Below are 57,671 nucleotides of genomic sequence, written 5' to 3'. Positions count from 1 at the left end.
AGAACTCGGCACCCTCGGCGCCGAACACCGCGCGCAGGATGACGTTCAACGTGACGCGCATCATCGACGGCAGCGTGGCGAAGGCACGGTCCTGCGGCCACGTCGCCAGCTCACGCGTCGTTTCCTCTTCGACGATCCTCTCGTAGGCCGCCAGCCGACGGCCGTGCAATGGTGGTGCGAGCAGCTTGCGCCTCCTGCGATGCTCCTCCCCCACGAGCGCGAACATGGAACCGGGCCCCAGGACCCGTCCGAGATTGCGGTCCGGTTTGTCCACGTCGTCAGGGCTGGCCAGGAACAGCTGCTTGACCTCGGCCGGATCGCTGATGATCAGCGCGTTGCCGAACGTCGGCACGTTGACGGTGAAAGCGTCCCCGTAACGGTCGCGCATCTGGTACAGCCCCCGCCGCGGAACGGTCAGCGCATAGGCGGCCTGCACGAATCGAGGCGTCGACGGACCTGGAGGAAGCGTGGTGGTCGTCATCTGGACAACACCTTCTCAGCGCGGTACGCGAGCGTACCGCCGACACGGTACGCCCTGGTACCAGTCGGGGCAAGAGCGTCGTCGGACCAGAGGTAATAACGTGACCACCGTGACGACTGTGCGGCACGGGGACCACGCCAAAGCGGGCGCGAGCGGCGACCAAGGGGACTTTCGCCTGCGGTTGCTCGACGGCCTCGCCGCGTCGATCGTGGAAGAGGGCTACCGGAGGACCACGGTCGCCGACATCGTGCGTCGCGCGCGCACCTCACGCCGGACGTTCTACGAACACTTCTCCGACAAGGAAGCCTGTTTCGTCGCACTTCTCACGGACGCGAACGCGCAGATGATCCGTCAGATCTCCGCCGCCGTCGACCGAGACGCACCGTGGACCAGCCAGGTGCGACAGGCCGTTGAGGCCTGGATCGCCTGCGCGCAAGCCCAGCCCGCGATCACACTCAGCTGGATCCGCGAGGTGCCATCGCTCGGCGCTGCGGCGCGCCGGCTGCAACGAGACACGATGGAGGCCTTCGTCACCATGATCCAGACGCTGTGCGACACAGAGGCTTGGCGCGTTGTCCGCGCCGAGCCGGTGTCCCGGCAACTCGCGATCATCCTGCTCGGCGGACTGCGCGAGCTGACCGCCACCACCGTGGAGGACGGCGGACGCATCAGCGACAACACCGAATTCGCCGTTGCCGCGTGCATCGCCCTGCTCGGCCCTGCCTCCAGCGACCAGTCGCTGATCGCTGACCCATGGGTTCTGTCCAGGATTGAGTGATCAGGGATCGCTCTGGCCCCTACTCGACGTGCACGCGGTCGGCGGCAGCGCCTGACGCTGGATCCGTTGTCCACCAAAGATTCTCTTGGCCTGGCACGCGATCTTGTCGGTGCCGCCTGGGTGATGTCGAGCTGGGTGCCGCCCAGACCTTGGTCAACCAGTGCGGACGTCTGCCTCTGGCCCTACGAGTCTCCAGCGAACGAGCTGCAGCCGGACGTCACCTGGTGCTGAGCGAACTGGTTGCCGAACCAACCGACGATGTCCAGGACACCAACACGGCGGTCAGAGCGGTCTTCGCCTGGCCATACCGCAATCTGCCGTCGCCCAGCGCCAGGATGTTCGACTGCTCGGCTTACATCCGTCTGTCCGTGCGAAGGCGATCTCACGCGTCGTTGCTGCACCTGCGCCGAGACTCCGGTGGTGGTCAGCCACTCGCTTGGCAGTGTCGTGACCTATGAGCCGCGTTCCACAGAGCGGCCGGTTCAATGCGACTCACCGCAGGGGGCCGTCGCCTGATCCGTCTGGGTCGACGACCAGATGCATAGCGGCTTCTTCAGCGCTGGCGCCGCCGCCGTCGATCCCAGCGTCCCACGCCACCGCATCGGCCTCATCGTCGTCACCGAAGCCCTTGTCGTAGGCGACGAGCCTCCCTGCGCGCGGCTCCAGGTCGTAACCGCGCCGGATGAGCTCATCTTCGTCGTCGGACACCTCTGCGTACGGGTCGACGTCTGGTTCCTCCGCGGCGAGCAGCTGCGCCAGGGATTCCCCGGTCCGTGCCTCGGCGGGCGTTGTGCCGAAGCTGTTGGCGCCGGCCCAGCGGTCCGCTGCCGCCACTCCCGTGTCGAGCGGATCAGCTACCCGATCATCGTCCAGGGTGTCGGAGGTGTCGAGCACCCCGTCGTCCTCGGCCACGTCCCACTGCGCACCGTCGATCGCGCTGTCGTTGTTCACATCGCTCTCCTCCACATTTGTACCTCCCTCGGTCACCGGTGGATCTGCTCAAGGCCAACCCTCGGCTGGCGACCCAACGTGGCGGATACCCGATCGGCGTGGCGTCGGCGGCGTGCTTCGTGGGTGGGTCCGTTCGTCAGGGACGTGCGCTGGCCGGTTGACCATGAACTCCTTGCGCAGCACCGGGATCACGTGCTCGCCGAGAAGGTCGAGTTGTTCCAGCACCGTTTTCAGTGGCAGCCCCGCGTGGTCGATGAGGAAGAGCTGGCGTTGGTAGTCGCCAACGTACTCGCGGAATGCCAACGTCCGCTCGATGATCTGCTGAGGGCTGCCAACGGTGAGGGGCGTGCTGGCCATGAAGTCCTCGAGCAAGGGCCCGTGCCCGTACCCCGGTGCGTGGCCGAAGTAGGGACGGAGCTCGTTCACCGCGTCCTGGCTGCGTTCGCGGACGAAGACCTGACCGCCGAGCCCGACGATCGCCTGCTCGGCCGTTCCGTGACCGGCCTGTTCGAACGCGCCCCGGTACAGCGAAACCATCTGCCGGGTGTGACTAGCCGGCCAGAAGATGTGGTTGGCGAAGAACCCGTCGCCGTGTCGACCCGCCAGCCGGGCCACGTCGGGGTTGCGGATGGCGCCGTGCCACACGAACGGCGGCACGCCGTCCAGGGGCGTGGAGTGGCGGTGAACTCGTTCAGGGGCAGGCCGGAAGGCGCTTTTCCACGTGACGACGTCGTGCTCGAGCTTGGGGAACATCCGGTAGAGGGTTGCGCCGACTGCTGGGCGCCCTCGCCCGTGACCTCGCGTCCTAGCGAACAACGGGCATGGTGTGCCGCTCGAAAAGTCGTCACCGCAGCGTGGCAGCGCATCTCTCCCAGGCTGAGAGCATGCTCGAGTGATCGTGTCCCCGCTGTACAAGGCGACTTGGAAGTTGGACGTCAACGCCGGTTCCTCTCGTACGCCTCACCGTCACGCTCACCGGACCCGCAACCATCGGGCAGTGCTGACGCGTCCCGCAGTCCCACTTCCGGAGGCAAGGCGCGTTGGGTATGAAGGGCGGCCCAGGACTGCGCGCTTGTGGCGCCGTCCTGGGCCGGGTTTCGGATCATCTGGTTGAGATGGGTGTTCTCGTTACGCGAAGCCTCGGTCGCCGAAGGGGTTGACCGCTTCGAGGGTTATCCCGTCGAAGGTTTGGGTCGGGGCTGCGAACGGCTCCTTGACGTTCGGGTTGAACGCGTCCGGGGCGTGCAGGTCGGCGATGAACGCGTCGATCTTGTCCTGCGTCGCCGACGACATCAGGAAGACGTGGGCTATCTCCGCCCTGGTCTCCGGGTTGCCCGGTGTCATCAGCATCGTGACCGTCGACAGCGACCACTTCGCTACGATCCGCGCGTTGGGTTTGCGGAACCGCACAGTGATCGCCAGCGGGCTGCGGGCTACCTGGAGGAAGCCCTTCTCCTTGTTGTGCTTCTTGATCCAGTACTCCTCCAGCCGAGTGAGCTGCTGCTCCAGGTACGCGGCCATCCGGTGGGAATGGGTGATCAGAGAGACCTGCCGGTCGTGCGGGTGCTTGGCCAGGTGGTCCCACAGCACGATCGGCGAGAAGCCGTTGCGAGAACCCGCGAACGTTGTGTCCAGCGAACCGATGTACTCAGGCTTGTCCGGCGGCTGCATCTGGTACTTGACCTTCGTCATGAACACGCCCGTGGGGAACGGCGCGCCCATCCACTTGTGGCCGCTGAGCGCGATCGACGACACCATGTCCTTGGTGATGTTGCCCGACTTCGACTTGATGCCGAAGTCGAACTTCGGGATCTCGCTGTCCGGCTTGAACTCGTACTTGTCCTCGTCGGCCGCCATGCGCAGGAACGGGATGTAGCCCGCGCCGAGCGCGCCGTCCACGTGGATCCAGAAGCCGCGGCGTTTGTGCTTCTTGCCGTTGGTGTAGGTGACCTCACGCTCGTGCAGCTTGTGCTTGACGAACACCGGCAGCAGGGTGTCGCAGACTTTCTGCACGTCGTCCAGCGCGCCCTTGAAAGTGCTGCCGAAGTTGAGACTCACGATGATCGGGTGACCCTTGCCCGCGAAGTAGTCCACGAGGACCTTGAGCTTGCCGATGTCGATCCGGCCCGAGCCGTACGTCGACGGCTTGTTGTCCGGACCGGGCTCGGACGGCACCTCGTCCGGCCAAGAGCCGCCCAGCGGGTTCTTGTACTCCCTCTCGTGCTCACGGCCATACTCGCCGAACGTCCTCAGGTCGAGCACACGGACGGCCTTGGCGAAGGAGTAATGCGTGTCCTCCGAGTAGAACACGACCGGTTTGTAGGCGTTGGGGTTGTGCGGATCAGGCACCGGCTGGTCGTACGTGTGCGTGCCCGACGTCTCCTCATCGATGATCAGCAACCTGCCGGCGAGGTAGTCGCGGGCGTTCCACAGGGCGTACATGTTGCCCTCGGTCGAGCCCATGCTGAGCACGTAGCCCCAACAGGACTCCTTGTTCGTCTGGTTGTACGGCTCGCCGTGCCACAGTTTGGCGAAGTAGTTCAAAACCGCCTGTTCGACGACCTTGGTGTTGACCTTGTAGCCGCCGACCTGGAACGGGTCGCCCAGGTTGTTCAGGTGGTGCTTGAGGAACCTGGACAGGTCCTCCTGATACCCGTTCATGTCCTCGGTGACCTGGTAGCCGAGCATGTGGTCGCGCTTGTGGTCGAGGTAGGCCGCCAGGGTGTTCAACGCGTTGACCCGCGCCGCCGGGCTCAATCCCCGCTCGCCCAAGGCGAATTGCTTCGGGTCGGGTGCGGCGGGCGGTATCGGGTTCCACACGTCCTGCATCGGGATGGAGACTTCCTCCCAGAACATCTCCAACGCCTGGAGCTCCTCGCGGCCTTCGAGCTGCGTCACATTGCACCTCCGTTGTGGTGGTCGGACTTACCGATCCGGTCCAGCAGAAGGACTTCCGCCGTTGCCATCGCCTGTAGTTCGGCGTGGCTGACGCTCTCGTCCGGGCCGTGGATGCCGCACACCGGCTCCTCGCAGCCCCACAACACGATGTCCGCGTTCGGGTTGACGACCTGGAACGCGTGCACGAGCGGGATCGAGCCGCCCTGGCCCGCCCGTTCAACCTTGGTCGAGCCGGGGTAAGCGGCTTTGAGCGCCTGTTCCACCAACGGGAAGTAGGAACCCTTCGGGTTGGCGGAGAAGCCGTACGCCGTGATGCCAGGTGTCGTCTCCACCTGCACGCCCCACGGCGCATGCGCCTTCAGGTGGTCGATCAGCGCCCTTTGCGCGGCGGCAGGGTTCTGGGTCGGCGCGGTGCGCATGCTGATCCGCGCGGACGCCTTGTCCCGCAACACGTTCGCCGACTTGTCCGGCAGCGGCAGGCCCGCGTCGAGGCCCACGACGTTGACCGACGCCCTGCCGTAGAGACGTTGCGCGAGGGTGCCGGTGCCGACGAACGGGACGCCGTCGAGCATCGCGGCCTCCTTGCGCAGCTGGGTCTCGTCCACGGCCGGCCACGGCAGGTCGTCGATGGCGAGGCCCTTGACGGCGACGTCGCCGCTCGCGTCGTGCAGTGTGGACAGCATGCGCACGAGGCACGTGAACGCGTCGGGGACCGGCCCGCCGTACATTCCACTGTGGATTGTCTTGCGCAGGGTGTGCACGGTGACGTCGACCGTGACGACACCGCGCAGGGTCGATGTGACGGTGGGCCTGCCACGGGCGACGTTGCCGGTGTCAGCGACGATGACAAGGTCAGCCTTGAACCTCGGGTCGCCCGGATGGGCGGTCAGGTAGTCCTCCAGCAGGCCGGTGCCGTTCTCCTCCTCGCCCTCCAGCATCAGCTTGAGGTGCACGGGCAGTTTGCCGCCGAACGCCCGTGCGACGGCCAGGTGCAGCATCACGCCGGACTTGTCGTCGGCCGCACCCCGGCCGTAGAGGCGTTTGTCCGTACCGGAGAGGACTTCCTTCGGCGTGAACGGTTCGGTGACGTGCCAGTGCGCCTTGTTCGCGGGCTGCACGTCGTAGTGGGCGTACAGCAGAACAGTGGGCGATTTCTCCGGTCCAGCTCTGTCCGCGTACACCAGCGGCGTGATCGGTTTTCCTTGGTGAGTAAGAGAAAGTTCAACCGCCTCGGTGATGTTCGCATCCCGGAAGAGCTTGACGATCGCCTGGCGCGCCCTGGCGACGTCCGGCGAGGGGAAGACACTGGGGATGCGCACCAGGTCGGCGAGGTCGCGCCACAGGCCGGGCATGAGGCCGGCGACGACCTCGGCCAGGTCGGTGTCGCTGCCGAGGTCGATCACGTTGTGGGTCATCGTGTGCCCTTCGGTCGCGGGGGTTGCTCCGAGCGTGCCCCGAAGTCGTGCGGCCGAAAGGAATCCGCCGCGAGACCACCCGGAGGAACCACCGGACGAGTGAGCCGCAGCCGAACGGGTCGCTATCCGCGTCCACCTGGTACCCGAAAGCCTTTCGTGCCTTGGAATTCCGTTCGGGTCTATAGCGATTCGGCCGGCGGACAACAGACCGCAGGCGTCGTTGTCACTCCCGATACCGGACGGCCGGGGCGAGGTCGCAATGGCTTTGCGGTCGACGAGCACGATTGTGGAGTCGTGTGGGCGGCGATCAGCGCGCAGGTGATGACGGGCTTGCCGCTCCCGGTGGAGCGACCAGCACACCGAGATCATATGCGCGCAGGCCGTCCATGACGTTCCGCTGCGCGCCCGTCAGCGTGGCGGTCAAAGTGAACTCCTGCGCTCGCCGACCTGCCGTTCGCCGGTCACCTCGGGACGGCTGCCCGCCTGCTCGTCGGGATCGTTGACGATCGCGAATCTCTTGTCGTAGGCCGGGTTGTAGAGGGCTTCTCCCTTTGGAGCCAGCTCTGCCAGCTTGCTGAGCTCGGCCTCAGGCGTCGAGGGCGGCTTGCCGGTCGGGCCCCATCGCGAGCGTGACCGGTGCATCGCCGATCTGGACTCCAGTCGGTAGTGTCGGTGCTGGCGGCTGAGTGGCTTGCGGCGGCGCCGGTGCGGCGGCAGCGACATCACTGTGGACTGTCCAAATCGGAGCAAAGCGGATTCTGGCTATCCTTGCCTTAAGGGTAGTAATCGCTTGATTGTCAGGTCGCCGCGTTCTGGCATGCGCTCGTCCATCGCTGCGACGTGGAATCCTGGCGTGCTACGTGGAGTGAACTCGCGTGGGCGACATCAACGAACGCCACCTGCGATCAGTGCTGGACCAGTACGCGTCCCACTACAACCACCGCAGACCTCACCGAACCCGACAACTCACGCCACCACGACCGGAACACCCGATCGCAGAGCCGAGTTCCACGTCGGTACGCCGTCGACCGATCCTCGGCGGCCTGATCAACGAGTACGAACCCACGGCAGCCTGAAGCGCAGGTCAGACCGTATGGCCGACTTCTGGAATCCCGCAGGATTCGGCGGTGGCCACGGGTGGCGTTCTCCCGTGCCATCCGCTCGATCAACGCCACCACTGTGTCGTCGACCGGCGGGCGCCCGGTTTGGTTCGGGTATCTCCGGTTCTTGGCGACCAGGCGCTGGTGCCATCGCAGGGCGGTGCCTGGTGTCACCAACCGGTGTTTCCGCAACCAGTCGGATAGTCGCCGCACCGACGCGGCGAGCACCGCACGGTCGGTCCAGTCCAACTGCAGGCGGGGAGTGATCCGGCGCAGCACAGCGACTTCATACCGTAGTACCAGCAGTTCAACGTCTTTAGCCGAACGGTTCTGCGCAGAGTTCTGACACCCCGCAGGTCACCGGTTTGGTGATCTGTTCAACCTCGTTCATGATCCGGCGTTCCTGGTATGCGCGTGGGAGCGCGTCACGACCAACACGGGCGCTCGGACCTCAGGCATCGACAAGGTCAGCGCTGGCCTGGTCGAGACCTGAGTGGGAACCGAGGCTTTCCTGGGCCAGATCCGGGATGCACTGAAGTCGGACGCGTTCCGTCTGGTCGCGGTGTGGCAGGTGATGATCCCCAAGGGGACCAAGGGACCAAGGGGAAGTTCCGGAAGCTCGAGATTCCCACGATCACCGACCGCGTGGTGCAGGCGAGGCTGAAGTTGGTGCTCGAACCCATCTTCGAGGCGGACTTCAAGGCCTGCTCGTATGGGTTCCGTCCGAACCGGCGCGCGCAGGACGGGGTAGCCGAGATTCACTGCGACCTCAAAACAGCACAAGGAGTTTGGATGCCAGCGTTTGAATTCGGAGTTTCAGTTCACTCTACTGTTTCGGCTCCGTTGATGAGGCTTGCGGCTCGTTCCGCGATCGCAATCACGGTCGAGTAAGTATTGGCCGACGGGATCTGCGGGATCACTGAGGCGTCTGCGATCCGTAGGCCCTCAATGCCATGTACGCGTAGATTTTGGTCCACCACCGACATCTCGTCCACACCCAGCTTGCATGTGCCGACATAGTGGTAGTATGGCCCCGTGGCCGCTCTGACATAAGTCTCGCCGCCTGACTCTACTTCTTGCCCGCGCCACGGTTTGAGGGCGCTTGCTGCGCCAATCTCGCGTATCAGCCGCATTCCATTTACCATCGCGGTCAAGTCTCGCGCATCGGTCAGGTAACGCGGAGCCAGCGCGATTCCTTGGTCGGCCAAGCGGAGTCGCCCACGGCTGTACGGCGTCATCAGAGAGAGCGCGATCACGTAGAGGTCTTCCCCCGTCGGTGCCGATAGGCAAGATTGTAGATCTGGAGCGCCCAGTCCGGGATCGCTGCGCAGCAGTCCGATCACCTCGACGTTGTTGTTCGAGCCCACCGGTATTGGTCGCGCACTGGTGTACATCACGAAGGAGAGGGGATGATCGTGCAGATTTTCGCCCACACCTGGCAGATCTGCGACGACATCGATGTTCATGTCACGCAGGTGGTCGGCCGGACCGATCCCGCTCAGCATCATCAATTGAGCAGTTCCGATGGTGCCCGCGCAAAGCACCACTTCGGCAGCTTCGGCGCGGATTTGCTGTCCGCCAAGGGTGTATTCGACGCCAGTGGCTCTGTGTCCATCGAGCACCACACGCTGGACCAATGCATCCGTCACCACATCGAGGTTGGTGTGTGAGCCCAGGTAGGCGTCGGCAGCGCTCTGCCTGATTCCTGCGACGATGTTCAAGTCGACCCAGCCGACACCCTCCTCCAAGCCTCCGCTGATGTCCGTCGCACGCCGGTATCCTGCCTCTGAGGCCGCATCCACGTACGCTGCTGCTGTCGGATGCTGTTGCTCGGCTGGGGCGACCTTCAGAGGGCCACCGACGCCGCGCAGGGCCGGATCGCGAGTGGGAGCGTGCTCGCTGCGCTGGAAAAATGGCAGCAAGTCGTCAAACTCCCAGCCCTTGCCCCAGTCGTAACTGCTTCGGTGTCCTCGAGCAAAAATCATTCCGTTGATGCTGGAAGAGCCGCCCAGCGCTTTCCCGCGTGGCCAGGCGAGAGTTCTGCCCAGTTCCGGCTCCAGCAGAGTCGTGTCCTGCCAATCTGCTTCGGTGCCCAAAAGTGATAGCCAATTGTTCGGCGTGGTGGTCGACGGAGACGCACTCCCCGCCTCCAGTAACAGTACGCTGACGTTTGCGTTCTCGGCCAGGCGAGCAGCGACCACGCAACCTGCGCTCCCACCGCCCACTACGATGTAGTCGTAATCACTCACGTTCGCAAGATTACAGCGCTCCCGCATTGCGGTCCACAACACAATACCGACCTGCTGCGCGTTGTGCTGTAACGACCTCGTGCACGGTGCATGGTTGTTGCTGGCGATTGAACACCGTCATCAGCATCTACGACAATTGATGGATGCGGCAGTGACTGCGGCGCGTGCGTCTGGTGCGACGGCGGTGGCCGCGGCGTTCGCGCTGCTGTCGGACAGCTCAGCGTGTAGCAGATAAAGCAGGCCGCTGTAGCACGTCGCGGCACTGCGATTTCGCCCTGCGGTATCCCAGGGCTCGGCCGGAAAGACGAAGCGTGAAGGTCAGGCGGTCATCAGGCGCCGCAGATCCGTCGCGTACTTGCGGATGAGGGATCGGGACAGGTGCGGGACATCCCGGGCCGGTCCGATGCCGGTCTCCTGGACGGCCTCCCGGAAACGGGCCGACGGGACGTCCGAACCGGGCACCGCCTTTTCCGGTTCCTGGAAGCCGTGCAGCAGCGGGAGGATCGAGTACTGCCGCTGAGCCTCGGGCAGAGTGCGCAGGGCGGCTTCGACGCGGACGAGCCAGTCACCGTAGCCCGCGATCCGCTCGATGCCGTGGCCGTCTTCGACGAGCCACCCCACGAACGTGTCGAGTGAGATTCCGTCGTCGTGCGGGTTCGTGAGGCTGAAGGTCCGGTACCCGGAGGTGCTCCGTCCCAGCGTGCCGACCGACGCCGCGGTGAAGTCGACGGGCAGGCCGTCGTAGTGGGCCCGCGACCCCTCGCCGCCGTCGGTCCGGTAGAAGGAGTGCGGTGCCACGCCCGTCGCAAGGAGACTGAACATCAGCCGGCTGAACATGTCGTGCACGTTCAGCTGCCCGGCGTACTTGCTGTGCGCGAGGATCATGGTGGAGCGGAACACCGTCACCGGCAGGCCGCACAGGTCGTGCGCCTCCCGCAGCAGCACCTCCCCTGCCCACTTGCTCGTCGTGTACCCGCCGGCGTACCCGTTGTCGACAGGCTGGACCGGCAGCGCGGTGCGCACGTCGGAGTCCTCGTCGAGAGGCTGCCCCTTCCGCGATCTGGACACCGCCACGCTGGAGATGTACGTGATCGGCTTGAGCCGGGTGGTCAGGGACAGGCGGATGAGCTCCGCGGTTCCAAGGACGTTGGCATCGAACAGATGTCGGTATGACAGCACGTGGTTCACCAGGGCGCCCGCGTGGACGATCAGGTCCACCTCACCGGTCAGCCGGTCCCACGTCGTGTCGTCCAGGCCCAGTCCGCGCTCGGAGATGTCTCCTGCCAGCACTTCCAGGTGCTCCGCGGCAAGCTTCTCGAAAGTACGAGTCAGTTCGGGGTCGTCGCTGCCGAAGGCGTCGGCCAGACGCTGCCGGGCGGCGTCCGGGTTCTCGGCGCGGACCACGACGATCAGCTTGCCGCCGGCAGGCGCCAACCGCTGGAGCCACTCCAGGGCGAGGAAGCGCCCCAGGTAGCCGCTCGCGCCGGTCAGCAGAACGCGGCGAGGCTCCCCGGCAGGGCGCGAGAGGCGGCGGGCGCCGTCCAATGTTCTCGCGTCGACAAACCGTTCCAGGGCAAGGTCTTCGGCGTGCACCTCGGTGACGTCCTCGCCGTGCACCGACGCGAAGGTGGGCCGCGTCGCGGTGGCCGTGCGCTTGGCCTCGATATAGGCGGCCAGCTGCCGCAGGTCGTGCGCGGGGCTGATGATGACGTCGACCGGTACCCGGATGCCGAAGGTGTCGTGCAACAGGTTCGACAGCGACACCGCCGACAGTGAGTCGCCGCCGAGGTCGCGGAAGTACGCGGAGGGACTCACCTCGGCCGTCGAGCCCGCCAGCAGCGCCCGCGCGGCCCGCTGGACGGTCTCCAGCACCGGCTGGTCGCTGCCTGTGCGACGCAGGTCGAGCAACTCCTGGGTCTCGCGGGCCGAGATCTCGGCGTACAGCTGTTCCAGTCGCTCGCCGTAACGCTCCACGAGCTTGGGCCACAGCAACTTGCGTTGGTCCGACAGCAGGCCGTTGGCCTGACTGAACGGCTCGGTCTCGAGCAGCAGGCCACGTGGGATCTCGTACGAGTTCAGGCCGGCGTCCTTCGCGATCTGCCGGAACGATTCGGTCAGCAGTTGTCCGAGACGTTCCCGGTCATCCCCGTACCGCTCCAGGGCATCCGCGGTGGGCACGACGACAGCGAGCAGGTAAGAGCGCTCGCTGTTGCCGTAGACGAAGATCTGCCGCATCAACGGGCCGGCGGCGAAGATGGACTCCAGCCGGGCGACAGCCACGAACTCGCCCTGGGACAGCTTCAGGACACTCTTGAGGCGGTCCACGACGGCGATGCGGCGTGGACCGAGTTCCGCGACAATGTCGCCGGTCTTGTAGTAACCGTCCTCGTCGAAGAGATCCGCCGTCAGTTCGGGCTGCTTGTAGTAGCCGGGGATGCCGTCTGCTTTCAACCGCAACTCGCCGCGCGGGTGCGGCGTATCGGTGCGGAAGTAGCCGAACTCGGGCACGTCGGCCAGCTTGTAGTCGATCACGGGTGGGCACATCAAGGCGCCGTTGACGGCGATGCCCGGGACCTCCGTGGAGCCGTACATGTCGTACAGGGGGATGCCGAGGAGTGACTCGATGAACTCGGTCAGCGTGGCCGACAGCGGCGCGGAGCCACAGGTGGCCCATGTGACGCGCCCTCCGAGGACGTCCTCGCGGAGGCGCGTGCGCACCTCGGTCGCGCCTCGCGCCGAGTCGGCGCCTTCGACGGTCCACCGGTCCAGCTCGCTCTGGTAACGCTGGTAGAGCATCTCGCACACACGCGGAACCAGGGACAGCTCGGTGGGCCGCACGAGAGCGACGTCCTCGAAGAACGTCGAGAGGTCGCTGCTGGCGGTGAAACAACTGGTGCCACCGCGCGCCAGTGTGTTCGTCAGCGTGAAGTAGCCCGCGAAATGGCTCAGCGGCGTGTAGTGGACGGTGATCAGGCCCGCGTCGGGAGTCCGGTTCGCCCGGTCCTCCCACGTCACCCTGGCCAGCCGCTCGGTGTAGATCGCCCCCTTGGGCGTTCCGGTGCTCCCCGAGGTGTACACGAGCTTTGTGAGTGGGTCCTCGTCGTCGCCGGGGATGTGCGGCGGCGCGTCGGGCAGGGCCGCGCCGCGGTCGAGGACCTCAGGCAGCGCGACGACGTCCACGTCCCGTCCGGCCTGGACCAGGCTGTTGCGGGCGGCGGCGAACCGCTCCGCCTGGTCCTCGGCGCGCGGGTGGTAGTCGAACACCACCAGCCGCTGGACCGAAGGCGCGCGCAAGGCCAGTTCGGTCGCCGCGCCCAGACGCTCGATGCTCGCGGCGACGAGGAACGGCTCGGTCTCCGCCATGATGGACGTCAGATTCTCGGCCGACGCACCCGTCTGCAACGGAACGCTGACGGCGCCCAGATAGCCGCACGCCAGGTCCAGTGTCGCGTGGTCCCGGCTCGTGAAGCCGAGGAGGGCCACCCGATCGCCCGCGACGAGAGGACGCTGCGGGTGGTGGTGCCATTCGCTCGCCACCGCGCGGATGCGGCTCCACAGCTGCCGGTACGTGGTCATTTCATAGCGGGGCAGCAGACGGGCCGACACGCGCCCCGTCCGGGCGTCCCGCACGAACTCCCTCGCGCGCTCACCGACAGCGGGCCGTTCCCCGTAGCGCTCAAAGACGTTTGCCATTACTTGCGCAAGTCGCAATGTGATCTCCGCGCCGCACAGGTGGCGGACTTGTGCCGTCAGGAAATGGAAACAGCGCCGAAAACGCGACGTGGACCGGTTTTCCTCGCAAGCAATTCGATCGTCAGACCAGGGCGACGGTAGCAGCAGCTGACCGGACAGTCACGCACTTCGGGCCGCAGTTAGGCTTTTTGATAACCACCATTGCGATGGCCGGTCGTCCTTGATAGTGATTCCAGGAGGACGCCTGCAATCCGAGGATGTGCCCATGGACCACGATTCCGCCCCTCTGGAACTCGACGACGCGTTCGTGCAGGACCCGTACTCGGTGTATGCGAAGCTCAGCACCGAAGGCTCGGCGCACCGGGTGATGATGCCTCCTGGAGTCCCCCTGTGCGGCGGACTGCCGGTCTGGCTCATCACCGGATACGAGGCTGTGCGCTCCGCACTGGCGGATCCCCGGCTGAGCACCGACCTGAACAGGATCGACGGGCTGTTCGCGCAGAAGGAGCCGGACCGCACCAAGCGCGGCGGTTTCTCCTCGGTCCTGGCCAGCCACATGATGCACACCGACCCACCGGACCACACCAGGCTGCGCAAGCTAGTGAGCAAGGCCTTCACCAGCCGCGCCATCCAAGCGCTCCGGCCGCAGATCCAGAAGATCACCGACGAACTGGTCGACGCCCTCGCGGACCACGACACGGTGGACCTGCTGGACGCCTTCGCGTTTCCGCTGCCGATTCGGGTGATCTGCCTGCTGCTGGGCGTACCTGTCGAGGAGCAGGGCAACTTCAAGTCCTGGTCCAAGGCGCTCGTCTCCGGCAACTCCCCGGACGAGGCCGCCGCCGCCGCGACCGCGGTGGCCGAGTACCTCGGCGAACTGATCGAGCGCAAACGCCGCATGACCACCGACGACGTGCTCACCGCCCTGATCTCGGCGCACGACGTCGACGACCGGCTGACCGAGACCGAACTGGTCTCGACGGCCTACCTGCTGTTCATCGCCGGTTTCGAGACCACCCTCAACGCCCTCGGCAACGGCACGCTCCACCTGATGCGGAACCTGGACCAATGGGAGGCGCTGCGCGAGGACCGAACCCTCCTCCCCGGCGCGGTCGAGGAGTTCCTGAGGCTGGAGAGCCCGCTGAAGCACGCCACCTTCCGATGTGCGACGGAGTCGGTGAGCATCGGTGACGTCGAGATCCCGGCCGGTGACTTCGTGCTGCTGGCGATCGCCTCCGCCAACCGTGACCCCCAGCGCTTCGGTGATCCGCACGCGCTGGACGTCCTCCGGCCCGCCGCCGGCCATCTGGCCTTCGGACATGGCATCCACCACTGCCTCGGGGCGCCGCTGGCCAGGGTGGAGGTGCAGATGGCGTTCGGCGCCCTGCTCGACGCGTTCCCCGCCATGAGGCTCGCCGTCGACCCCGAGGACCTGCGGTGGCGCAACAGCACGATCATTCGCGGGCTCGACTCACTGCCGGTACGGCTGAACCACCGCTAGACACCTTCTCACATTTCCGGAACACCGCGTCACCAACCCGTTTTTGGCGTTCCAGATTCCAGGCTGCTGTACGACCAGAAAGGTGCGGCTGACCAATGCGCATATGCGGGATCAAGGCATCACACGACGGCGGGGTTGCCGTCATCGAGGACGGTCGTCTTCTCTTCAGTTACGAGATCGAGAAGCTGCAGAACGGCGAACGTTACAGCTCTCTCGGAGACCTGGAACGCGTGACCGAGATCCTCGCCGCGGAGGGTCTGTCACCCGCCGACATCGACCAGTTCGTGGTCGACGGCTGGTACACGAAAGACGCCGCGGGCAAGCTCGCCGTCAACGTGAACGCCGGCGGCCTGCCGGTACAGCTCCGAGTCGCACCGTACCTCGAGAGCCCTGGCGACGACGGTCCGCTGCAACGCCACACTTTCAGCGGCCACGGTTTCGACGACTACGCCAGCTACACCCACGTCGCCAACCATCTCATCGGCACGTACTGCTCGAGCCCGTTCGCCGCGAGGGGCGAAGACGCGTTCGTCCTGGTCTGGGACGGCCTCATCACACCGCGCCTCTACCGGGTGCGGGCCGCGACCCGTGAGGTGACCTTCGTCGAGGCCCTCATGCCCGTCTTCGGAGGCAGCTTCGCGGCCTTCTGCGCCCGGTTCGAACCGTACCTGCCCGACACCGACGACATTTCGTCGGACCGGTTCATCCGCCATCACCTCTCCGTCGCGGGAAAGGCCATGGCCTACGCGGCCAAAGGCCGGGTCGAGACCGGCGCCTTCGCCGTCTTCGACGACCTCATGGCCGAGCTCCGCGACATTCCCGTCGACAGGGTGGGGGTGCTGGGAGACAAGGTCGCCGCGAACCGGGACGAGCTGATGCCGGGCTTGTCCAACGCGGACCTCATCGCCACCTATCAGGCCTACCTCGGCCGCAACCTGCTCGAGCGGCTCACCTCGGCGGTGCGGAGCCGCTTCCCGGACGGCGGCCACAACCTGGTGCTCGGCGGCGGCTGCGCGCTGAACATCAAGTGGAACACCGCGATCCGGGCCAGCGGGGTCTTCCAGGAGGTCTTCATCCCGCCCTTCCCCAACGACGCGGGGGCGGCGATCGGAACAGCGGCCTGTGAGATGTTCCGGCGCGGCCGGACGGCGCTGGAGTGGAACGTCTACAGCGGACCGCGGATCACCACCGGCACCCTCCCCGACGGGTGGCGCGCACAACCCTGCGACGAGCGGCAGCTGGCCGCCCTCCTGCACGCCGAGGACGAACCGGTGGTCGTCCTGTCCGGCCGAGCGGAGCTGGGTCCGCGAGCTCTGGGCAACCGCAGCATCATCGCGCCCGCGACCAGCACCCGGATGAAGGACCGGCTCAACGACATCAAGAACCGAGCCCAGTACCGGCCCGTCGCGCCCATCTGCCTGGAGGACCGCGCGCCGGAGGTCTTCGACCCCGGCACGCCCGATCCCTACATGATCTTCGAGCACCGCATGCGGCCCGGCTGGGCCGAACGCGTCCCGGCGATCGTGCACCTGGACGGCACCGCCCGGCTCCAGACCATCGCGTCCACTCAGGACACCGCCACGGTGCGCATCCTCACCGCCTATGCGGAGATCAGCGGAATACCCGTGCTGTGCAACACCAGCGCGAACCTGGAGGGACGGGGCTTCTTTCCCGACGTCGAGTCGGCGGCCCGGTGGGGTGGGACTCGTTACATCTGGTCGGAGGGGACGCTGTACACGAACCCCGACGCGGGATGATCGCTCCCTTGCTGAAACGGGCAAGGCACCGGGCAGGTGCCTTGCCCGTTTCAGCCAAGCATCTCGGCGACCAAAAAGGCCAGCTCGAGTGCCTGGTCGGCGTTGAGACGCGGGTCGCACGCCGACTCGTAGTTGCGGTGCAGGTCCTCGAAACCCAGTTCGGCACTGCCGCCGATGCACTCGGTCACGTCTTCACCGGTCAGCTCCACGTGCAGGCCGCCGGCGTGGGTGCCGAGCGCCTTGTGCACCTCGAGGAAGCCGGCGACCTCGGCGAGGACGTCGTCGAAACGCCGCGTCTTGTGCCGGCTGGGCGCTTGGAAGGTGTTGGCGTGCATGGGATCGCTCACCCACACCACCGGCGCTCCTGAGGCGTTGACCTTTTCCACGAGCTCCGGCAGCAGGTCCCGTACCCGGCGGGCTCCCATGCGCACGATGAACGTCAGCCTGCCCGGCCGGCGGTCGGGGTCGAGGCGGTCGATCAGGGCCAGCGCGTGCTCGGGCGTGGTGGCCGGGCCCAGCTTCACCGCGATGGGGTTGTCGATGGTCGCGAAGTAGGCGACGTGGGCGCCGTCGAGCTGTCTGGTGCGGTCACCGATCCACAGCATGTGGCCGCTGCCCGCGTATCGCCGGCCGGAGCCCCGGTCGTGGCGGGTCAGCGCTTCCTCGTAGTCGAGCAGGAGTCCCTCGTGGCTCGCGAACAACTCCGCGCCGCTCGCGCCGCCTCTGGCGTCCATTGAGGACATTGACCGGCCGATCCGCCTGACGAGCCGGCCGCAGCCAACGCCGGCCGGCGAGCGGGCGACGAAGTCCTGGTTCCGTTCGCGCAGCTGGTGCAGGTCGTAGGTGTGGGCGCGCAGAACGTCCAATGTGTACCGTGAAGCGTCGTACACGCGACGCAGCCGGGCCGGATCGGGCTGCCGTTCCGCCTGGGTGAAGCCGATGCCGTTCACCGCGTCGCCCCGGTACACCGGCAGCGTGCGCCCGTCGACGGTCTCGGTCGGCCAGGACCGGGGCTTGGCGTACTGGCCGGCGATCCGGCCCACGGTGACCACCGGGAGCGCCGAGGCGGACGTGAGGATCACGGACATCTGCTGCAGCAGGCGCAGTTTGCGTTGGATCGCCTGCGTCGAGAGGTTGTCGAGACGTTCGGCGCAGTCACCGCCCTGCAGCAGGAACGCTTTGCCCTCTGCGACCTGGGCGAGGCGTGCGGTGAGCGTGTCGCATTCCTGGGGTGTGACCAGCGAGGGCGAGGCCGCCAGGTCGGCCACCACCTCGTCGAGCCTGACCTGGTCGGGCCACTCCGGTCGCTGGTGGGCGACGAGCGTCCGCCAGTCCGGGACCGTTTCGACTGTGCCGTCGCTCATCTGGCCTCACGATCACGTGGCTGGGCAGGGCGGTCAGGGCCGGTTCACCTGGACCGTCTCGACGAGGTCGTGGCTGATGCCCAGGTCGTCGAGCAGCAGCTGCAACGGTCCGGTGTCGCGCGCGGGTGCGGGACGGGACGCGGCCCACTCGCCCAGCTGGTCGACGCCGACCTCGAAGCCGCCTTGGGCCGCAACACTCACCCACGGCTCCAGGTCGGCGGAACGGAACGCGGTCAGGCCGTCGACGAGCGCCTCGCGGAACATCTGCTGCTGCGCACTGTCCAGGTTCCGGTAGAGCGACCCGCACAACTCGCGGAACACCACCGCGTGGCCGCTCTCGTCCCGCCGGTGCAGATCGGTGGTGATCCGGTTCATCGGCTGGATCTCCTGGGCGGTGGAGAGCGCGGAGAGGAACCCGCTGATCGTCGTCTCGGCGGCCAGGGAGAACGCGATGTCGACGATGTCGCGGTCGAATCCGGACAGCCCGGCCCTGGCCGCGGCCCTGCCCTGGACCACCGACCACGCGTCCGGCGCGAACCGCACGCCGGCCATGTCGCGCCGGCGGCGGGTGACGCCGACGGCGTTGTGACACATCAGGATGTGGTAGTGCTCGTCGATGATCGTCTGGTGCAGCGCGTCCACGGCGACGTCGTCACGGCGGACGGGGATCCGCTCCTGGAGCATCAACCGGCAGGCCGGCAGGATGATCTCGTCCTCGATGGCCGCAGTCTTGGCGTTGTAGGCGATCCACGCCGCGGACAGGATGCGCTCGCGGGCGTCCCGGTCGAGCCGCTCGGCGCCCGGCAGGTGCAGCACCGGGACGAGGTGTTCCGGGAAGTCCGGCAGGCCTGCGTCGAAGTGACCGTCCAGGTCGAGCTCGTCCTTCTTGACGGCCACCCGCTTGCCCCAGCGACGGGTCAGCTGGACCAGCAGGTCGCGTTCATACTCGGACTCTTCACGTGCCGCGGTGCCGGGCATCGGGAAACCTCCTTCAGGTGTTCAGCGCGGGGACGACGGGAACGGCGAGCTGCTCCAGGCGCGCCTGCCAGCGCTCGGCCAGCGCCGCGTCGTCTTCGAGGAACCGGCCCAGCCCCTCGGTGACCGGCCGGATGCCGTGCAGGGCGTTGACCGTCCACACAGGAACGTCAGCCAGCTCTGCCGGGGTGGCGGACTCTCCGGCGACCGGCTGCCCGGCCAGCTCCCCGAGCAGGGCACGGGTGATCCCGGGGAGCAGGCCGGGTCCGGGCGGCGGACCGCACAGCGTGTCACCGCGCCACCAGACGATGCTCGTCGTGGATCCTTCGAGCACGTGTCCTTCGGGCGAGAGCAGCAACGCCTCGTCGGCTCCTGCCGCGACCGCGGCGGCGCGCAGGGCGGTCAGGTGGTCCAGGTCGACGCCCTTGACGGCGGGCAGGCTTCGGCGGTCGGGGCCCGAGTTCCACAACCGAACGGTCCTGGTGCGCGGGGGCGCGGGACGCAGCCACAGCCGCAGTCGCGTCCGAGAACCGGTCTCCACGAGCTCGACGCGGGGAAACCACCGGCCCCGCGCGGGCAACGACTCGGCGACCGCGCGCAGGAACCCGTCCGTTCCCGGTCCGGAGAACCGGGAGCAGGCTTCGGCAAAGCGCCGGGCGTGCAGGCCGAATCCCCGCACTCGCCCCTCGTCCACGAGCCACGAGTCGATGACCCGCACCGTCCCGGTCGTGTCGGACGGCGACCACCCGTCGTCGTCCCACCACCGAATGCCGTTGTCGCTCATCGCTGCGAGCCGCCCGCGTCCGACACTGCTGGCGCACGCCAGGCGCGCAGCGACGCCGCCGCCTTGAGCAGCATCTCCTCGTACTCCTCCTGGGCGTCGGAGTCGAGCACGATCGCCCGCCCGCACCGATCGTCAACCGGTCACCGACGCGGACCGCGGTGCGGATCACGATGTTCAGGTCGGTGCCGCCGGAGAGGCCGAAGTAGCCGAGGGTGCCGGAGTACACGCCCCTGGCCTCCGTCTCCAGGCCGTCGATGATCTCCATGGTGCGCAGCTTCGGCGCCCCGGTCATCGAGCCGCCGGGGAAGCACTGCCGGAGGCAGTCCATCGCGCTGACCCCGTCCTTGAGCCGGCCGTGGACCGTGGAGACCAGCTGGTGCACGGTCTGGTAGCTCTCGACGGCCAGGTACGGATCGACGTCGATGCTGCCCACCTCGCACACCCGGCCCAGGTCGTTGCGCAGCAGGTCGACGATCATCAGGTTCTCGGCCTGCGTCTTGGCGCTCGAGGCGAGGGTGGCGGCGATCTCGGCGTCGCGCACGGGATCGGCGTCGCGGGGTGCGGTGCCCTTGATCGGCTTGCTGGTGACCGTGCGGTCCCGCTCGATGCGCAGGAACCGCTCCGGCGACGAGCAGAAGACCGTGACGTCGCCGAGGCGCAGCAACGCGGCGTACGGCGCCGGGTTCGCCCGGCGCAACCGCCGGTAGAACGTGGTGTCGTCGTCGTGGAACGGCAGGTGCAGGTTGTTGGTCAGGCAGATCTCGTAGCTCTCGCCCAGGCGCAGCTGCCGTTGGCACTCCGCGATGTCCGCCAGGTACTGGTCCCGGTCGCGGACCAGGTACTCCTCGGCGTCAGGAAGCGCGCACGGTTCGCCCGCGGGCTCGTCGGCAGCCGGGCGCAGTCCACTGAGGACGGTCGCCGTCCGGTCCACCCACTCCTGAGCGTCGCGCCGGGTCTCCTCGTCGTGCACGGCGACCAGGTAGGTCAGCCCTTCCTGGTGGTCGACCGCGACGATCCGGTCGGCGAACATCCAGGCGGCATCCGGAGTTTGGGCGCTGTGGCGGACCGCGGCACCGCATTCCGCCTTGAGCTCGTACCCGAAGTAGCCGACGTACCCACCGGTCAGGTTGAACGGCAGGGTCGTGTCGGGGATCCGCCGCTCGCGCAGCCGCTGCTCCAGGAAGTCGAACACGCTGCCGGGGACGTCGCGGACCCCGTCGGCGTCGCGCACCTCCACCACCCCGCTGCCGGTGCGGTACGTCACGATCTCGCTGAGCGGCCCGGACGTGTCGCCCAGGAACGAGAACCGGGACAGTCCTTTCTCGACCCGGCTGCTGTCGAGCCAGAAGCAGCAGGGGTTGTCGTCGAACAGCTCCAGGAAGATGGACTCGGCATCGGCAGCGGTCGGGACGACGGTGCTGATGAGTCCGAGCGCGCTGGATCCAGACCCGTGGGCCTGGCGGGTCAGCTCGGCGAAGTTCCGCAGGATCTCCCTGCCGTACCCGGAGGCGACCGACTCGGGGTGGAACTGCACCCCCCACTGCGGCAAGTCCCGGTGCCGCAACGCCATCAACACGCCGTCGTCCGCCCACGCGATCGGGACGAGCTCCTCCGGCAGAGGCTCCTGCACGCCGAGCGAGTGGTACCGCACCGCGACGAACTCACGAGGAACCCCGGCGAACAACGGATCTCCCTCGTGGGAGACCTTGGCGAGGTGCCCGTGCCGTGGCTCGGGCGCGGCGGACACGGTCGCGCCCGCCAGGTGCCCGATGATCTGATGGCCGAGACAAACACCCAGCACCGGCAACGTGGTGCGGCGCAACAGTTCCCCGACGAGGCCGATGTCGCGGGAGCTCTGCGGTCGACCGGGGCCGGGCGAGACGACGATGTTGTCGAAGTTCTCCAGCCACAGGTCGAGCAGTGCCGGATCGTCGTTCACCACGACGACCGGCTCCTGGCCGTTGATCTCGGCGATCAGCTGGTACAGGTTGAAGGTGTACGAGTCGTAGTTGTCCACCAGCAATGTACGCGTCATGGGCCCGCCAAGGTCTTCCTGAGGACCTGGATGTCGCCTGGCTCCAAGGTGATCCCGAAGATCTCCTCGGGAGCGGACAGCGTCTCGGCCTCGTCGAGCTCGCGGACCGTCGCCGGCTCCCCCGGCCGGATCTCGGTGAGCACGGTGCCGGCGAGGAGGTGCCTCACCTCAGGCTGCGTGCGCTGGAGGATCATCCGGTGGTTGAACGGCGAGCGCGGATGCGTGAGGCAGAAGTGGTTGAGAAGCTCGAAGTCCGATGGATAGCGCACGTCCGTGGTGAAGCCGTAGAGCTCCGCCGGTCCCTCCGGCCGCAGGAACCGCAGCACGTGTTCACCGCTCGGCTCGCGCACGAGATCGAACGACCAGTCGCCGTCCAGCCGCGCGTTCTCCGCGAGCTGGATCGGCTCGTGCGGCCCGAAGGCGCCGAAACTCACGTCGTGGAGCCAGAGTTCGCCGTCCAGCTCCACGCACAGGGCCACGTGCAGGGCCGGCCCGAACCTGCTCCCGGTGCGGATCCGCGTCCTGCCGGCGAACGCCGTGAACGTGAACCCGATGCGGTCCAGCACGGCCGCCATCAGCACGACCTGTTCCAGGCACCAGCCTCCGCGGCCCCGCCGCACGATCTTCTCCTGGACGCTGTCCAGGTCCAGCGGCACCGCCGTGCGCCCGAGCAGCGCGTCGAGGTTGTCGAAGGCGATCGCATCGACGTGGGCGGTGTGCAGGCCCCGCAGCGTGAAGAGGTCCGCGGCCACGTCGCCCTCGTAGCCCACGCGGGTCAGGTAGGCGTCCAGGTCGACGCCACCGCCTTGCCACATCGAATCGCTCATGTGAACTGCCCGGCGATCACGGCGGCGAGAACGATCCAGCCGTAGTAGGTGTTGGCGACGAAGGCGTCCCAGCACGACTTGGGGTTGTCCAGGTCCACCCGGAAGAGCAGGTAGGACAGGTAGGTTCCCGCGAGCACGACGATCACGTAGAACGCCCACCCGATCGGCGTCAGGGAACCGGCCCACAGCACGCCGGCGACGCTGAGCACGACGAAGACCGACAGCCACGCCTTGGTGGCCCCGCCGAACAGCAACGCCGAAGACCGGACGCCGATTTTCCGGTCGTACTCCTTGTCCTGATGGGAGTAGATCGCGTCGTGGACCATGGCCCAGAAAGTCCCTGCGGCGTACAGGCCGTACACCGCGGGTGGGTAGTCGGCGTTCCCGGTCGCCGCCGTCCATCCGACGAACACGTAGGTGCTCATCACCAGCCCGAGGAACCCCGAGGGCCAGAAGAAGAAGCGCTTCATGAACGGGTACGCGACGATCAACGGGTACGTGGCCAGGGCGACCAGAGCCGTCTCGACGTTCGCCACCGCGAGGACCAGCAGTGCGACCAGAGCCTGCGCGGCGGCCCACAGGTTCGCGTTCCGGACGCTGACCTTCCCCGACGCGACAGGACGCGACACGGTGCGGGCGACGCGGGCGTCGATCTCCTTGTCGATCACGTCGTTGGTCGCGCAGGCGAAACCGCGGATCAGCACCGCGGCGACGGCGACGGCCGCCACCGCGAGCAGGTTCGGCCGTCCCCCGGAGGCGAAGACGACGGCCCAGAGTCCTGGAAGCAGGTAGAGGATGTAGCCCGTCGGCCGGTCCAGTCGCATCAACAGCAGATACGACCGGATCGAGTCCGGGCTCTTCGTGACGACGCCCGCGGATATCTTGTGCAGCATCAGGTTCCCAATCACCAGGTCACCGGGAGTTCGACCAACCCGCCGATCAACGTGTCGTGGCGCAGCCGCAGCTCGTCCACACCGACAGCCAGGCGCATCGTCGGGAACCGCGCGACGAGCTGGGTGAGCACCACCTGCAGCTGCATCCGCGCCAGCGCCGCGCCCACGCAGTGGTGCGCGCCGTACCCGAACGCGAGGCTGTCCGCGGTGTCGCGCGTGACGTCGACCCGGCCGGGGCCGGCGAAGGCCGTCTCGTCGTGGTTGGCCGCGATGATGTTCAGCAGCACGAAGTCGCCGGTCCGGATGGTGACCCCGTCGATCTCGAAGTCCGTCACCGCGTAACGGGGCATGCCGCCGTTGTGCGGGTTCGGCATCGACATCCGCAGGGTTTCCTCGACGGCGCCGGGGACGAGGCTCGGGTCGTCCAGCAACGCCTGCCACTGCTCGGGGTTGGACAACAACAGCAACACACAGGTGCCGATCCGGGCCACCGTGGTCTCATAACCACCGAACAGCAACAACGCCGTCAGCCCGAGAACCTCGTCGTCGGTGATCCCCTCGGTCGCGCAGATCCTGGAGATCGCGTCATCGCCCGGATTCCGCCGCTTGTCCGCGATGAGTTGCTTGCAGTAGCCGAACAACCCGCCCAGCCCCTGCTTGGACCTGACCGGGTCGCCGACGTTCGCGGCGTCCTGCGTCCAGCCGCCGAACTTGTCCTTGTCCTCCTGCGGCACGCCCAGCCACTCGCACATCACCTGGATCGGCAGCGACAGCGCCAACGCCTCGCGCAGGTCGACCGGTGGCTGCTGCCCGGCCAGTTCGTCCAGCAGCTGCCCGGTCTGCTTCTCGACGTACGGTCGCAGCTCCGCCATGCGCTCAGGTGCGAAGTGCGGCTCCAGCAGAGCACGCATCCGGGCGTGGTCGGTGGCGAAACCGCCCAGCAGGCTGGCGAGAAGCGCCGCCCCGCCGTCCTTCGCCGCTTCCGGATCGGGATTCGAGCGGCTGAGCCGGTCGTCGTCGAGCAACTGCCTCACCTGGGCGTGACCGGTGACCAGCCACGCCTCGTCGCCTGCGGGAGTACGAACCCGGTGAACCGTGCCCCGGGATTGGAGCGTGCGCAGCCCTGGCGCGAGTTGCAGCACGTTCGCCTGCTCGAAAGGCAGTTGAACCGGGGTACTCACTGACGACCTCCGGGAGTCACGGGTCATGCCGTGCGGTTGACGATGCGGTCGAACAAGGCGGTCAGTTCGGCGGACGCGGCCGGGGACAGCTCGGCTCGTCCGAGGTGCTCCAGAGCCGAGCCGAGATGGCCGCGGGACAGCTTTTCGGCCGTGTGACGGCCGCCGGCCTCCTCGGTGAGGTCGGCCATCTCCTGCAGGTGCGCCGCCGCGGTGCCGTCGCCGTGCCACAGCTCGCGCAGTCGCTCGCTGACCGGGCTGTCGGCGGACAACGCCGCCAGCACCGGAAAAGACGGGTTGCGCCGCCCGATGTCGCCCCGGACGGGCTTGCCGGTCACCGCGGGGTCGCCCCAGATGTCCTCGACATCGTTGGAGATCTGGAATGCGAGGCCCAGGTGCCTGCCCGCACCGCGCAGGGCGGCCAGGACGTGCTCCGGTTTGCCCGCCCGCAGTGCGGGCGTCACCAGTGCGCACTCCAGCAGCGCGGACGTCTTCTCCTCCACGATCCGGTCGTACTCCGCGATGCCGGCGCCCGGACCCAGCCGGACGGTGAGCTCGCGAGACTGGCCCGCGAGAACCAGGCGGAGGGCTTCGGCGAACGCGCTGGAGATCTCCGCACGGCCGGGGCCGGGGTCGTCGACGACCACCTGCAGGGAAAGAGCCTGCAACGCGTCCCCGGCCAGGATGGCCAGGCTGGCGCCGAACACCTTCCACGCGGCTGGGCGGCCGCGACGCAGCTCGTCCGCGTCGATGATGTCGTCGTGGATCAGGGTCGAGTTGTGCAGCAACTCCAGTGCTGCTGCCTGGGACTGAACGTCCTCCGGCCGCAGACCGACTCCCTCGGCCGCCGCCGTCATGAGGGCAGCGCGGGTCAGTTTGCCGCTCCCCGCACCGGTGGGGTCACCGTGTTCGTCGATGAAGCCGAGGTGGTAGGAGCAGATCCGGGCCAGGGTCGGCTCCAGCGCGGAAACCTGCTGCCGCACAACGGGCAAGACCGTGGACCGCACCGTCCTCGGCGACAGGAGGGCTTGGAGCCCGGTCGACGAGGTGTCGAGTGTGCTCATCGGGATTCTCCTCCGGTGGTCGCACGCCTTCCCGATTCCTGGTCAGACCTGTGCACGTGGCGTTCGCGAATTGAACGCCGAAAACTCATCCGCTCCCGATCTGTGCGCAATCTGAATCTCGAGTGGTGCTCGGGAATTTGAGCGGTAGTTCCGATCAGTATCCTGAACGACCTCTCCTGTTCGTGTCAACGACGCGGCGTGAGCACGTTCGACTTTAGGAAAAACCCCAAAGAAGACGACGTAAAGCCCGGATTGGACTATTCTGTGGATTGGTGGCCGCTGGCGGCGCCAGGGCCGGGCACGCGTCAGAGCAGACGACCATCGTCCAGAAGTGTCGCGCTGATCAGCATTGGGAATGGTTCACTGAAAGCTTGAGAGGCGAAATGGCTATATCGGCCGATTCCAGGCAATTGCGTGACGGCAGGCCGTTCGACCCGTATGGCGCACATCGCGACGACCCGTACTCATTCCTGGCCGACATCGTTGATGCGGAGCCGGTGTTCTACGCCCCTTTGCTCGACGCGTGGTGCGTCACCCGGCGCGAGGACATGGTCGCGGTGCTGAAGGACGACCGGAGCTTCTCGGCGCGCGACCACAACCCTCGTCCCAAGGTCGCGCTGCCCGAGGACGTGAGTCAGATGTTCCGCACCTGGCGCGGCGCCGGTGCTGTCGCCGTCGGCTCACTCGACCCTCCCGAGCACGCCAGGATCAGGGAAGTGCTCAACACCGGGTTCACGCCGGCCAGGGTCAGAGCGTTCGAACCCACGATGCGTGCGATCGCCACCGACCTCGTCGAGCGTGCCGCGGTCGCGGCGGAGTTCGACTTCATCTCGGCGTTCGCCGTTCCGTACGCCCTTGAGGTGATGTGCCGGCGTCTCGGGGTCCCGGACTCCTACCTCGACCGCTGTCGCTTGTGGTCCGAACAACGCATCGAACTCATGATGTTGCAGCACGACACCGATCCCGACCGGTTGCGTGAATGGGCCCGCGGGCTGGTGGAGTTCGGAGCGTTCGCCCGTTCACTCGCGCAGGAGCGGCTGGCCTCACCCCAGGACGACCTGATCAGCGAGCTGCTCCACGACGGCAAGGCGGGCAACACGCTCACCGCCGACGAGGTCGCCGTCCAGATCCCCACACTGATCTTCGCGGGACACATGACGTGTGCCGAGGCGCTGGGCACGATCCTCTTCCAGCAGCTCCGGTCACCCGGCGGCTGGGCCGAGGTCGTCGACGGAACGATCGCCACCAGGGACCTCGTCGAGGAGGGGTTGCGGTTCGACAGTCCGCTGGCGGGCATGTACCGGACCGCGACGCGTGACGTGGTGGTCGGCGACGTCCACCTGGCCGAGGGGAGCCGGCTGCTTCTGCTGTACGGAGCGGCCGGCAGGGACAGTCGCGCCCACGCGTGTCCGGCCGCGTTCAGTCCAGGCAGTCGGTCTGCCACGCATCTCGCGTTCGGGCACGGCATCCACTTCTGCCTCGGAGCCGGATTCGCCCGCGCGGAACTGGAGATCGCGGTGCAGGCCATCGCCGCCAGGATGCCGGGGCTGACTCTGGCGCCAGGGCAGCTGCCACGTCACCGGCCGGTGTTTCCGCTTCGGGCGTTGACCGAGTTGCGGGTACGGCTGTGAGGACGGCCTCGGCCTGCGCCACGGCGTGGCGCAGGCCGAGGAGTGCGCGGCGAAGCCGTCACGCGCGGACCGCGGTCAGGTAGAGGTAGCCCTGCTCCGGGGTGACCGCGGACAGACGCATGAAGGCGAGGAGCGAGGTGGCCTGTTCCTCGCCGACCAGAGCGACCAGTTCGTCGCGTTTGGTCTCCACGGCGTCGGCCATGACCGCGAGCGTGCGGCAGGAATTGTCGCTGATGTCGCGGATCTCCACGTCGACGAAACCGTTGGCGGCCAACGCCGTCCGGTATTCGTCGATGGTGGCCAAGGACTTCACCGCGTAGTTCTCGCAGACGTGGTCCAGGACCTTGCGCCCCTCAGGGCTGACCGGGCCTCGCTCGATGACGTCGGCGATGGCGAGGCGGCCGCCGGGGCGCAGGACGCGGGCGATCTCGGAGAGCACCTGGCCGCGGTCGGGCATGTGCCACATCGACTCGAACGCCCAGGCCGCGTCGAACGAGTCGTCGGGGAAGGACATGTCCATCGCGTCCGTGAACTGGAACGTCGCCTTGTCGGCGAGCCCGGCCGCGGCCGCGAGTTCGTTCGCCTGCGCCACCTGGACGTGGCTGACGGAGATGCCCACCACGTTCACGTCCGAAGTGCGGACGAGCCGCAGCGCGGGGTGGCCGATGCCGCAGCCGACGTCGAGGACCCGCTGGCCGGCCTGCGCGGCGAGACCGGAGATCATCATGTCGGTCAGGCGGTCCGTGGCCACCTCGATCGAGCTGTCGTCGGCGTCGTTCTCCCAGTAGCCGTAGTGGTAGTTGGGCCCCACGCGGAACCGTAGATCTGACCGATCCCGTCGTACACGTCGGCGACGTCGCTGGGAGCGGGAGACTGCTCGAGCGTCATGAGGAACTCCGTATCGTTGTGAAGGTGGCTTGAAGTCGCCGGCCGATCACGCAGGCGCCCGGCTGGGCAACCCCGGCCGAGCGCCTGCGTGATGTGTCAGTGCGGCATTCCTCGTTCACTTCAGCTCGAAGCGCAGGAAACCCAGCTTCAGGCCCCCTGCTTTCCATTCGGTGCCCAGCGCCTGGTTCGCCAGCAGTGAGATCCTCATCTGCCTGCGGGCAACCGCGGAAAGGCTGCTGTCGCTGTCCAGCACCGCCTTCGTCCAGGCGGCACTCTCGTCCCAGAACGGCGAAGTTTCCGACGTGGCGTCGACGTCATCGACGAGTTCAAAACCGGCGGACTTCGCGGCTTCTACGTAGTCGAGCACCGTGACCGGCTTCGTGTAGAAGTATTCGGCCCACACGTCGGCCCCGTGGGGGCGGGTGATGAACACTTCCTCGATGCACACACTCCCGCCTGGACGAAGCACGCGCGCCAGACGCTCGAACCACAGAGGACGGTTGAAATATCCGCTGCTCTCGATCGCCACGGCCGCGTCGTAGGGGCCGTCCAGTGGGAGCTGCGTCGCATCGCGGACCAGCGTCCGGACCTTCCCGTCCACACCGCATTCCCGCGCGAACCCGTCGACGATCGGCGGGTGTTCCGGCGCGTTGGTGATCGCCGTCACGTCGGCGCCGTACTCCTGTGCCCAGAAGAGCGAGCCCCCGCCGAGTCCGCAGCCGACGTCCAGGATTCGCCCCGACAGCCGGTGTTCGGCCCCCCAGATCTTGGCCGCGTACCGCAGCAGACCCTCTTGATGGAGCCGAATGCTGTGGCGAATGGCCTCCGGCGTCGCGTCGTGGGCGTGCGGCGGCGTTTCGGAGGCGGGGTAGTAACCCACGTGATAGTGAATCCTGGGTCCAGGACCGTATTTGCGAACGAGCTTGGCCGTCTTGTCGTCGTAGTACTGGCCGACCATTCTTGACTCATCCTGAAGGTCCGGCGCTGTTTGGGGTGGACTCGAAATCTCATCCAGGTTTGACACGGTCACTTCTCCAGGGCCTCGGATGCCGACGACTTTGGTGAATGGCCTGATGTGGTCGTTGTGCAGTGCTCGTCGCAATTTTGACGAGGGTGCGCCTCGTCAAAAATTCTGAGCTGCGGATTCCATCCTGGAGGACCACCCTGGTCGTGTCAACGACGCGGCATGCGCAGGTTCGACTTTAGGAAAAACCCCAAAGGGCACGGCGTAAAGCCTGGATTGGACTATTCTGCGGATTGGTGACTGCTGCGTGCGACACCAAAGCCGCGTTCGAGTCCGGCTATTAGGCCGGCGCCCGACGGCGGACAAGACTTCCCGAGAAGGACTCGGCTTCTACCGACCGGCGTGGTCATGGCGCGGAACGGAGTGGGAATGAGTGGCGGTAAGCAGGTCCTGCTGGCCGAGCCGCGGAGTTTGTGTGCCGGTGTGCGCCGGGCGATGGCCATCATCGACCTGGCGCTGGAACAGCACGGCGCGCCGATCTACGTCCGCAAGGAGATCGTGCACAACCACTACGTGGTGCGCGAGTTCCAGCGCCGGGGTGTCCGGTTCGTCGACTCCGAGCAGGAGGTACCGGAGGGCGCGGTGTGCGTCTTCTCCGCGCACGGTGTCTCCCCGCAGGTGCGGCAGAACGCGGACGCACGCGGGCTGGACGTGCTCGACGCGACCTGTCCCCTGGTGGCCAAGGTGCACCAGGAGGCCCGCCGGTTCGCCCGCGACGGGCGGACGTTGCTGCTGATCGGGCACGCGGACCACGAGGAGGTCGAGGGCACCTTCGGGCACGCTCCCGACCAGACGATCATCGTCGAGACGGTTGCCGACGCGGAGGCACTGGACCTTCCCCCCGACGCACCGGTCGCCTACCTCACCCAGACCACGCTCTCGGTGGACGAGACCAGGGACATCATCGCCGTGCTCCAGCGCAGGTTCACCGGCCTGCGCGGGCCCGCGACCGACGACATCTGTTACGCCAGCCAGAACCGCCAGGACGGCATCAGGGCCATCGTGGACCGGTGCGACCTGGTGCTGGTGGTCGGTTCGACCAACTCCAGCAACTCGATCCGCATGGTCGAAGTGGCCAGAAGGCTTGGTGTCAAAGCGGAACTCGTCCCGGACGTGACCCACTTCGATCCCGCGTGGCTGGCCGGCGTGACCACGGTCGGTGTGAGTGCCGGGGCGAGCGCACCGGAGATCCTCGTCGACGAACTGGTCGACAGGCTCGCCGAACTGGGCCACGCGGACGTGGCCGTGCACCGAGTCGCGACCGAGGACATCGTCTTCTCCCCGCCCGCGCGGCTGACCGGAACGGCGGACGTGTCGTGACCGACCGAGATGAGGAGCACTGTTCGACATGGCGCTGCTGGAAACCGTGCGCGAACCGGCGCGGCTGCGTGAGCTGACCGCTGGGGAGCTCCGCGACCTCGCCGAGGAGATTCGCGCGTTCCTGATCGAGCGGGTCTCCGCGACCGGCGGACACCTCGGGCCCAACCTGGGTGTGGTGGAGCTGACCATCGCGTTGCACACGGTGTTCGAGTCCCCGCGGGACCGGTTGCTGTGGGACACCGGGCACCAGTCCTACGTGCACAAGATCCTCACGGGCCGCCAGGCCGGGTTCGACCGGCTGCGCCGCTCGGGCGGGGTCTCCGGCTACCCGAACCCGGAGGAGTCCGAGCACGACCTGGTGGAGAACTCGCACGCGTCCACCGCACTGTCCTATGCGGACGGACTGGCCAGGGCGGACGCCCACCTCGGCCACCGCGACCGGGCGACCGTCGCGATCATCGGCGACGGCGCGATGACCGGCGGCATGGCGTGGGAGGCGCTCAACAACATCGCGGGCGGGCCGGAGCGGCCGCTCGTCATCGTGCTCAACGACAACCAACGCTCCTACGCGCCGACCGTCGGCGGGCTGGCCGAGCACCTGGCCGACCTGCGCGCCGGGCGCGGGCCGGGCGTGTTCGAACAACTCGGGCTCGGCTACCTCGGCCCCGTCGACGGTCACGACATCTCCGCCGTCCAGGACGCTCTGCGCCACGCGGTCGCACTGGGCGAGCCGGTGGTGGTGCACGTGATCACCGCCAAGGGCAAGGGATTCCGGCACACCGAGACCAACGACCTCGACCTCGGCCACGTCGTCAAACCGATGGACCCGCACACCGGGCAGGCGCTGAAGGCGGCGCCCCCGTCGTTCACGTCGGTGTTCGGCGAGAAGCTGGTCGAACTGGCCGGGCAGCGCGACGACCTGGTGGCGATCACGGCCGCGATGACCGAGCCGACCGGGCTCCTGCCGCTGCAGCGCAGGTTTCCGCACCGGGTGATCGACGTCGGCATCGCCGAGCAGCACGCGGTCACGATGGCCGCCGGGTTGTCCATGGGCGGCGTACACCCGGTGGTGGCCATCTACTCCACGTTCGTCAACCGCGCGCTCGACCAACTGCTCATGGACGTCGCGCTGCACCGCCGCCCCGTGACGTTCGTCCTCGACCGGTCCGGGGTGACCGGCGACGACGGGCCGAGCCACAACGGCATGTGGGACCTGTCGGTGCTGCAGGTGGTGCCGGGGCTGCGGATCGCGGCGCCGCGGGACGGCACCCGGCTGGCCGAACTGCTGGCTGAGGCGGTGGCGTGGCACGAAGGTCCGACACTGCTGCGGTTCCCCAAGGGCCCCGCCGGTGAGGACCTGCCCGCCGTCGCCACGTTCAACGGGATCGACGTGCTGCGCCGCTCCGGCCGGATGGACGTGCTGATCATCGCGGTGGGCGCGCTGGCCGGGCTCGCGCTCACCGTCGCCGAAGGCGTTGCGGCACAGGGCATCGGGGTGACGGTGGTGGACCCGAGATGGGTCACCCCGGTCAACACCGCGCTGGCGGACATGGCCCGTCGCCACCGGCTCGCGATCACGGTCGAGGACAACAGCCGCGCGGGCGGTGTCGGTTCCGCGATCGCGCAGACGCTGCGAGACGCCGATGTGCACACCCCGTTGCGCGAGTTCGGCATCCCGAGGCGGTTCCTCAGCCACGGGTCCAGGACCGAGGTGCTCGCCGCCTGCGGGCTGACCGCGCAGAACATCACCAGGGCCGTGGTGGAACTGCTGACCGGCATCGACACCGCACCGGCAGGCATCGACGACCCCGACACCTGGCCGGTTCACACAGCGGAGGAACGATGACGACTGTCGCCTTGGGAATGCCCTCGCCACGCAAGGACGAGGTCCCGCTCGCGGTGGCCACGCGGCGAACCTCCCGCCGGATCATGGTGGGCACGGTGCCGGTCGGCGGTGACGCGCCGGTGTCGGTGCAGTCGATGACCACCACGCCCACCGCGGACATCGACGCCACGCTGCAGCAGATCGCCGAACTCACCGCGGCCGGCTGCGAAATCGTGCGAGTCGCTGTGCCGTCGGCGGACGACGCGGCCGCGCTGCCGACGATCGCACGCAAGTCGGGGATCCCGGTGATCGCCGACATCCACTTCCAGCCCAAGTACGTGTTCGCCGCGATCGACGCCGGCTGCGCCGCGGTGCGGGTCAACCCCGGCAACATCCGCCAGTTCGACGACCAGGTCGGCGCGATCGCCCGCGCCGCCAAGGACGCGGGCGTGCCGATCCGGATCGGCGTGAACGCCGGGTCGCTGGACAAGCGGTTGCTGCACAAGCACGGCGGCGTCACGCCGGAAGCGCTGGTGGAGTCGGCGTTGTGGGAATGCTCGTTGTTCGAGGAGCACGGCTACACCGACCTGAAGATCTCGGTCAAACATCACGACCCGGTGGTGATGATCGAGGCGTACCGCACACTCGCCGCCCGGTGTGACTACCCGCTCCACCTGGGCGTGACCGAAGCTGGCCCCCGCTTCCAGGGCACGATCAAGTCCTCGGTCGCGTTCGGCGCGCTGCTGGCGGAAGGCATCGGCGACACCATCCGGGTGTCGCTGTCCGCACCGCCGGTGGAGGAGGTCAAGGTCGGCACGCAGATCCTGGAGTCACTCGGACTGCGGCCACGGGGACTCGACATCGTGTCGTGCCCGTCCTGCGGCCGGGCCCAGGTCGACGTGCACACCCTCGCCGAGCGGGTCACCGCGGCACTCGAGGGGTTCCCGGTGCCGTTGCGGGTGGCGGTGATGGGCTGTGTCGTCAACGGGCCGGGCGAGGCTCGCGAAGCCGACATCGGCGTCGCCGCCGGCAACGGCAAGGGCCAGATCTTCGTCAAGGGCGAGGTGATCCGCACGGTCCCGGAGTCACAGATCGTGGAAACCCTCCTGGCCGAGGCGGCCCGCATCGCCGAGGAGATGGGCGTGGACGTGGAGGGAACCTGACAACATGCAGTTCGCGCGCGAACGCGCGAACTGCACGCCGCTAACCACCGAACGTCAATCCACGGTTTCACACGCAACACGCGGCGGCCACGAATCCGTTCGCAGAATTTCGAGGACGTACGCCCTCGAAACCAGCGCGACACGATTCGGCGCCCGCAGCTTGTCGGACATGACGCGGACGTGATAGTCGATGGTCTTCGAACTGAGGTACAACTCGCGCGACAGTCGCCCGCTGGAGAATCCGGCCGCGACGCCCTCCAGGATCCTGGCCTGGATGGAACTGAGCATCGGACAGCCGACCTGCTGGTGCGCTTCGCACTCCGCGGAGTTCGTCGTTCTCGGACGTGCCTGACTGGGGATCGCCTGACCGAGACCGTGCTTTCGGGCACAGCCCGAGTAATGCTCGCACTTCTGCAGGTCGTTCTGCCCGTTATGCATGGCACCCATCCATTTCCGTACAGCCGGCACGTCCAACCCTGAGAGGAGACTCAATTTTGTGTCCACAATGGAGCAGTTTTGGGGGACGACCGTGACAACGTTGACACGTGATACCAGGACCGCGGCAGCGGACGCGCTGATCAAGACCCTGCACGAGGACCTGAGCAGGCTGCCGGCCAGCGCACAGCTGGACGCGGTGCTGTGTCTGCTGGAGGCGGCCCGGCTGATGCTGCACACCCTCGACCGGGCGCGTGGTGAGCTCGCCGGCGAAGACCTCGACGACATCCGCGCGACCATGCGCGCCGCGTCGCTTTCGGTGCGCAGCTACCTGTGGCGGACCGGTGACAGCGATCCGGTCGCCCAGGAGTGAGCTAGCCGCGTACCGCCGGCTCTCTCACCGGGGTCGCTGTCGCGCCGCGCAGGTCGGGCAGGAAGGTCATGACGATCGCCGCACAAGCCATGAAGCCCGCGCACACCAGCAGACCGGCACCGAACCCCGCGCCGGCCGCCAGCACGCCGAGCGAGAGCGGAGCGAACGCGGACACGCCACGGCCGATGTTGAAGCAGAACCCGGCACCGGTCGTCCGCACCCTGGTCGGGAACAACTCGCCCAGGTACGCGCCGAAGATGCCGGCGTAGGCCGCGAAGAAGGCGAACATCGGGCCCAGCCACAGCAACGCCGTGCGGTCAGCGGCGATCACGTACAGCGGCAAGGTCAGCGCCACCCCGGCCAGCGACAGGACGAGCGCGTACTTGCGGCCGATCCGATCGGCGATCAGCCCGAAGACGTTGTAGCCGACGAACATCCCGAGGTTGAGCACCGTCAGGAACACCGCGACCGTCGCGGCCGGGATGCCCTTGTCGGTCTGCAGGTAGGTCGGCAGCCACGTGGACGCGCCCCAGGCCCCGAACATCGCGAGCCCGGCCACGATCGCACCGAGCGAAGTGCGCTTGCGCAGTGCCGGAGCGAAGATCTCCGTCACCTTCACCGGCGTGGTCTTCTGCTGAACCCATTCGGCCGACTCGCGGAAGAACACTCCGACGACGACCAGCGGGATCACCACGCCCACCCCGCCGATGAAGAACAACGAGCGCCAGTCCGGCAGCAACGCACCCGACAGCACCGCGGCGACCACCCCGCCGATCGGGAACGAACTGAGCACGAACGCGACCGCACGACCCCGTTGCGCGGCCGGCCAGGTCTCGACCACGTAGGTCGACACCACTCCCCAGACCCCTCCGAGTCCCATGCCCGCCAGGAAACGCAGCACCACGAACATCGCGAAACTCGGAACCATCGCGATCGCCGCGGTGAACGCGCCGAACACCGCGAGCGAAACCATCAACGCCCGTTTGCGGCCGTAGTTGTCCGCGAGCCAGCCGACGGTCACGCTGCTCACCCCGATGCCGAGCAAAGTCGCCGTGGCGAGCAGACCGCCCTGTGCGGTCGTCAGTCCAAGATCGGCGCGGATCACGGGCAACGCGAACGACAGCAGCAGAATCTCCAGCGCGTCGAACATGTAGGCGACGAACGAGCCGAAGAGCACAACCCATCGGTTGGATCCACTCAAGCGAACCAGTCCATTCAGTCGTAGCGTTTTTCACAGACCCGTGTGATCGCTGATCCGATCGCCGAAGGCCGCCCAGAACCGTGCGTTGTGCCGCGCCAGGGCGGCGATCGCGCCGACGCAGTGCGCCGGGATCTCCGTCACCGACGGAGCCGCCTGGCCGGTCACGGTGTGCGTGTCCAACCACCGCAGCAGGGCCCGGCCGGCTTCGGTGAGCCGCAGTGACGGGTCCTTGCACAGCGTGCGCATGATCGCGACGGGATCGAGGTCGAGTTCGTCTCTGGCCGTCGTCTGGCGACGCGGCGGGCTCGCACCGACCGCGGTCCGGTTCGGGTCCGCCTCGTCCCTCCTGGCAGGAACAGGGTCTTCTCCGCAGCTCATGCGGTTGCGCACGTCAAGTACAGTCGACGGCGCGATACCCGCCGCCCTGGCGATGTCGCGCAGGGACCGGTCCGGATCGGCACGCATCAGTTCACCGGCCAGCTTGCGGCCAACCGAGCTGTCGAGCGGGCGCCGCCTGCCGTCCCGGCCGATCCGGGTGTTCGACCGAGTGCCCTCGACAGTCGAACACTTGCGGATCTCTCCCACTGTGCTCGCGGTGAGGCCGCTGACCAAAGCGATCCACCGGTCCGATCGGGTCGGGTGAGTCACGATGATCCGCGCGGCGGCAGCTTTGCGGTCGGCGACCGACAGCGGCAGACCGTTGGCCGTGTTCGCCTCGACCGCGAGCACGAACGCGTCGTTCTCGTCGCCGTCGAAGAACTGCGCCTCGATGTGATCACGAGCGCTCAGTTCCGCGGCTCGCACCCGCTGCACGCCGTCGATCACACACATGGTGCGGCGATGCACGATGATCGGCGGCATGCGGATGTTCGTCCTCGCAAGTACACGTATGTGTTCGGCGCTCACACCACTCGTCCTCGGCGAACCGCCGAGCCGCAACCGGCTGATCGGCACCATCTCGGCGGGAATGACCCCTGCCTGGTAGGCACGCCACGGAGACTGCAGTTCTTGGCGGCCGCATTCAGAGCCCTGATGTTGCATCAAAGCCGTCCTTCGGTGCGCGATCGATCGCGAGCAACTCTTACATTCACCGGAGAATCAGTTTGACCGGCGACCTGGCACTGCACAAGCACACGGTCAAGTAGCGCCCTGCCCGACTTTCGCCCGGTTCGCAGTCATCGCGAACGCCGCACTGAATCCCATTGCCCGACAACTTGATCGTCCAGAAAGGACGAGACCGCGCCGTTTTTCACTAGAAGGTTGACAATTCCTGACTGGCCTCGACGTTACGAAAGACCTCAGGCCCAGGTCAACAGCCGATCCCGGAGCGCCCCTAATACTGTGGTCCGGCCACGCGCCGGGTCGGTCGGCCTGACATGTCATGGCCAGAAGGTACGGCCCAATTGAGATGCATCGACAGGACATCTTTGGCGAACCAGTTGACTTCCCAGGCGGTCGGCCGGAATTCAAGCACACTTACCGCAACTCGGGCACGTTCTGGTCAAAATCAGGTTTAAAACGGATGGTTCAGCGCACCGGCCAGCTCCGCCCGGCGCAGGATGCCGAGCTTCCGGTAGGAGTTCGTAAGGTGCTTCTCAACAGCTCTGATGCTCACCGAAAGCGTGTGCGCTATCTCCTGGTTCGACTGGCCGGCCACCGCGAGCGCCACCACCTTCCGTTCGGTGCGAGTGAGTTCGGCACGCCGGACCTCGCCGCGCAGGTGGGTACCGGCCTGCCTCACGAGACGCTGGTCACCGCATTCGACAGCGATGTCGTGGCAACGTCGCAGGTGTTCGACGGCGATCTGCTCGTACTGGTCACGCAGCCGCAGCCCCAATGCCAGGTGGGTGCGCGCCAGCTCCAGCCGGTTGGCTGAGGTGGAGAGAGCGTCCGCGGCTGCGTGCAACAGGTCCACGCCCCCGGCTCCCTCTGTCAGGCCGCCGAGCACGCGCAGAGTCCGGCCGACACCAGCGGGGGCACCCCATTCGACAGCGCGTTCGTGATCCTCCTCGGCGAGGATCCTGGCCGCACCGGTGTCACCGAGCTGCTGATACAGCCGGACCGCCGTGGTTCGCCATGGGAAGATCACGACGTTCCGCCAGCCCAGCTGGTCGAGCTGACGGCCCGCGTCCGTCAGGCAGCGCAGACCACCCCACGCATCGCCCCTGGCAACCGCGTCCGCGCCACGCACCATGTCGAACACGACGGCAGTGCAGGGATTGTCCACTTCGACCGGGCGGCTCGACAGCAGGCGCTCGGACAACTGCTCGTCCTGGACCTTGAGCGCCACCACGGCCAGGGCGAGCATCGCGTCCGAGCCGACGAGTGCCCATTCACCCGAAACATGCTCGAGCACGTTCTTCGTCATGAGCCTTGCCTCGGCGACGTTGCCCAGGTGGACAGCCACGAGAGCCCTGCTCACCCAGAGCTTCGCCTGGTCGTCCGCAGCGCCCGTCTCGGTCGCCCGTGCCAGCGCCCGGTCCGTCCAGGTGGCTGCGTTGAGTGGAGAATCGGCTGCGCACAAGGTTTTCACGAGCAGCTGTGTCATCTCGTCCGCCTGCCCGGCGCTCGGCGGTACGTGGTCGAGGAGACGATCGGCCAGTGCCGCCACGTCTTTCGCGGGTACGCGCGCCGCCAGTGCCGCCGAGAACGACAACACCGTGAGCAGTTCTCGTTCCGCCGTACTGGCTGTCTCCGGTTCCGGCCCGAGTTCCCTCAGCCGCGTGGTGGAGTCGGTGAGCTCGGTGAGATCCGTGTGTCCGGCGTACCGCATCCGCGCCTCGATCCGCAGCGACAGGTCACGGTCGCGGAGTTGACGAACGTCCCGCTCGACGTCGCTGATGACGTCCCGAACCAGCGGTAGGGCCGCGCCGAGTACCGCGATGGGCATCCGGAGCACGGCTGCGGCCCGATCCTGGCGCGACCCGCACATCTGGATCGCGTAGCACAGGTGCTGCAGAGCAAGCAGGCTGTCCGTCGTGCACTCGGCAACGGCGAGTTCGACCAGCACCGCGGCACGTTCAGGCCCCGCCGCCTGCACCGCCCTGCGCAGGTAGTTCACCGCGATCGGGTGCTGTCCCCGCCGTAGCGCGGTGTCCGCGGCGGCCCGAAGGACCTCGATCGCCCACTCGTCGAGGACCGACCTGGTCGCGACGAGATGTTCGGCGACGTTTTCGGCCGGATGGCCCCGGTCGAACAGCAGCGCGGCGGCCGCCGCGCGACAGGTGTCGTGTTCGGAGGTCGTCATCGTCGCGAGCACGGCGTCCTGCACCGCCGGATCGGCGAAACGCGGATTCCGTTGCGATGTGACGAGTCCGAGTGAACGAAGACTCCGCACCGCCGCACCACCGGTGACGTCGTCGAGCCCGGCCAGCTCGGTGATCAGGCCGATCTCGGCCTGATCACCGAGCACAGCCATCGCCTTGGCGACACCCCGCACCGGTTCGGGCTGCCGGCGCAGACAGTCGGCCACCCGGCGCTGGGACCACCCGGCCGACGACACCGGCCGCAATCGCACCACGGGGCCGGGAAGCGCGATTTCGGCACCTGGCTCGCCATCCCGGACAGCGGTCACCACCAAGGCGCACGCGGCGACGTCGATCAGCCACCGCACGGACGATTCGTCCGCCCACTGCAGGTCATCCACCACGATGACGACGAAGCCGGCCGGGACGGGCCGGAGTTGGTCGGCCACACCGAAATCCCAGTCACGTTCGGCGGGTGCTCCGCTCGCGCGCAGCACCACCGCCCCAACGCTGTCCGCCTGGACGGCCAGCGCCCGCAGCAACGCCGATTTACCCGCGCCCATCGGCCCCCGGACGGTCACGAACGCCCCCGTACCGGAAGCCGCCGTCCGCAGAGCCTTCGTCAGCTGATCCATCCCGGCTGTCCGGCCGGGCAGCGCGTCAACCACGGGGTCAGTTCCAGCAGCCGGATACGGGGTGCCTGGCGAGGAAGCCGGGAAACGACTGCGCCGCGAACGCTCTGGCGGCATCCCCCGCCGGCATGCCGTGCACCACGTCCGCGAACTCCCGGGTCTCCCGCAGAACGCCGGGGACACCCCACCTCACGGCCAGATCGTGGGCCTCGGCGATCAGGGCGTCGGCGTGCGCGACCTCGCCCGCCGCCCGCCATCCCATCGCCCCGAGCAACCGCCAGGGCAGCACAGCGGGATTGACCACACCCATGTCCCGCATGCCGCGGCCGCACTCGACGAAGGTCCTGGCCGCGGTCGCGGGTTCCGTCACCAGCGCGACCAGCCCGTGAGCGAACAGCCGCCAGGCGTGCGCCAGGCCATGTGCGACATCGGTCGTCGCCTCGCGGACCAGCGCCTGGCGGGCTTCGTCCGTCAGCCCGGCTGCGAGCAGCAGCACCACTTCCAGCACGAGGTGCCGAGCGCTGAGCAGGGGATGCCAGCAGCTGCGCGGCAGTTCCGCCTCCATGCCGGCCAGATCCTCCGCTGCCTCGACGACCCGCCCCTGTCGCAACCGCACCGAGCAGCGCAGCAGCATCGCCTCGACAACAGCCACCCGAGCGCCGTACCGGCGGCCGTCCACGAGAACAGCGTCGATGCCGGCCAGCGCGGTCTCGTACTCGGCAGCCCAGGACAACACATCAGCCGCCGCGATGCGAGGTGTCAGCGGACCCGGGCCGCGAACGGCCAGAGCCCGGGTCGCCAACGCCACCGCGGCCGCACCACCGCTTCCGCCACGGGCCAGATGCCAGGCGGCTATCCCTTGACACACCGGGTCGGCAGGCGAGTCCGGGAGCGACGGCACGGCGGGAACACCGAGTTCGTCGGGCTCGCCCGCGACGCTCACGACGTACCAGTAGAGGCCCCGCAGCGCCTCCTGCTCGGACTCGGCCAGACTCGGATGCGCGATCGCGGTCTCGATGGCACGCCGGGACACCCCGAAATGTTCCCGGCAGGCCAACATGTCCGCCGCACGCAGACGCGGGTCGGACATCGCCGGCTCGGTCATGTGCAGGACCTGGACCAGGCGCCGATCACTGGCTTCCGGTGCGTGATCCAGTTCGCACTGCGCGAGCTGGATCAGGATGTCCGCGCGCGTCGCCTCGTCCGCGGGCTCGCTCAGCGCCCGGATCAGCAGCCGGGCGGCATCCGCAGTCCTTCCCGTGGTGGCCAGCACTCGAGCTTCACGCTGAAGCACCTGGCGGGCCCACGCCGTACCAACAGGTGGTGCGTCGACCAGGAGAGCGCTCATCTGCTCAAAACCAAGCGCGGCCTGATGGCCGAGCACCACCGCTTTGGACCGCAGATCGTTCCGTTGCTCACCGCTCATCGCGGCGAGCACGGCACGGGCCACACCGTCGGTCAACCTCGGCTCGTCGGTCGCGACCAGTCCGAGGCCGCGCAACCTCGTCATCGCTCGATCGGCGAGCACGCGGTCCAGGTCCGCGAGCTCACGCACCAGGGACCATTCGAAGCGTCCGCCGCACACCGCCATGGCGCGCAGCAACCTGATGTCCCACTCGGACATCACGTGCAGCGTTCGAGCGATCCGGTCCTCGTCCACAGTGGGCTCGGGCAGGCGAACGACATACCAGGGCGGCGCCGTGACCGAGCCGTCCTCGGCAAGCTCGGCGAGCATGTCCTCAGCCGCCGTGCCGAGTCCGGCGGTGGCGAGGACCACCACCACCGGGGCCCGATGGATCCTGCGCAGCAACGCACGGAGCCATATGACCGAGCTCTCGTCCATCCACTGCGCGTCGTCGAGTACGAGCACGAGGGGCCCGGCTTCGAGAAAGACACGGCACAGCGCCGTCATCGAGCGGTCCGGGTCAGCTCCCAGATCAGCCAGGATCCGGGTGAGCACCGCACCATCCAAATTGGACTCAACTGCCGACGCGCGAGCGGCGATCAGGCGTGCCCCCTGCCCGGTCACGTGATCGGCGATTCGCCACAACATCGCGGTGCGGCCAGAACCCGGCGGCCCGGTCACCTCGAACACGGCTCCGCCACCGCGACGCAGGCTTCTGACGAGCTCAGTGACGAGTTCCTGTTCGCCGATTCTCCTGGTCACGCGACACTTCGGGCCCGCTGAAGTCGATCACTGGTCACCCCGTGAGGCTATTTGTTCCCTTATGACACGTCAACGACACCGTGCAAACGGACCGATAGCGGTCAACGCCGCCGGCAGCCCGCTGCGGCCCCGTACGCCGAGCTTGCGGTAGGCGTTGGTCAGATGCTTCTCCACGACCCGCACACCCACCTGCATGAAGTCCGCGATCTCCTGGTTGGAACGGCCTGCCAGCGCGAGCTCCACGATGCGCTGCTGCGCACCCGTCAATGCGCATCCGCCGTCGCCCTGCCCGGCAGCCGACTCCACTCGTGCGACCAGCGGACTTTCCCCGCATTCGACGGCCACCGCCGAGGAGCGTTCCACACAGTGACGGTCTGCTGTCCGCGTGCCCACCTGCCACAGCGCCCTGGCCAGTTCGAACCGATTGGCAGAACCTTCGAGAACGCTCACGGCCTGCCGCAGCATCGCGACACCGGCGTCCCCCTCGGTCATCGATCCGAGGTGACACAAGGCTCTGCCGACTCCGGCTGCCGAACCCCACTCCACCGCGAGCGCGTGCTGTTCCGCGGCCAGCTCCCGCGCCGCCGCGACGTCACCCGAGCGGTGCAGAATTCGGGCTGCCTCCGAACGCCACGGATACAACACGGGATTGCGCCAGCCGAGCTCCTTCAACTGACTGCCGGCGTCCATCAGGTGGGCGAGCCCGGCTTTGAGATCCATGGCCACCACGCTGGCCGCGCCACACAGCATCTGGTACACGACCGACAGCGCCGGGTTCCGCGTTCTCTCCTCGACCAGCGGAACCAACCGGCTGACGAGGCGGTCGTCCTGCGTCTCCCAGGCGACCGAGCCGAGCGTCACCAGCACCTCGGAGGCGAGTCCGTCGGTCCCCGCCGTGTCGAGGATCTTCTCCGCGAGGCTCCGCGCCGCGGCGATCCGGCCACGGTGCAGAAGCACCAACATCTGTTCAGCCTCGATGAAGACCTGCTCCGTGACGGACTTGGCGGCAACCGCCCGCTCCAGCGCGCTGTGCAGCCAGACGGACAGGGCGTCCACCGAGTCAGCCGCGCACAACGTGGTCACCAGAGTCGCGATCGGCGTGTGGACATGATCCGGCCGGGGTGGTGCGTGCGCCAGCAACCGCTGGGCGGACGCCGCGACGTCACCGGCACGCCACGTCGAAGCGATCGTCGCGCAGTGCAGCCGCACCGACAGCAGGTCGCGCCCCGCACTTGTCGTCGGAAAGGTCTCGTCCGGACACTCGCCCAGCCGGTCGACGCACCTCACGAACCTGCCTGGCGCCATGCATTCGGCATGGTGCGACCGCGCCTCGATCCGCAGAGCGAGGTCACCCAGAACATCGTCGTGCGGTCGCGCTGCCCGCAGCTCGTCCTCGATGCTCTGGACCAGCTCTCGCACCGCAGGAGGCGCCTCGACCAGGGCTCCCGGCACGAACCTCGCCGCGATCGCGGCTCGTTCCCGAGTAGCGGTCACCATCCGAGCCCCGACCGACAGGTGCAACGCGGCAGCGGCACGATCGACGCCACGCTCCGCGGCGGCCAGTTCGACGAGCAACGTCGCCCGCCTCCGTCCGGCCTGAGGTTGCTCGAGCAGCGCGCGGCGGAGGTGCTCCACAGCGACCAGAGGCGCGCCGCGCTCCATCGCCAACACGGCTGCTGTGCGCAGGACCTCGACAGCCCAAAGCCCCTGGGCGAACGTGATGGCCAGCAGCCGGCCGGCCACGACCTCGGCGGGCCTGCCCACGTCGTGCAGCAGACGAACGGCCCTGGTCTGCAGCCGAACCCGGTCCGCAGGAGCCATCGTCTCCTCGACCGCCTCCCGCACGACGCGGTGGACGAATCGCGGCGCCGACTGGTCGACGAGGCCGAGCCTGTCCATCGCCCGCAGCGCGGTCATGCAACCGACCTCGTCGACCTCCGCGAGAGGCACGATCAACTCGGTGTCCGAGTCGTCGCCCAGGATTGCCATCGCGTCCAGGACGGAACGAACCCACCGGGGCTGTGCACGCAGGCAGATGACGAGTTTCTGTCTCGAACTCTCCGCCAGGAGTGGACGTTCCAGCTGAACGACATGAGCCGCTTGGCGAATGACCTGCTCCACGAGAGGCGAGCCGGACCACACGTCGCCATCGCGCACGCAGACCACCATCACCACCGGGATCCGGTCCAGCCGGTCAGCCGAACACGCGAGCGCGCGCAACGACTCCTCGTCCGCCCACTGCAGGTCGTCCACCGTGATCAGGGCCAGGCCGGCCGTGACCAGCACCTCGTGCAGACCATCCGGCCGCGTCGAACCGGAAAGCTCACCTCCGGTCAGCTGGTGCACCACGCCGAACGGGAAGTCTCGTTCCTGCCTGGCCCCGGTCGCACGCATCACCCGGACGTCCAGGCTCTCCGCCAGCCGCTTCGCGTCCTTCAACGCCGCCGAGCGGCCACAGCCCAACGGTCCCCGAAGCACCACAAGTGAGCCCGCACCGGACCTTGCGAGACGGAGTGCCGTCGCGATGACTTCGAGGCCCGTCATGCTCTGGTGGTGCGCAAACTGTTTTTGAGCGCGGCCAGCAGGTCCGTGCGCAGCTCGACACCGAGCTTTCGGTACACATTGGACAGATGACTCTCGACGGTGCGAATCGTCACGAACAGTTCCTCGGCGATCTCACGGTTGGTGGCGCCGGCCGCAGCGAGCTCTGCGACCCGCCGCTCACGGCCGCTGAGCGCGTCCGCCGGCCTCGCGCCCAGTTTCGGCATGCGTCCACCGGCCAGGACGAGCAGTTCCCTCGCCTCCGCTGCCGCCGCGCGATCTCCCAGGCGGATCGCCATGTTGATCGCGGTCCGCAGGTGCTCGCGGGCCGCCTTGGCGTCACCGTCCGACAGCCGCACCTCGCCCAGCAGACGCACCGCGCGGACATGCAGCGGCCGGGCAGAAGACGCGGACAGTTCCGTCACCGCGGCACCCAGCAACTCCGCCGCCACCGTCCCGGTGGCCGCCATTCCGCTGGCCATCAAGCTGAGTCCCCTCGCTTCGAGGGTGTCCCACCGCCGGGCACGTTCGGCACCGAACTCGGCGAGTTCGACGGCCTCCTCGCGCCGGTCCAGGCGCACCAGCAGACAGACGGCATCCAGCCACCACGGAGCCCACACCGGATTGTGAATGCCCGCGGACGTCAGCTGCCGCCCGCACTCGAGCAGGAGGTCCAGCGCACCGGTGAGATCGCCACGGACACGGCGAACAGCCGCCTTCATGACCATCACAGGTCCGTACGTCCAGCCGAACCGCGGCTCCCCCACCCGGTCCAGGTGTTCCTCGGCCTCAGCGATGTCGCCCTGCTTGAGCAGGATCGAAGCCATGGTCGCGCAGGGCAGTGCGACCTCCACCGGCGTCACCGCCCGCTCGACGACCTCCAACGCGGTCTGTGCGTCGGCATGAGCCTCCGCGAGATCACCGGCGTGATCGAGCAGACCCGCCCTGGTCGCCAGTGCCAGCGCATGAATGTCGAGCGCGCCGTCCACGCCGCTCGTGGTGATCAGCCTGTCCAGAGCCGACATCGCTTCGGCCGGCTCACCGGACAGGCCCAGCACCGCCGCGGCGGCGAGCGCCGGCCCGGCGTGCACCACCGACCCGGGAACCAGGCCCAACCTGGCCAGGTCGAGTGTCGACTGGACGGACTCACCGGCCAGCATCTCGGCCTGAGCGGCCACACCGGAGATCAACCGTCCTGACGCGGTGTTCGGCACCCGCCGGGGCGGCACCCGATAGCGCGTGAGCAGCTGCGCGGTACTGGCCTGTTTGCCCAGTCCCACGGTCAGCAGCACAGCATGCACCTGAAGCAGCAGCTCGCTGTCGATCCGAGAGTTCTCGCCCTCGTCAAGGATCATGGCGAGCCGGTCGAACGCGGCCTCCGACCACGTGGCCGCGACCGCCATCAGGCCCAACCGGCACAAGATCTTGACCTTCTCGCCGATGTCCGCCATCTGATCGACGACCTCGGTCAAGCGGGGCAACGCCGCGGCAGGCCCCATCATGACCAGCACGTCCGCCAGCTCCAGCAAGGTGGCCGGGTGGCCCGGTACCTGGTCGAGAACTCGTGTCAGATACCGCTCGGCCAGCTCGAGTGCTCCTCGCCGGACGGCGGCCGCCGCCGCTTCACGCAGAGCGCAGCACATCCAGACCTCGGGCAGTTCAGGCAGCCACGTGAGCTGACTGGCGACTTCCTCAGCCGGGCGACCCTCGTCGTTGAGCAACGTCGCGGCCCGATGACGCAGTTCCGCCAACCTTCCGGGTGGCAGAGCGGACAGCACGGCACCGGCGATGTCCTCGTGCCGGAACTCCAGTTCCTGGGCAGCAAGCACTTCCTTGCGGCGCAGCGCATCCACCGCGCTCGTCACGAACGGCTCTGGCAGCTCGAGAAACCTGCCCACCGTTCGAGCGTCGGCGGGACCGAGCACAGCGATCGCGCAGGCCACCTCGTGAACGTGTCCTCCTGGCTCTTCGAGCAGGTCCGGCAAGCACTCGGTGACCATCTGCCGGCCCAGTTCCTGAGCATGCTCCACGCCGCTCTCGTCCGGAGGTACCTTGCGCGCGCACAACAAGGTCAGCAACGTGTGCAACCGCAACGGGTTCCCGCCCGTGATCCGGCCACACGTCTCGGCGAACAACGGATCGGGGCCGCGGCCGAAAGCCCGCTCGATCAAAGTCACCACGTCAGGGGCGGACAACGGCGCGAGGTCGATCATCATCGCCGGACTGATGTCGGCCATTTCCGCGAACAGCAGGTCGGCCTGCTCGACGACGCCGGGCTGCCAAGCCAGGACGACCACCAGCGGTAGCTCGGCGGACCTCCGCAACAGAAAGTCGATCCAACGCAGTGTCTGCACATCACAGGCGTTCGCGTCGTCGAGCATGATGACAAGCGACCGGTCCGCCATCACGTTCACCGCAATCCGGTACAACCCGCACAACACGGCATAGTGGTCGTCCGGCTGCCCGGTGGTTTCCAAGACCGGAAGCGCCGAGCCCGCGGTGAGCCCGAGCGGCTCGAACAGCTCGCGCACCGTGCCGTACTCCGCGGCCAGGGCACGACCGGTTGCGCACAGCACCGTCACATCGTCCGAGCCGAGCTCCCGCCGAGCCGCAGCCAGCAGACTGCTCTTGCCGATTCCCTTCGAGCCACGCACCAGAACCAGGTGTGCACCCTCGTCACGGCTGGTCTCCGCCAGACGGACGAGGTTCTCGCACTCCGCCTTCCGACCGACCAGGTCAGTCACTGTCGCTCCTCGATAACCAAAGCCGAGCCTGAGCATGTGAAATCGTCACGATTTGCGTTCGGTCGGCACCCTTCCGTAACCGAGCCGGGTGATGCAACCGGTACGTCACATCTCGGAGGGGTGCGGCGGCGTCGATCCCTTCAACGACCCCGCCCCGGTCCTTCATGCCACGAGGGCGAGGCTTCGACGATCTGCTGGGCCCGAAGCCAGAGGTCACGGTTCAGCCTGAACAGCAGAGCGGACACCGCGCGGACCAGAGATGTTCCATGGCACTGGACTGCTCGCTGGAGGTCCCCGCCGGTTCGGGACCAAGGACCTTGATTCCCCCGATTGGGCCGTTCGGGGTAACGGTGCGTGTCCGCGTTCCGACACCACGACCGTACCTGCACCCTCGTTCTGATCGGTGACAACATGGCACAGGCGGCTCGTCGGGGACTCATAGCAGTAGTCGTCGGTTCAGTGATGATGCTCGGCGCGCCCACCGCGCTGGCCACCTCGTTCAGCGATCCCGCGATCACTTTCAGTGGTGACGGCGTCACGTCGAACGGGGTTTTCCACGCCAAGTCGAGCAAGCAGCTCAGCTTGGTCGTGCACACCGCGAGCAGCGCGAAGTGCGTGCAGATCTCCGGCCTCCCCAGGCAGACTTCCAACGGCTCCACCACGTGGACGTTCGCGCTCACGACGCCGAACGGCGCGGACGGTGTGCGGTCCATGACCGTGACGATCGGCGAGAGCTTCAACGCCAACAACTGCACCGTGCGCGTCGCCACCACGACCGCCTCGTACGTGCTGGACAACACCGGTCCCGCGGTCGCCGCATCGCTCAGCCCCGCCGCGAACGCCGCCGGGTGGAACAACGGCGACGTCACCGTGTCCTGGGTCGCCAACGACGGCACCGGCGTCGGTGGCGGCACGACGACCGCCCCGACGACGATCTCCGGTGACACCGGCGGTCAGACGATCACGGGCCACGCGACCGATGCGCTCGGCAACGTCGGACCCGGGTCGTCCGTCGTCGTCAAGAGGGACACCGCCACACCGTCGATCAGCACGAACCGTGCACCCGCCGCCAACGCCCATGGTTGGAACAACACCGACGTCACCGTCGGCTTCACCTGTTCCGATGCGTTGTCACAGATCAAGAGCTGTCCCGGTGCCGCGACGGTTACCGGCGAAGGTGTGAATCAGTCGGTCGCCGCAGCGGCCATCGACAACGCGGACAACGCGCAGAGCACGACCGTTGGCGGCATCAACATCGACAAGACGGCGCCGACTCTCACCACGAGCACGAAGATGGCCGACGGCACCCCGTACGTTCCGGGCACATGGACCAATCAGAAGGTCGTTGCCGTCTTCGACTGCGCCGACACACTGTCCCAGGTGGCCACTTGCTCGACCGAGACGTTCCTCAACGGTGAGGGCGCGGACCAGTCCGCCAGCAGTTGGGGCAAAGACTTCGCGGGCAACACCGGCACCGCGAGCGTGACGAACATCGACATCGACAAGACGGCGCCGGTCACGAGCGCGACCGCGCCGCAGACGGCGTGGAACAACACCGACGTCACAGTCGCGTTCTCCGCGAGCGACGCGCTGTCCGGCGTGCGTGAGACGCGATACAAGGTCAACGGCGGCGCGGTCCAGACCGGCGACGAGCTGACGCTGAACGCACAAGGCACCTATGCGGTCGAGTACTGGAGCACGGACAACGCCGGCAACACGGAGTCCACGAAGACCGTCACCGTCAACATCGACAAGACACCGCCGACGATCACCCACACGCAGTCACCGGCGGCGAACGCCAACGGCTGGCACAACGGCGCCGTCACGGTCACCTTCACCTGCGGGGACAGCGGTGGTTCCGGCGTGGCGAGCTGCGGCCCGAACCAGACGATCAGCACCGAAGGCGCGAACCAGGCGATCACCGGCACCGTGACGGACAATGCGGGCAACGAAGCTTCCGACCCGGCCACGGTCAGCATCGACACCACCATCCCGACCATCACGCCGTCGGTCAACGGCACCGCGCAGAACGGCTGGTACAACCAGGACGTCACCGTGTCCTACGAGTGCGCCGACGCACTGTCCGGTGTGGACACCTGCACCGGAACGCAAACACTCGGTGAGGGCGCGAACCAAACGGCTACCGGCACCGCGACCGACGCGGCGGGCAACAGCGCCACCGCGAGCGTCACCGGTGTCAACGTCGACAAGACCGGACCGACGCTCACCGCAACGCCGAGCACGACCGGCTGGAGCCGGGAAGACGTCGAGGTGACGTGGGTCTGCACCGACGGCGGCTCCGGCGTGCTCAGCTCGCCGCCACCGAGCACCGTCACGGGTGAGGGCGCGAACCTGTCCGCCTCCGCCACATGCACCGACAAGGCGGGCAACACCACGACGGCGACCGTGTCCGGGATCCGGATCGACCGCGGTGTGCCGAAGACGACCGCGAGCGTCGTGCGACCGTTTGACAGCGGCTGGTACGCCGACAGCGTCGAGGTCACGCTGTCCGCCACGGATGCTCTCGCCGGCGTCAGCCTGACGCAGTACCGCATCGACAGCGGCGCGGTGCAGCAGTACACGGGTCCGTTCTCCTTCACCACGAGCGGCAAGCACGTGATCGCTTTCTGGAGCATCGACCAGGTGGGCAACCACGAGAGCCCCGAGGGCAACGAGTTGGCGCTGTGGATCGACGACGCCGCTCCGACGATCACCGGCAGCCGCACACCCGCCAACGGACACGGCTGGAACAACACCGACGTCGTCGTCTCCTTCGACTGCGCCGACAGCCAGTCCGGCGTGGCGAGCTGCGGCGAGCCGGTCGTGGTCACGGCCGAGGGCGCGGGCCAGAGCACCAGCGCCACCGCCGTCGACGGCGTCGGCAAGAGCACGTCCGCGACGGTCGGTGACATCAACATCGACCGGACAGCGCCCGTGCTCACCGGATCCCCGACGACCGGCTGGCACAACTCGGACGTCACCGTGCACTGGACCGCGCTCGACGGACTGTCCGGTGTGGACGAGTCGACACTGCCCGCCGACAGTGTCGTCACCGGAGAGGGCCGCGGCCTCGCGTCCGGCACCGTGACGGTGAAGGACAGGGCGGGCAACGAGAGCGCACCCGCCTCCGCGACCGGAGTGATGATCGACCGCGCCGGTCCTGTCATCAGCGGCGGCCCGATCACCTCGCCGAACGCCGCCGGCTGGTTCCGCGACGAGGTCGTCGTCGACTTCGCCTGCGCCGACCCGAAGCTCGCCGACGGAACCGACGGCTCCGGTGTCGCCACCTGCCCCGGCAGCGCGGTGCTGAAGACCGACGGAGCCGGCCAGTCCGTCACGAGCGACGCCGCGACCGACATCGCGGGCAACACCACCAAGGGCAGGACAGTCGGCGGCATCAACATCGACGGCACCGCGCCGACCAGCAGCAGCGACAACCAGTGCACCAAGACGAACGGCTGGTGCACCGGCCAGACGGCGAACGTGGTGCTGACCGCGACGGACGCGTTGTCCGGCGTGCAGGAACTCCACTACCAGATCGACGGCGGCGCCGAGCAGGTCGCCGCAGGCGCGAGCAAGACCCTCACGGTCCCGCTCGACGGCAGCGGCGCGGGCACCGTGACCTACTGGGCCGTGGACAAGGCGGGCAACGCCGAACCCGCGAACTCGGTGTCGCTGAAGTGGGACAACATCGCCCCGGCGGTCACCCACACCACCTCGCCGACACCCAACGCAGACGACTGGAACAACAACGACGTGACCGTGCACTTCAGTGCCAAGGACGACGACGCCGGTTCCGGTCTGGACACCGGATCCATCACGCCGGACGTCGTCATCAGCACGGACACCAACGGCCAGGTCGTCACCGGCTCGGCGAAGGACGTGGCCGGCAACGTCGGCACCGACTCGGTGACGATCAAGCTGGACAAGACCAAGCCCGCCATCACCGCCGAGATCGCCGGTGGCGTCAAGCCCTGGTTCACCGCACCCGTGAAGGTGCACTTCACCTGTGAGGACGCGGGATCCGGCATCCCGGCGACCGCCTGCCCCGACGATGTCGTGGTCAGCACGAACGGTGCAGGCCAGTCGGTCACCGGCACGGTCACCGACCGGGCGGGCAACAGCCAGAGCGTGACCGTCGGCGGGATCAACATCGACACCGAGGCCCCGGCCTTCGAGTCGGTCAGCGTGGCCGACGGCGCGGTTTACCGCTTCACCGCACCAGCTCCCATCTGCGCCGCCACGGACACGGTTTCCGGTGTGGACAGTTGCGTCGTCGTGGTGACGGCACTGGCGGATCCCGGCGCGCACACGTTCACCGCGACCGCGAAGGACAAGGCGGGCAACACCAGCACGCGGTCCGGGAGGTACCAGGTCCACCTGTACGACTTCAATGGCTACCTCCAGCCGATCAACGCTGCCGGCGGGCCGACGAGCGTGTTCAAGGCGGGCAGCACGGTGCCGGTCAAGTTCCAGTTGCGCGACGCGGCAGGTGGATTGGTGGCGTCGCGGACTCCACCCCAGTGGATCGTGCCCGTCCGCGGCGGCCTCCTGACCTCCTCGGTCAACGAGACAGTCGTCCCCGGCTCGGCGACGACCGACGGCACGTTCCGATGGGATGCGACGGCACAGCAGCACATCTACAACTGGCAGACCAAGGGTTTGCCCGCCGGGTACACCTATCGGATCGGCGTCAGGCTCGAGGACGGCCAGATCCACTACGTCACGGTGGGCCTGAGGTGACTGCCCCCAGGGAAATGTGAGGTTGCCCCCGAAGACCGGACACCGGGGTTTCATGCCACGACGGCGAGGCCTTGACAACAGCTGACGTGGGTTTCGTGGGGTGTTCGGTGGTCGAGTGTCGAATGTAGACGGTTCGACCTCGGTGGTGCAGGTCAGCCGCTGGACGTCCGGCCCGGCCTTGTCACCAGGGCCCGGCACGACCGTCCACCTGCCGTTACCGCGTTCAGTGAACGGGCCGGCGGGCGCAGCCGTGGACGGCTGGTCGTCGAGGACGTCGCGCGCAACGTTGCCAGTGAGCGCCATCAGCACGACGGTGACGACCACCAGTGCTCAGTAGAACCTCATCGCGGCTTTCACCTCCCGCGCGAGGTCGCGCGAGACGCGCATCGTTCCAAGTCAGCGTCTGGTCACGGCCTGACGGTGCCGCCGGTACCAGTCTCGCCGCTGATCCAATGGTAGTGCGATTCGTGAGATCAAGTTCGTGAGCAACGCCCCGATCACGAGCCACAGCACCGCCGCCACGCCCTCGTTCAGCAGCGCGGCAAGCGCTTCGTTGTCCGGGGTGAAAAGACCGCTCGACCCGAGGTTGATGCCGCTGGCCCAGTTCGTCACGAGGGCAGCGAACCCGTGGCTCATGCTCGTGCCTGCCACGACCAGGAAGACGTGCACCAGCAGAACGGTGGCGAACACCCAACAAACGATGCCGGTGACCGCGCAGATCGTGCGAACGGTGCGCACCTTGGTGTAGCCGCCTCGAGTGGCGACCTTTTTCTCGACAACCGCAGGCTCCGCCCATTCGAAGGGGAACCATCTCTCGGGCTCTGGTGACTGTGTCATGCCTTCGGCTACCCGGAGCAGTTCGGCTCAGAAACTCGTCAAAGTCGCTGAACAGCGATGACTTGCTCCGAGTCGATCCACTGTGACCGTCCACGATGGTCAGCCCTGGGATGTGGAAGCGAACTGCACCAGTAACACTGGTGGAGACGAAGGAGGCTGTTGTGAAACGGCTGGGCGTGGTCCTGCTCGGAGCGGTGCTGCTCGCCGCCGGGATCCTGTTGCTGGTGCTGCCAGGCCCAGGGCTGCTGTTGGTGCTCGCCGGTCTGGTCACGCTCGCCTCTGAGTTCCCCAAACTGAAGCGCTACGTCGATCCGGTGCGCCACCGCGCCATGAAGGCGGCCGAGCGCAGCGTGGCGTCACCGCTGCGCGTAGCCGTGTCCGTGGCGACGAGCTTGGCGCTGATCGCGGCGGGCGTGCTGTGGAGCATCATGCGATGGCTGCCGTTCGCGGGGTGGAGCACAGGCACGAGCTTGATCCTGTCGGGCCTGATTCTGCTCGGACTGCTGGGGTGGAGTTATCGCAACCTACGCGTCCGATCCAGTTCTCCGAGATCACGCAACTAGTACTGCCAGATGCCTTGTCGCGAGCCGAAGGCCAAGAATCGAGGTCGACCGCCGAGTCGATGAGGGAAGCCACCTGCAGTGGGACACCGAGCCGGACGGCGAGATTTGGGGACGTTGTCGAAACCGAGAACAAGCGTGAGACCGACGACCGGCCATGATCACCGTGACCGCCTGGGACACGCTCTGCAGCATCTGTGCGGAAACGGCTTTCGCCGACATCAGCCGACACCACCGTCGAGATCCACCCGAGGACGCTTGATCAGCGGGTTGCGGTGACCAAATGGCCCGCAGCCCAACACCTCACGCGCCTAGCAGCCACCGCCTGGTTCGACTGCCGGATCGGCTCTGCGATCGGGTGGTCTGGTCGTGGTGGCGTGTGTTGCCGCGCTCGGTGAGGCCGACGGTGGTTGTAGTGGGACAGATAGTGCTCCAGCACTTACTTCAAGTGATGCTCGTCGATGATGAGTAGTCGGTGCCACTGGCTTCTCCGCCTGGGTCAGTGCCAGATCCAGACAGGAGGAAAGATCATGGCGTGGTCCCGTGCGCGGCTGGAGATCTCTGGGCCGCTGACGCCGTGCGCGGCGGGCTTCATCGAATGGTTGGGGCACAAGGGTTATGCGCAGACGACGGTGCGGACACATCAGCGACGCTGATCCACCTGAGCCGGTGGACGCAGACAGCAGGAATCGACTCCGCCGAGTTCGGCCCGGCAACGCGTTTGTGGTCGAGGAGGCGCGCCTGGCTCCCTGGTCGCTGGCGCATCTTGCGCCGGCGCTACACCTGCCGGAGCGAAAGGCCGCCAAGGCGAGGCTCAACGAGTTGATGGCCGAGGTGCAGCAGACCGGCGCGGAACTCAAGAGCGTGGCGCCCCTGCTCGTCGACTTCCCCGCCGAACTCGACGGCATGTCGGTGCTGTACTGCTGGCTGGAGGGTAACCCGGCGTCCTGTCCCCATCAGACCGCAGCCGGCGTAGCCGCCGGCGTTTCCTCGCGGGCGCGGGCGCCCACACCGCGCACGAGCAGGTAGCCGACCATCCAGACCTCGCCCACGGTCGCGGGCAGGGCGAGCGCGTCGACAACGCCCTCCGCGCCGGGGACGAGGTAGCGCACGAACGCGCTGAGCAGGTAGGCGACGCCGCCGGCGATGAGCACCCAGCCGAGCGCGCGCGGCATCCACCCGGAGCGGAGCACGCACCAGCCCATCGGGATCAGCCACAGGCCGAAGAACAACGCTCCGACGCCCCACAGGTTCGCGCTGACCAGGTAGAGCAGTTGGACGGTGGCGGCCGTGTCGCCCATCGGCTCCAGCGCGACCTCGAGCGCGGTGGCGAGCATCGCCGCGCTGGCGAGGATCGCGACCGCGTTGACGAGGCCGAACGCTGCGATGCCGGCGGCGGCGAACGAATCCGCGGTGCGGAACAGCCGGTAGAACCACGCGGCGGCGAGCGCCTGCGTGACGACCACGAACAGTTCGAACGCGACGCCGGCGCGGGCGAGCGTCTCACGCTCGACCAGGTTGGCGAGCGTCGCGGCTGGGTCGTCGGCCGCGAAGAGTTGCGACCGGACGAGCAGGAAACCGAGGCCTCCGGCGATGGCCAGGCCGAGGTAGAGCAGGCCTGTCGTGCGGGCGGTGCGAACAAGCGGGTGCATCGTGGCTCCTTCGAAGGCCGAACCAACCTTACGTTGTAAGGTAACTTACGATGTAAGGTACTGGCAAGAGTGAGGAGACACGTGACAGCCAAGGCATCCCGGACGCCGCTCAGCCGCGAGCGCGTGTTGGCGGCGGCCGTCGCCCTGGTGGACTCCGACGGGATCCAATCGCTGACGATGCGCCGCCTCGCGGCCGACCTCGGGGTCGAGGCGATGTCGCTCTACTACCACCTGCCCGCCAAGGAAGCCCTGCTCGACGGCGTCGTCGAGACGGTGCTGGCCGAGATCGACGCCGCGACCGCCCGCCTCCCGACGAACGGCGACGACGACTGGCGCGCGCGGATCCGGCGGCAGTTCCTCGCAGCGCGCCAGGTCATGCTGCGCCATCCGTGGATGCCCGGGTGCTGAGCACGCGCCGGACGATTCCGCCAGGCGTGTTCGCCTACTACGAAGGCATCCTGGGCGCCATGATCGGCGCCGGGTTCTCGTACCGGCTCGCGCACCGCGCGCTGCACGCGTTCGGCAGCCTGCCGCTCGGGTTCGTGCAGGAGATCTTCAGCCCGGGAGCGGCCGACGGCGGGCCGGAGGACGGCGTCTCGGAGGCGGAACTCGCCGCGCTCGCCCAGCAGATGCCGCACCTCGCGGCCATGATGGCGACCGAGATGCACGACAGCGCCGATCCCACGCTGGGCTGGTGCGACAGCCAGGTCGAGTTCGAGTTCACCCTCGACCTGCTCCTCGACGGGCTCGAACGCCTCCGTCGCACGGCCGGTGCCCAGGGCTAGCGAAGGCGCAGGCGGTGCGCCGCGGCGGTGCGGTTGCCGACCCCGAGCTCGGGCAGGATCCGCGACACCGCGACGACTTCCGCTGCGTGGGTGCGAGGTTCACCAACCCACAGACCTGCTGGCTGTCGCAACCTGCTCGCTGACGTCGACTTCGCCGTCCTGGTCCGGGACCGCGGTGGGAATCGCATGAAGTCCTGTGGCCATCGCCCTCGCGGCTGCGGCCACCGGACGCGTCCCGGCCGTATCGGTGCCCCGGCTATCGCTCGCGGTGCAGCACCAGGTGTTCGTGGTAGAGGATTCCGTCGCGAACGTCGCCGGTGGCGGTGAAGCCGAGATCGTCGAAATAGTCGATGTGGTTGCCCGTGACCGTGTATCGGCCGGTGTAGGCGCGTTTGCGGCCATCGCGTTCTTCTTCGTAGCGGCCATTGGGCAGGAGTTCCTGACGGATGCGGGCGTCGGAGGTGACCCACATGCCGATGTGTAGGTGTGGTGCGGTGGTCGGCCGTCGGCTGATGTCGGACATGGTCGCCTTTCGTTGATCTGCGGCGTGCTCAGGACGAGTGCGCGGCTTTGAGGATTCGGTCGCGTGAGGCTCGGACGTCTTGTCCGAGCGCGGACACGTCGATGTCGAGGACGGTGCCTGCCCACTTGCGGACCTGGCCGGCGATGAACACCGCGTCGATGTTGCGGGGGTCGGAGCCGAGGACGAGGGTGCCGATCGGGTCGTTGAGCGGCATGTTGTTGAGGTCTTCGGCGTGCAGGAGCAGCAGGTCTGCCTGCTTGCCCGGGATGAGGGAGCCTGTGACGTCGCCGAGGCCGATGCTCTTGGCGCCGTGCAGGGTGGCGAAGTCCAGCACGTCGTGGACGCCGATCCGGGCGGGCGTGGCGGTGGTGCCGTACGCGGCGTTGACGGCGCGCATGCGCTGGATGGCGTGCAGGGTACGCATTTGCGTGAACATGTCGCTGGCCAGGGCGACCTCGACGTCGATGCTCAGACCGGGGCGGATGCCGACGGCGAGTGCTTCGTCGATGGCGGGGATGGCGGTCTCGAGCCCGATCTGCGCCTCGGAGGTGGGTGCGAGGGACACCGCGGCGCCGCTGTCGGCCATGGCCTGCCACGCCGGGCCGGTGAGGCCGGTGCAGTGGATCAGCGAGACGTCCGGGCCGAGGATTCCTTCCCCGGCCCAGCGCAGGATGGCGTCGGACGAGGAAGTGCCGAAGACGGCGTCGACGCTGACCCCGATGTCGAGGTCGTGCGCGATGTGGGCGAGGCGGGGGCCGTAGGCGAGGTCGGGTCCGGCGATCTCATCTGTGGCCAGCGTGGCCAGGCGCAGGGTGATGAGGCTGTCGCGCGTGGAGAAGTAGGTGTCCTTCAACCGCGCGAGATCGGCTGGCCACTGGCCTTCCCAGTCGCCGAAGTGCGGGCGCATCGAGGCGTGCACGCCGCGGATGCCTGTGTCGACCAGAGCCTGGACGGCGGCGTCGGAGTGGCCGGGTGTGCGGGAATTGTGGGAGAAGTCGAGCATCGTGGTGATGCCGCTGTCGATGGCGGTCAGCGCGGCCAGCTTCGTCCCGATGTACATGTCCTCCGGCTGGTAGGCCGGGGCGATGCCAGCCAGGGTGGACATGACGTACTCACCGAGGTCGTTGACGTCGGGCATGACGCGGCGCAGCTGTGCCTCCCAGGCGTGCCGGTGGGTGTCGACGAAGCCGGGAGCCACGATCGAGTCGGTGGCGTCGACGACGATCGCGTCGACGACCGGCAGCTCGGGGGCGACGGCGGCGATCGTGTCGCCCTCGATGAGCACGTCGCCTCTGGGCAGGACGCCCAGTTCGGGGTCCATGCTGACGACGGTGGCGCCGGTCAGCAGGACGCGGCGTCGCGGGTCCGAGACGCTCCGGCGCAGCAGTTCGTGCGTGGTGGACATGGTCGTTCCTGCTCTCTTGTGATCAGCGGGTCAG

General features: G+C 67.7%; 42 protein-coding genes and 1 pseudogene (1 of these 43 running past the window's edge). 14 read left to right on the top strand and 29 right to left on the bottom strand.

Annotated elements, in window-relative coordinates; genetic code table 11:
• Positions 1–481, bottom strand: partial view of a cytochrome P450 gene (locus FXN61_RS09015; protein WP_167972141.1) — the 5' portion only. Its footprint begins 851 nt before the window's first position; the window shows 481 of its 1,332 coding nt (coding positions 1–481); its start codon is at positions 479–481; the stop codon falls past the left edge of the window.
• 118 nt (positions 482–599) lie between these two features.
• Between FXN61_RS09015 and FXN61_RS09010 the strand changes: the two genes are divergently transcribed.
• A complete protein-coding gene (locus tag FXN61_RS09010) occupies positions 600–1,259 on the top strand; it encodes a TetR/AcrR family transcriptional regulator (RefSeq protein WP_167972162.1) in 660 nt (219 codons plus the stop codon).
• Positions 1,260–1,751: 492 nt separating this feature from the next.
• On the opposite strand, the gene FXN61_RS55180 is transcribed toward FXN61_RS09010, so the two are convergent.
• From FXN61_RS55180 to car, 7 genes are all read right to left on the bottom strand, one after another.
• Complete coding sequence (locus tag FXN61_RS55180; protein ID WP_167972139.1) at positions 1,752–2,210, bottom strand: DUF5709 domain-containing protein; 459 nt, start codon at positions 2,208–2,210, stop codon at positions 1,752–1,754.
• A gap of 48 nt (positions 2,211–2,258) precedes the next feature.
• Positions 2,259–2,963 carry an LLM class flavin-dependent oxidoreductase gene (locus tag FXN61_RS09000; RefSeq protein ID WP_167972136.1) on the bottom strand — a complete coding sequence of 235 codons (705 nt, stop codon included), beginning with the start codon at positions 2,961–2,963 and terminating at the stop codon, positions 2,259–2,261.
• Positions 2,964–3,338: 375 nt separating this feature from the next.
• Entirely contained in the window at positions 3,339–5,108 is a 1,770-nt protein-coding gene (locus FXN61_RS08995; protein WP_167972134.1) for a PLP-dependent aminotransferase family protein, read from the bottom strand.
• Positions 5,105–6,523: a M20/M25/M40 family metallo-hydrolase gene (locus FXN61_RS08990; protein ID WP_167972132.1), complete on the bottom strand. Its 1,419-nt coding sequence runs from the start codon at positions 6,521–6,523 to the stop codon at positions 5,105–5,107. Before FXN61_RS08990 ends, FXN61_RS08995 begins: the two co-directional genes overlap by 4 nt.
• 420 nt (positions 6,524–6,943) lie before the next feature.
• The gene (locus tag FXN61_RS08985) at positions 6,944–7,165 is read right to left on the bottom strand and encodes a hypothetical protein (protein ID WP_167972130.1); all 222 of its coding nucleotides are present in this window, start codon (positions 7,163–7,165) and stop codon (positions 6,944–6,946) included.
• Positions 7,166–8,444: 1,279 nt separating this feature from the next.
• Entirely contained in the window at positions 8,445–9,872 is a 1,428-nt protein-coding gene (locus FXN61_RS08980; RefSeq protein ID WP_223165354.1) for a GMC family oxidoreductase, read from the bottom strand.
• A 318-nt stretch (positions 9,873–10,190) separates the two neighbouring features.
• Positions 10,191–13,583, bottom strand: coding sequence for a carboxylic acid reductase (gene car / locus FXN61_RS08975; protein WP_281360378.1), 3,393 nt, complete (start codon positions 13,581–13,583; stop codon positions 10,191–10,193).
• A gap of 247 nt (positions 13,584–13,830) precedes the next feature.
• Between car and FXN61_RS08970 the strand changes: the two genes are divergently transcribed.
• Complete coding sequence (locus FXN61_RS08970) at positions 13,831–15,066, top strand: cytochrome P450 family protein (protein WP_167972126.1); 1,236 nt, start codon at positions 13,831–13,833, stop codon at positions 15,064–15,066.
• Between the two features lie 95 nt (positions 15,067–15,161).
• The gene (locus tag FXN61_RS08965) at positions 15,162–16,823 is read left to right on the top strand and encodes a carbamoyltransferase N-terminal domain-containing protein (protein WP_167972124.1); all 1,662 of its coding nucleotides are present in this window, start codon (positions 15,162–15,164) and stop codon (positions 16,821–16,823) included.
• Between the two features lie 50 nt (positions 16,824–16,873).
• Here FXN61_RS08965 and FXN61_RS08960 read toward each other — a convergent pair whose 3' ends face one another.
• The 8 genes and pseudogenes from FXN61_RS08960 to FXN61_RS08925 all read right to left on the bottom strand — a co-directional run bounded on the left by FXN61_RS08960 (position 16,874) and on the right by FXN61_RS08925 (position 25,943).
• Entirely contained in the window at positions 16,874–18,187 is a 1,314-nt protein-coding gene (locus tag FXN61_RS08960) for a 3-deoxy-7-phosphoheptulonate synthase class II (protein ID WP_167972122.1), read from the bottom strand.
• A gap of 33 nt (positions 18,188–18,220) precedes the next feature.
• Positions 18,221–19,165, bottom strand: a complete 945-nt coding sequence (locus FXN61_RS08955) for an AurF N-oxygenase family protein (protein WP_167972120.1) — start codon at positions 19,163–19,165, stop codon at positions 18,221–18,223.
• Between the two features lie 13 nt (positions 19,166–19,178).
• Positions 19,179–19,946, bottom strand: coding sequence for an aminotransferase class IV (locus tag FXN61_RS08950; protein ID WP_223165352.1), 768 nt, complete (start codon positions 19,944–19,946; stop codon positions 19,179–19,181).
• Positions 19,947–20,121: 175 nt separating this feature from the next.
• A pseudogene (locus FXN61_RS08945) lies at positions 20,122–21,981 on the bottom strand (chorismate-binding protein); the annotation flags it as partial.
• Positions 21,978–22,808 carry an arylamine N-acetyltransferase family protein gene (locus FXN61_RS08940; RefSeq protein WP_167972117.1) on the bottom strand — a complete coding sequence of 277 codons (831 nt, stop codon included), beginning with the start codon at positions 22,806–22,808 and terminating at the stop codon, positions 21,978–21,980. The gene FXN61_RS08940 and the pseudogene FXN61_RS08945, both read right to left, overlap by 4 nt.
• On the bottom strand, positions 22,805–23,701 hold the full coding sequence (locus FXN61_RS08935; protein ID WP_167972115.1) for a 4-hydroxybenzoate octaprenyltransferase: 897 nt from the start codon (positions 23,699–23,701) through the stop codon (positions 22,805–22,807). The genes FXN61_RS08940 and FXN61_RS08935 overlap by 4 nt, the downstream gene beginning before the upstream one ends.
• Positions 23,702–23,712: 11 nt before the next feature.
• On the bottom strand, positions 23,713–24,882 hold the full coding sequence (locus FXN61_RS08930) for a cytochrome P450 (RefSeq protein WP_167972113.1): 1,170 nt from the start codon (positions 24,880–24,882) through the stop codon (positions 23,713–23,715).
• A 23-nt stretch (positions 24,883–24,905) separates the two neighbouring features.
• Positions 24,906–25,943 carry a polyprenyl synthetase family protein gene (locus tag FXN61_RS08925; RefSeq protein ID WP_167972111.1) on the bottom strand — a complete coding sequence of 346 codons (1,038 nt, stop codon included), beginning with the start codon at positions 25,941–25,943 and terminating at the stop codon, positions 24,906–24,908.
• Positions 25,944–26,353: 410 nt separating this feature from the next.
• Between FXN61_RS08925 and FXN61_RS08920 the strand changes: the two genes are divergently transcribed.
• Positions 26,354–27,574 carry a cytochrome P450 gene (locus tag FXN61_RS08920; protein WP_246291087.1) on the top strand — a complete coding sequence of 407 codons (1,221 nt, stop codon included), beginning with the start codon at positions 26,354–26,356 and terminating at the stop codon, positions 27,572–27,574.
• A gap of 58 nt (positions 27,575–27,632) precedes the next feature.
• Here FXN61_RS08920 and FXN61_RS08915 read toward each other — a convergent pair whose 3' ends face one another.
• Together FXN61_RS08915 and FXN61_RS08910 are read right to left on the bottom strand one after the other, a co-directional pair.
• Positions 27,633–28,385 carry a methyltransferase domain-containing protein gene (locus FXN61_RS08915; protein WP_223165351.1) on the bottom strand — a complete coding sequence of 251 codons (753 nt, stop codon included), beginning with the start codon at positions 28,383–28,385 and terminating at the stop codon, positions 27,633–27,635.
• Positions 28,386–28,577: 192 nt separating this feature from the next.
• Positions 28,578–29,420, bottom strand: coding sequence for an SAM-dependent methyltransferase (locus tag FXN61_RS08910; protein WP_167972107.1), 843 nt, complete (start codon positions 29,418–29,420; stop codon positions 28,578–28,580).
• Positions 29,421–29,855: 435 nt separating this feature from the next.
• Here FXN61_RS08910 and ispH point away from each other — a divergent pair, with 435 nt between their 5' ends.
• The 3 genes from ispH to ispG are packed head-to-tail and all read left to right on the top strand — an operon-like array spanning position 29,856 to position 33,794.
• A complete protein-coding gene (gene ispH / locus FXN61_RS08905) occupies positions 29,856–30,806 on the top strand; it encodes a 4-hydroxy-3-methylbut-2-enyl diphosphate reductase (RefSeq protein WP_167972105.1) in 951 nt (316 codons plus the stop codon).
• Positions 30,807–30,834: 28 nt separating this feature from the next.
• Positions 30,835–32,652, top strand: coding sequence for a 1-deoxy-D-xylulose-5-phosphate synthase (locus FXN61_RS08900; RefSeq protein ID WP_167972103.1), 1,818 nt, complete (start codon positions 30,835–30,837; stop codon positions 32,650–32,652).
• The gene (gene ispG / locus FXN61_RS08895; protein ID WP_167972101.1) at positions 32,649–33,794 is read left to right on the top strand and encodes a flavodoxin-dependent (E)-4-hydroxy-3-methylbut-2-enyl-diphosphate synthase; all 1,146 of its coding nucleotides are present in this window, start codon (positions 32,649–32,651) and stop codon (positions 33,792–33,794) included. The genes FXN61_RS08900 and ispG overlap by 4 nt, the downstream gene beginning before the upstream one ends.
• 54 nt (positions 33,795–33,848) lie before the next feature.
• On the opposite strand, the gene FXN61_RS56200 is transcribed toward ispG, so the two are convergent.
• A complete protein-coding gene (locus tag FXN61_RS56200; protein WP_376770605.1) occupies positions 33,849–34,019 on the bottom strand; it encodes a LuxR C-terminal-related transcriptional regulator in 171 nt (56 codons plus the stop codon).
• Between FXN61_RS56200 and FXN61_RS51710 the strand changes: the two genes are divergently transcribed.
• Together FXN61_RS51710 and FXN61_RS08885 are read left to right on the top strand one after the other, a co-directional pair.
• Positions 33,985–34,146: a hypothetical protein gene (locus tag FXN61_RS51710; RefSeq protein ID WP_246291085.1), complete on the top strand. Its 162-nt coding sequence runs from the start codon at positions 33,985–33,987 to the stop codon at positions 34,144–34,146. The genes FXN61_RS56200 and FXN61_RS51710 overlap by 35 nt on opposite strands.
• A gap of 186 nt (positions 34,147–34,332) precedes the next feature.
• Positions 34,333–34,602: a hypothetical protein gene (locus FXN61_RS08885; RefSeq protein ID WP_167972099.1), complete on the top strand. Its 270-nt coding sequence runs from the start codon at positions 34,333–34,335 to the stop codon at positions 34,600–34,602.
• Between the two features lies 1 nt (position 34,603).
• Here FXN61_RS08885 and FXN61_RS08880 read toward each other — a convergent pair whose 3' ends face one another.
• The 6 genes from FXN61_RS08880 to FXN61_RS08855 form a co-directional block, all read right to left on the bottom strand.
• Entirely contained in the window at positions 34,604–35,803 is a 1,200-nt protein-coding gene (locus FXN61_RS08880) for an MFS transporter (protein ID WP_167972097.1), read from the bottom strand.
• A 30-nt stretch (positions 35,804–35,833) separates the two neighbouring features.
• Entirely contained in the window at positions 35,834–36,844 is a 1,011-nt protein-coding gene (locus FXN61_RS08875; RefSeq protein WP_167972095.1) for a ParB/RepB/Spo0J family partition protein, read from the bottom strand.
• Between the two features lie 472 nt (positions 36,845–37,316).
• On the bottom strand, positions 37,317–39,797 hold the full coding sequence (locus FXN61_RS08870; RefSeq protein WP_281360377.1) for a helix-turn-helix transcriptional regulator: 2,481 nt from the start codon (positions 39,795–39,797) through the stop codon (positions 37,317–37,319).
• Positions 39,721–41,847: an ATP-binding protein gene (locus tag FXN61_RS08865; RefSeq protein WP_167972091.1), complete on the bottom strand. Its 2,127-nt coding sequence runs from the start codon at positions 41,845–41,847 to the stop codon at positions 39,721–39,723. The genes FXN61_RS08870 and FXN61_RS08865 overlap by 77 nt, the downstream gene beginning before the upstream one ends.
• Before the next feature lie 69 nt (positions 41,848–41,916).
• The gene (locus FXN61_RS08860; protein ID WP_167972089.1) at positions 41,917–44,391 is read right to left on the bottom strand and encodes a LuxR C-terminal-related transcriptional regulator; all 2,475 of its coding nucleotides are present in this window, start codon (positions 44,389–44,391) and stop codon (positions 41,917–41,919) included.
• Entirely contained in the window at positions 44,388–47,132 is a 2,745-nt protein-coding gene (locus tag FXN61_RS08855) for a helix-turn-helix transcriptional regulator (protein ID WP_167972086.1), read from the bottom strand. The genes FXN61_RS08860 and FXN61_RS08855 overlap by 4 nt, the downstream gene beginning before the upstream one ends.
• Before the next feature lie 462 nt (positions 47,133–47,594).
• On the opposite strand from FXN61_RS08855, the gene FXN61_RS08850 reads away from it, so the two are divergent.
• Positions 47,595–51,875, top strand: coding sequence for an OmpL47-type beta-barrel domain-containing protein (locus tag FXN61_RS08850; RefSeq protein ID WP_246291095.1), 4,281 nt, complete (start codon positions 47,595–47,597; stop codon positions 51,873–51,875).
• Between the two features lie 396 nt (positions 51,876–52,271).
• Here FXN61_RS08850 and FXN61_RS08845 read toward each other — a convergent pair whose 3' ends face one another.
• Positions 52,272–52,565, bottom strand: coding sequence for a hypothetical protein (locus FXN61_RS08845; protein ID WP_167972081.1), 294 nt, complete (start codon positions 52,563–52,565; stop codon positions 52,272–52,274).
• Between the two features lie 308 nt (positions 52,566–52,873).
• On the opposite strand from FXN61_RS08845, the gene FXN61_RS08840 reads away from it, so the two are divergent.
• Positions 52,874–53,275: a PGPGW domain-containing protein gene (locus FXN61_RS08840; protein WP_376770603.1), complete on the top strand. Its 402-nt coding sequence runs from the start codon at positions 52,874–52,876 to the stop codon at positions 53,273–53,275.
• Between the two features lie 615 nt (positions 53,276–53,890).
• Positions 53,891–54,301 (top strand): DUF2203 family protein, encoded by a 411-nt coding sequence (locus FXN61_RS55175; RefSeq protein WP_167972075.1) that lies wholly within the window; start codon positions 53,891–53,893, stop codon positions 54,299–54,301.
• On the opposite strand, the gene FXN61_RS08830 is transcribed toward FXN61_RS55175, so the two are convergent.
• Complete coding sequence (locus tag FXN61_RS08830) at positions 54,229–54,924, bottom strand: DUF4386 domain-containing protein (protein ID WP_167972073.1); 696 nt, start codon at positions 54,922–54,924, stop codon at positions 54,229–54,231. The genes FXN61_RS55175 and FXN61_RS08830 overlap by 73 nt on opposite strands.
• 81 nt (positions 54,925–55,005) lie before the next feature.
• On the opposite strand from FXN61_RS08830, the gene FXN61_RS51700 reads away from it, so the two are divergent.
• Together FXN61_RS51700 and FXN61_RS51695 are read left to right on the top strand one after the other, a co-directional pair.
• Positions 55,006–55,332, top strand: coding sequence for a TetR family transcriptional regulator (locus FXN61_RS51700; RefSeq protein WP_312877606.1), 327 nt, complete (start codon positions 55,006–55,008; stop codon positions 55,330–55,332).
• On the top strand, positions 55,326–55,709 hold the full coding sequence (locus tag FXN61_RS51695) for a TetR/AcrR family transcriptional regulator C-terminal domain-containing protein (RefSeq protein ID WP_312877605.1): 384 nt from the start codon (positions 55,326–55,328) through the stop codon (positions 55,707–55,709). The genes FXN61_RS51700 and FXN61_RS51695 overlap by 7 nt, the downstream gene beginning before the upstream one ends.
• A gap of 256 nt (positions 55,710–55,965) precedes the next feature.
• Here FXN61_RS51695 and FXN61_RS08820 read toward each other — a convergent pair whose 3' ends face one another.
• Positions 55,966–56,232 carry an Atu4866 domain-containing protein gene (locus tag FXN61_RS08820; RefSeq protein ID WP_167972070.1) on the bottom strand — a complete coding sequence of 89 codons (267 nt, stop codon included), beginning with the start codon at positions 56,230–56,232 and terminating at the stop codon, positions 55,966–55,968.
• 28 nt (positions 56,233–56,260) lie between these two features.
• Positions 56,261–57,637 carry an amidohydrolase family protein gene (locus FXN61_RS08815; protein ID WP_167972068.1) on the bottom strand — a complete coding sequence of 459 codons (1,377 nt, stop codon included), beginning with the start codon at positions 57,635–57,637 and terminating at the stop codon, positions 56,261–56,263.
• Positions 57,638–57,671 lie beyond the last annotated feature (34 nt).

The organism is Lentzea indica (genome assembly GCF_012184385.1).
In the GTDB taxonomy this organism is placed as follows: Bacteria; Actinomycetota; Actinomycetes; order Mycobacteriales; family Pseudonocardiaceae; genus Lentzea; species Lentzea indica.
This window is presented reverse-complemented; position numbering and strand designations above follow the sequence as displayed.

Bases quoted from the DNA above. Each gene is read 5' to 3' on its own strand.
- FXN61_RS08955 (WP_167972120.1), bottom strand. From the start codon at position 19,165: ATGCCCGGCACCGCGGCACGTGAAGAGTCCGAGTATGAACGCGACCTG.
- FXN61_RS08900 (WP_167972103.1), top strand. From the start codon at position 30,835: ATGGCGCTGCTGGAAACCGTGCGCGAACCGGCGCGGCTGCGTGAGCTG.
- FXN61_RS08820 (WP_167972070.1), bottom strand. From the start codon at position 56,232: ATGTCCGACATCAGCCGACGGCCGACCACCGCACCACACCTACACATC.
- FXN61_RS08965 (WP_167972124.1), top strand. From the start codon at position 15,162: ATGCGCATATGCGGGATCAAGGCATCACACGACGGCGGGGTTGCCGTC.
- FXN61_RS08935 (WP_167972115.1), bottom strand. From the start codon at position 23,701: ATGCTGCACAAGATATCCGCGGGCGTCGTCACGAAGAGCCCGGACTCG.
- FXN61_RS08910 (WP_167972107.1), bottom strand. From the start codon at position 29,420: ATGGTCGGCCAGTACTACGACGACAAGACGGCCAAGCTCGTTCGCAAA.
- FXN61_RS08940 (WP_167972117.1), bottom strand. From the start codon at position 22,808: ATGAGCGATTCGATGTGGCAAGGCGGTGGCGTCGACCTGGACGCCTAC.
- FXN61_RS08985 (WP_167972130.1), bottom strand. From the start codon at position 7,165: ATGCACCGGTCACGCTCGCGATGGGGCCCGACCGGCAAGCCGCCCTCG.
- FXN61_RS55175 (WP_167972075.1), top strand. From the start codon at position 53,891: ATGCGCAGACGACGGTGCGGACACATCAGCGACGCTGATCCACCTGAG.
- FXN61_RS08950 (WP_223165352.1), bottom strand. From the start codon at position 19,946: ATGAGCGACAACGGCATTCGGTGGTGGGACGACGACGGGTGGTCGCCG.
- FXN61_RS08850 (WP_246291095.1), top strand. From the start codon at position 47,595: ATGATGCTCGGCGCGCCCACCGCGCTGGCCACCTCGTTCAGCGATCCC.
- FXN61_RS51710 (WP_246291085.1), top strand. From the start codon at position 33,985: ATGGTCTTCGAACTGAGGTACAACTCGCGCGACAGTCGCCCGCTGGAG.
- FXN61_RS09000 (WP_167972136.1), bottom strand. From the start codon at position 2,963: ATGTTCCCCAAGCTCGAGCACGACGTCGTCACGTGGAAAAGCGCCTTC.
- FXN61_RS08860 (WP_167972089.1), bottom strand. From the start codon at position 44,391: ATGACGGGCCTCGAAGTCATCGCGACGGCACTCCGTCTCGCAAGGTCC.
- FXN61_RS08990 (WP_167972132.1), bottom strand. From the start codon at position 6,523: ATGACCCACAACGTGATCGACCTCGGCAGCGACACCGACCTGGCCGAG.
- FXN61_RS08925 (WP_167972111.1), bottom strand. From the start codon at position 25,943: ATGAGCACACTCGACACCTCGTCGACCGGGCTCCAAGCCCTCCTGTCG.
- FXN61_RS08875 (WP_167972095.1), bottom strand. From the start codon at position 36,844: ATGCAACATCAGGGCTCTGAATGCGGCCGCCAAGAACTGCAGTCTCCG.
- FXN61_RS08960 (WP_167972122.1), bottom strand. From the start codon at position 18,187: ATGAGCGACGGCACAGTCGAAACGGTCCCGGACTGGCGGACGCTCGTC.
- FXN61_RS08970 (WP_167972126.1), top strand. From the start codon at position 13,831: ATGGACCACGATTCCGCCCCTCTGGAACTCGACGACGCGTTCGTGCAG.
- FXN61_RS08815 (WP_167972068.1), bottom strand. From the start codon at position 57,637: ATGTCCACCACGCACGAACTGCTGCGCCGGAGCGTCTCGGACCCGCGA.
- FXN61_RS08830 (WP_167972073.1), bottom strand. From the start codon at position 54,924: ATGCACCCGCTTGTTCGCACCGCCCGCACGACAGGCCTGCTCTACCTC.
- ispG (WP_167972101.1), top strand. From the start codon at position 32,649: ATGACGACTGTCGCCTTGGGAATGCCCTCGCCACGCAAGGACGAGGTC.
- ispH (WP_167972105.1), top strand. From the start codon at position 29,856: ATGAGTGGCGGTAAGCAGGTCCTGCTGGCCGAGCCGCGGAGTTTGTGT.
- FXN61_RS08870 (WP_281360377.1), bottom strand. From the start codon at position 39,797: ATGCCGCCAGAGCGTTCGCGGCGCAGTCGTTTCCCGGCTTCCTCGCCA.